This window comes from Pseudomonas sp. MAG002Y, from assembly GCF_019400845.1.
Classification (GTDB): domain Bacteria; phylum Pseudomonadota; class Gammaproteobacteria; order Pseudomonadales; family Pseudomonadaceae; genus Chryseomonas; species Chryseomonas luteola.
Map to the genome: position 1 here is coordinate 1 of NZ_WOEJ01000026.1, position 44712 is coordinate 44712.

Annotated in this window: 39 protein-coding genes and 1 pseudogene; 15 read left to right on the forward strand and 25 right to left on the reverse strand. The window is 56.5% G+C overall.

The window, feature by feature from the left end; all coding sequences use genetic code 11:
- Positions 1-205: 205 nt before the first annotated feature.
- The 7 genes from GM154_RS24080 (at position 206) to GM154_RS24110 (ending at position 8701) form a co-directional block, all read left to right on the forward strand.
- On the forward strand, positions 206-1549 hold the full coding sequence (locus GM154_RS24080) for an MFS transporter (RefSeq protein WP_010798247.1): 1344 nt from the start codon (positions 206-208) through the stop codon (positions 1547-1549).
- Positions 1550-1649: 100 nt separating this feature from the next.
- Positions 1650-3005, forward strand: coding sequence for a glucarate dehydratase (gene gudD, locus GM154_RS24085; RefSeq protein WP_219653730.1), 1356 nt, complete (start codon positions 1650-1652; stop codon positions 3003-3005).
- Positions 3006-3057: 52 nt separating this feature from the next.
- Positions 3058-4029: a tripartite tricarboxylate transporter substrate binding protein gene (locus GM154_RS24090; RefSeq protein ID WP_010798245.1), complete on the forward strand. Its 972-nt coding sequence runs from the start codon at positions 3058-3060 to the stop codon at positions 4027-4029.
- 64 nt (positions 4030-4093) lie between these two features.
- Positions 4094-4567, forward strand: a complete 474-nt coding sequence (locus GM154_RS24095; RefSeq protein ID WP_010798244.1) for a tripartite tricarboxylate transporter TctB family protein — start codon at positions 4094-4096, stop codon at positions 4565-4567.
- A gap of 10 nt (positions 4568-4577) precedes the next feature.
- The gene (locus GM154_RS24100) at positions 4578-6101 is read left to right on the forward strand and encodes a tripartite tricarboxylate transporter permease (protein WP_219653733.1); all 1524 of its coding nucleotides are present in this window, start codon (positions 4578-4580) and stop codon (positions 6099-6101) included.
- A 145-nt stretch (positions 6102-6246) separates the two neighbouring features.
- The gene (locus tag GM154_RS24105; RefSeq protein WP_219653735.1) at positions 6247-7200 is read left to right on the forward strand and encodes a 2-hydroxyacid dehydrogenase; all 954 of its coding nucleotides are present in this window, start codon (positions 6247-6249) and stop codon (positions 7198-7200) included.
- Positions 7201-7402: 202 nt separating this feature from the next.
- The gene (locus GM154_RS24110; protein WP_074826312.1) at positions 7403-8701 is read left to right on the forward strand and encodes an Nramp family divalent metal transporter; all 1299 of its coding nucleotides are present in this window, start codon (positions 7403-7405) and stop codon (positions 8699-8701) included.
- A gap of 130 nt (positions 8702-8831) precedes the next feature.
- Here GM154_RS24110 and GM154_RS24115 read toward each other — a convergent pair whose 3' ends face one another.
- A complete protein-coding gene (locus tag GM154_RS24115) occupies positions 8832-9446 on the reverse strand; it encodes a DUF1826 domain-containing protein (protein WP_219653737.1) in 615 nt (204 codons plus the stop codon).
- A 336-nt stretch (positions 9447-9782) separates the two neighbouring features.
- On the opposite strand from GM154_RS24115, the gene GM154_RS24120 reads away from it, so the two are divergent.
- Positions 9783-10325 carry a tetratricopeptide repeat protein gene (locus GM154_RS24120; protein ID WP_219653739.1) on the forward strand — a complete coding sequence of 181 codons (543 nt, stop codon included), beginning with the start codon at positions 9783-9785 and terminating at the stop codon, positions 10323-10325.
- 38 nt (positions 10326-10363) lie between these two features.
- On the opposite strand, the gene GM154_RS24125 is transcribed toward GM154_RS24120, so the two are convergent.
- The 7 genes from GM154_RS24125 to GM154_RS24155 form a co-directional block, all read right to left on the reverse strand.
- Positions 10364-11137, reverse strand: coding sequence for an enoyl-CoA hydratase (locus tag GM154_RS24125; RefSeq protein ID WP_219653752.1), 774 nt, complete (start codon positions 11135-11137; stop codon positions 10364-10366).
- Positions 11138-11141: 4 nt separating this feature from the next.
- Complete coding sequence (locus GM154_RS24130) at positions 11142-12275, reverse strand: acyl-CoA dehydrogenase family protein (protein ID WP_122042603.1); 1134 nt, start codon at positions 12273-12275, stop codon at positions 11142-11144.
- Between the two features lie 15 nt (positions 12276-12290).
- Positions 12291-13478 carry an acetyl-CoA C-acyltransferase gene (locus tag GM154_RS24135; RefSeq protein WP_219653754.1) on the reverse strand — a complete coding sequence of 396 codons (1188 nt, stop codon included), beginning with the start codon at positions 13476-13478 and terminating at the stop codon, positions 12291-12293.
- An 11-nt stretch (positions 13479-13489) separates the two neighbouring features.
- On the reverse strand, positions 13490-14257 hold the full coding sequence (locus tag GM154_RS24140; RefSeq protein WP_219653758.1) for an SDR family NAD(P)-dependent oxidoreductase: 768 nt from the start codon (positions 14255-14257) through the stop codon (positions 13490-13492).
- Between the two features lie 10 nt (positions 14258-14267).
- Positions 14268-15926 (reverse strand): AMP-binding protein, encoded by a 1659-nt coding sequence (locus tag GM154_RS24145; protein WP_074826295.1) that lies wholly within the window; start codon positions 15924-15926, stop codon positions 14268-14270.
- A 116-nt stretch (positions 15927-16042) separates the two neighbouring features.
- Positions 16043-16996, reverse strand: a complete 954-nt coding sequence (locus GM154_RS24150) for an AraC family transcriptional regulator (RefSeq protein WP_083397927.1) — start codon at positions 16994-16996, stop codon at positions 16043-16045.
- Positions 16997-17080: 84 nt separating this feature from the next.
- Complete coding sequence (locus GM154_RS24155; RefSeq protein WP_219653762.1) at positions 17081-18199, reverse strand: enoyl-CoA hydratase/isomerase family protein; 1119 nt, start codon at positions 18197-18199, stop codon at positions 17081-17083.
- Positions 18200-18412: 213 nt separating this feature from the next.
- Between GM154_RS24155 and GM154_RS24160 the strand changes: the two genes are divergently transcribed.
- Complete coding sequence (locus GM154_RS24160; RefSeq protein WP_010798231.1) at positions 18413-18637, forward strand: hypothetical protein; 225 nt, start codon at positions 18413-18415, stop codon at positions 18635-18637.
- A 129-nt stretch (positions 18638-18766) separates the two neighbouring features.
- Here the strand turns inward: GM154_RS24160 and GM154_RS26115 are convergent, their stop codons facing one another.
- From GM154_RS26115 to GM154_RS24170, 3 genes and pseudogenes are all read right to left on the reverse strand, one after another.
- Complete coding sequence (locus GM154_RS26115) at positions 18767-19609, reverse strand: methyl-accepting chemotaxis protein (RefSeq protein WP_372238917.1); 843 nt, start codon at positions 19607-19609, stop codon at positions 18767-18769.
- Between the two features lie 12 nt (positions 19610-19621).
- Positions 19622-20890 (reverse strand): annotated as a pseudogene (locus GM154_RS26120) (HAMP domain-containing protein); the annotation flags it as partial.
- A gap of 143 nt (positions 20891-21033) precedes the next feature.
- Positions 21034-22353 carry an MFS transporter gene (locus tag GM154_RS24170; RefSeq protein WP_219653766.1) on the reverse strand — a complete coding sequence of 440 codons (1320 nt, stop codon included), beginning with the start codon at positions 22351-22353 and terminating at the stop codon, positions 21034-21036.
- A gap of 198 nt (positions 22354-22551) precedes the next feature.
- Between GM154_RS24170 and GM154_RS24175 the strand changes: the two genes are divergently transcribed.
- From GM154_RS24175 to GM154_RS24185, 3 genes are all read left to right on the forward strand, one after another.
- The gene (locus tag GM154_RS24175) at positions 22552-23364 is read left to right on the forward strand and encodes a hypothetical protein (protein ID WP_219653769.1); all 813 of its coding nucleotides are present in this window, start codon (positions 22552-22554) and stop codon (positions 23362-23364) included.
- Positions 23365-23461: 97 nt separating this feature from the next.
- Positions 23462-26128: an excinuclease ABC subunit UvrA gene (uvrA, locus tag GM154_RS24180; protein WP_219653786.1), complete on the forward strand. Its 2667-nt coding sequence runs from the start codon at positions 23462-23464 to the stop codon at positions 26126-26128.
- An 83-nt stretch (positions 26129-26211) separates the two neighbouring features.
- Positions 26212-27033 carry a shikimate 5-dehydrogenase gene (locus tag GM154_RS24185; protein ID WP_219653814.1) on the forward strand — a complete coding sequence of 274 codons (822 nt, stop codon included), beginning with the start codon at positions 26212-26214 and terminating at the stop codon, positions 27031-27033.
- Between the two features lie 122 nt (positions 27034-27155).
- Here GM154_RS24185 and GM154_RS24190 read toward each other — a convergent pair whose 3' ends face one another.
- The 3 genes from GM154_RS24190 to galB are packed head-to-tail and all read right to left on the reverse strand — an operon-like array spanning position 27156 to position 29683.
- Complete coding sequence (locus GM154_RS24190) at positions 27156-28229, reverse strand: 4-oxalomesaconate tautomerase (protein WP_219653818.1); 1074 nt, start codon at positions 28227-28229, stop codon at positions 27156-27158.
- Positions 28230-28232: 3 nt separating this feature from the next.
- Positions 28233-28949 carry a 4-carboxy-4-hydroxy-2-oxoadipate aldolase/oxaloacetate decarboxylase gene (locus tag GM154_RS24195; protein WP_219653821.1) on the reverse strand — a complete coding sequence of 239 codons (717 nt, stop codon included), beginning with the start codon at positions 28947-28949 and terminating at the stop codon, positions 28233-28235.
- A complete protein-coding gene (gene galB / locus GM154_RS24200) occupies positions 28946-29683 on the reverse strand; it encodes a 4-oxalmesaconate hydratase (RefSeq protein ID WP_219653824.1) in 738 nt (245 codons plus the stop codon). The genes GM154_RS24195 and galB overlap by 4 nt, the downstream gene beginning before the upstream one ends.
- Positions 29684-29822: 139 nt before the next feature.
- On the opposite strand from galB, the gene GM154_RS24205 reads away from it, so the two are divergent.
- Positions 29823-31028 carry a LysR family transcriptional regulator gene (locus tag GM154_RS24205; RefSeq protein ID WP_219653827.1) on the forward strand — a complete coding sequence of 402 codons (1206 nt, stop codon included), beginning with the start codon at positions 29823-29825 and terminating at the stop codon, positions 31026-31028.
- A gap of 33 nt (positions 31029-31061) precedes the next feature.
- Here GM154_RS24205 and GM154_RS24210 read toward each other — a convergent pair whose 3' ends face one another.
- The 9 genes from GM154_RS24210 to GM154_RS24250 all read right to left on the reverse strand — a co-directional run bounded on the left by GM154_RS24210 (position 31062) and on the right by GM154_RS24250 (position 41681).
- Positions 31062-31283 carry a hypothetical protein gene (locus GM154_RS24210; RefSeq protein WP_010798212.1) on the reverse strand — a complete coding sequence of 74 codons (222 nt, stop codon included), beginning with the start codon at positions 31281-31283 and terminating at the stop codon, positions 31062-31064.
- A gap of 74 nt (positions 31284-31357) precedes the next feature.
- Complete coding sequence (locus tag GM154_RS24215; RefSeq protein WP_219653830.1) at positions 31358-32614, reverse strand: gallate dioxygenase; 1257 nt, start codon at positions 32612-32614, stop codon at positions 31358-31360.
- Positions 32615-32634: 20 nt separating this feature from the next.
- On the reverse strand, positions 32635-33975 hold the full coding sequence (locus tag GM154_RS24220; protein ID WP_010798210.1) for an aromatic acid/H+ symport family MFS transporter: 1341 nt from the start codon (positions 33973-33975) through the stop codon (positions 32635-32637).
- Between the two features lie 246 nt (positions 33976-34221).
- Positions 34222-35706 (reverse strand): 2-methylcitrate dehydratase, encoded by a 1485-nt coding sequence (prpD, locus tag GM154_RS24225; RefSeq protein ID WP_010798209.1) that lies wholly within the window; start codon positions 35704-35706, stop codon positions 34222-34224.
- Positions 35707-35764: 58 nt separating this feature from the next.
- A complete protein-coding gene (gene prpC, locus GM154_RS24230) occupies positions 35765-36898 on the reverse strand; it encodes a 2-methylcitrate synthase (protein ID WP_219653833.1) in 1134 nt (377 codons plus the stop codon).
- Between the two features lie 75 nt (positions 36899-36973).
- A complete protein-coding gene (gene prpB, locus GM154_RS24235) occupies positions 36974-37870 on the reverse strand; it encodes a methylisocitrate lyase (RefSeq protein WP_219653836.1) in 897 nt (298 codons plus the stop codon).
- On the reverse strand, positions 37867-38616 hold the full coding sequence (locus GM154_RS24240; protein WP_219653839.1) for a GntR family transcriptional regulator: 750 nt from the start codon (positions 38614-38616) through the stop codon (positions 37867-37869). The genes prpB and GM154_RS24240 overlap by 4 nt, the downstream gene beginning before the upstream one ends.
- 762 nt (positions 38617-39378) lie before the next feature.
- Positions 39379-41004: an ATP-binding protein gene (locus GM154_RS24245; protein WP_219653842.1), complete on the reverse strand. Its 1626-nt coding sequence runs from the start codon at positions 41002-41004 to the stop codon at positions 39379-39381.
- A 41-nt stretch (positions 41005-41045) separates the two neighbouring features.
- Entirely contained in the window at positions 41046-41681 is a 636-nt protein-coding gene (locus GM154_RS24250; RefSeq protein WP_219653846.1) for an MEDS domain-containing protein, read from the reverse strand.
- Positions 41682-42371: 690 nt separating this feature from the next.
- Here GM154_RS24250 and GM154_RS24255 point away from each other — a divergent pair.
- A complete protein-coding gene (locus GM154_RS24255) occupies positions 42372-42536 on the forward strand; it encodes a hypothetical protein (protein ID WP_219653851.1) in 165 nt (54 codons plus the stop codon).
- 68 nt (positions 42537-42604) lie between these two features.
- Here GM154_RS24255 and GM154_RS25765 read toward each other — a convergent pair whose 3' ends face one another.
- The gene (locus GM154_RS25765) at positions 42605-42739 is read right to left on the reverse strand and encodes a hypothetical protein (RefSeq protein WP_010798202.1); all 135 of its coding nucleotides are present in this window, start codon (positions 42737-42739) and stop codon (positions 42605-42607) included.
- A 240-nt stretch (positions 42740-42979) separates the two neighbouring features.
- Here GM154_RS25765 and rnk point away from each other — a divergent pair, with 240 nt between their 5' ends.
- Entirely contained in the window at positions 42980-43393 is a 414-nt protein-coding gene (rnk, locus tag GM154_RS24260) for a nucleoside diphosphate kinase regulator (RefSeq protein ID WP_219653854.1), read from the forward strand.
- Positions 43394-43433: 40 nt separating this feature from the next.
- On the opposite strand, the gene GM154_RS24265 is transcribed toward rnk, so the two are convergent.
- A complete protein-coding gene (locus GM154_RS24265) occupies positions 43434-44489 on the reverse strand; it encodes an Ldh family oxidoreductase (RefSeq protein ID WP_219653858.1) in 1056 nt (351 codons plus the stop codon).
- Between the last annotated feature and the right edge of the window lie 223 nt (positions 44490-44712).

Sequence of the window (44712 nt, forward strand, 5' to 3'; positions counted from 1 at the left end):
TGCACCGCTGACCGACCTCAAGCCTGACGAGTACGAGCGTCTGGCTGCGCTGATGGACAAGCTCGGTCCGCAGTAAGCATTTGGCCCGGTTGCGTGCCCCTACGCAGCGTATTGCAACCGAGCCTGTTTTACAGCCAAGGGCGGTCCGCCCCGCCCTTTTTGACAATGCAGTACCCGCCACAACAATAAAAGTGGGAGAGCATTCATGAGCCACACCGCTCAATCGGCTGTATCAGCCGACGTTCTGGCGAGCGCAGTCGCCAAGGTAAAGCGACATGTCCTACCGCTGTTCATCATCATGTTCATCGTCAATTACATTGATCGCGTGAACATCGGGTTTGTCAAAAACCATCTTCAAACTGACCTGGGCATTGGTGTAGCCGCCTATGGTCTGGGCGCTGGTCTGTTCTTTGTCGGCTATGCGCTGTTTGAGGTCCCCTCCAACATCCTGCTGCAACGGGTTGGCGCACGCGCCTGGCTGACACGCATCATGGCCACCTGGGGCATCGTGGCTGCCATGATGGCCTTTATCCAGAACGAAACGCACTTTTATATCCTGCGCTTTCTGCTCGGTGTGGCCGAAGCGGGCTTCTTTCCGGGTGTCATCTACTACTTTACTCGCTGGCTACCCGGTGCCGAGCGCGGCAAGGCCATTGCGCTATTCCTTTCCGGATCGGCTATCGCCTCGATCATTTCCGGCCCGGTAACAGGCGCCCTTCTGCAAATCGAGGGGCTGGGCCTGCACGGTTGGCAATGGATGTTTTTGATCGAGGGGCTTTTCTCCGTTGCGCTGTGCGGCTTTGTCTGGTTTTGGCTGGACTCACTGCCCCATGATGCCAAATGGCTAAAGCGCGAAGAGCAGGATGCTCTGGTATCAACCATTGAGGATGAGCAACGTCAGCGGGAACAGGCACAGACGGTTAAACCGACTCTGATGCAACTGCTCAAAGACTCCCAGATCATGCTGTTCTGCGTGATTTACTTTGCCATCCAGCTGACCATCTATGCCGCCACGTTCTGGTTGCCCAGCATCATCAAGAAAATGGGCAACATCAGCGACTTTGAGGTCGGGTTGTTCAACTCCGTACCCTGGCTGATCTCCATTGTGGCCATGTATGCCTTCGCCTCGCTTTCGGCACGCTGGAAATTCCAGCAGGCCTGGGTTGCCGTTGCCCTCCTGGTAGCGGCGGCAGGCATGTTCATGTCGACCACAGGCGGCCCCATCTTTGCCTACGTTGCCATCTGCTTTGCCGCCATCGGCTTCAAGTCCGCATCCTCATGCTTCTGGCCGATTCCCCAGGCGTACCTGGATGCTCGCATCGCAGCAGCCGTATTGGCCCTCATCAACTCGCTGGGCAACCTGGGTGGCTTCGTTGCACCGACTGTCTTCGGCATCCTTGAAGAGCGGACCGGCTCGATCCAGGGCGGCCTTTATGGCTTGGCGGCTACGTCCATCCTGGCGGCCATCGTGGTGTTCTTTGCCCGGACCAAGCCCAAAGGACAGAAACCAGACGCCGGCAGCACAGGCCTGGAACTCAAGCCCGTTTAACTCCCACTACGCCCGGCTTTACCGCTGGGCGTTACCTAAACAAGCGTACCGGCAGTACTCCACTGCCTGCCACAAGAATAAAGCGTGAAGAGGAATAGGTATGAACGTACAGGTCACTCATGAGGCTCTCACACAAGCGCCCGTCATCACCGACATGCAGGTCGTTCCGGTTGCAGGACACGATGGCATGCTGCTCAACCTCAGCGGCGCACACGGTCCGTTCTTTACTCGCAATATCGTTATCCTGAAAGACAATGCAGGTCATGTTGGCGTGGGTGAGGTACCCGGCGGCGAAAAGATCCGGCAGACCCTTGAAGATGCTCGTGCACTCATCGTTGGACAGACCATTGGTACCTACAACAACATCCTTAATCAGATGCGCCGTACGTTCGCGGATCGTGATGCTGCCGGTCGAGGCCTACAGACATTTGACCTGCGCATCACCATTCATGCCGTAACAGCTGTAGAAGCCGCCCTATTGGACCTGCTCGGTCAGCACCTGGGCGTTCCGGTTGCCGCCCTGCTGGGCGAAGGTCAGCAGCGCGACGCTGTAGAAATGCTGGGTTATTTGTTCTACGTAGGCGACCGCAACAAGACCAATCTTCCCTACCGCAGCGAGCCAGAGGCCGATAATGACTGGTTCCGTGTGCGCCATGAGGAAGCCCTGACCCCGGAAGCTGTGGTGCGCCTGGCCGAAGCAGCCCATGCCCGCTACGGCTTCAACGACTTCAAACTCAAGGGCGGCGTGCTGCGCGGCGAAGAAGAAATGGAAGCGGTGACGGCTCTGGCTGAACGTTTCCCCGAAGCGCGGATCACGCTGGACCCGAACGGTGCCTGGTCACTCAAGGAGGCGATCGCTCTTTGCCGTGACAAGCATGACGTACTGGCCTATGCCGAAGATCCCTGTGGAGCAGAGGATGGCTACTCCGGCCGTGAGGTGATGGCTGAGTTCCGTCGCGCCACGGGCCTTCCGACTGCTACCAACATGATTGCGACCGACTGGCATCAGATGGGTCATGCTATCCAGCTGCAGTCCGTGGATATCCCGCTGGCCGACCCGCATTTCTGGACGATGCAAGGTTCAGTTCGTGTTGCGCAAATGTGCAATGACTGGGGCCTGACCTGGGGTTCGCACTCCAACAATCACTTTGATATTTCCCTGGCCATGTTCACCCACGTCGCTGCGGCCGCGCCAGGAAAAATCACAGCCATCGATACACACTGGATCTGGCAGGACGGTCAGCGCCTGACCAAGGAGCCTTTCCAGATCAAGGGCGGTCTGGTCGCTGTTCCGCAAAAGCCGGGACTGGGCGTCGAGATCGACATGGATCAGGTTGCCAAGGCCCACGAGCTGTACAAAGGTATGGGACTGGGTGCGCGGGATGACTCCGTTGCCATGCAGTTCCTCGTGCCAAACTGGACATTCAATAACAAGCGTCCTTGCATGGTCCGCTGAATTTGTTCGTTCTATCAATACCCGCAGCATAGTCGTACCTTGGAGTAAAATAATGAAAAAAGCTTTATGCGCCTCCCTTCTGACTGCATTCGTCTCGCTCACTGCAAGCAGTGCTTTTGCTGCAGAGGAAACCAAGTGGCCTACTCGTCCGGTACAGGTCATCGTGCCTGCCAGTGCGGGCGGTGATACGGATTTCAACGCCCGCACCATGGCTAAGTACTTTACCCAGATCACGGGTAAGTCGATGGTCATTACCAACATGGGCGGAGGTGGCGGCTCTGTAGCTACCTCCCAGGTCAAGAATGCCGAGCCCAACGGCAATACGATCCTGTTTGCTCACGTCGGCCAACTGATTGTCAACGAGGTTTCCGGCCTGGTGGATTACAGCTATGACGCCTTCGACATATCCAGCATCGCTGCGGTAGACAAAGGAGCCGTATTTGTATCGGGTAAGCCATCCGGCGTCGACTCGCTGGACGCACTAATCGAAAAAGCCAAGGCAAAACCTAATAGCGTTATCTATGGAACAGAGCTGGGCGGCTTCTCGCACTTGCAGGGACTTATCTTCCAGAAGCTTGCCGGGGTACAACTTAAGATGGTTGATACTGGTTCGGCAGCTGAGAAAGTCACTTCCCTGCTTGGCGGCCGTATCGATATGTCTGCAGTGAGCTATGGCGCCGTACAGGACTATGTCAAAACCGGCGATATGCATATCCTGGCGCAGCCTAACGAAGAGCCGAACCCGCTTTTGGGTGATGTAAAGACCTTCAAGTCTCAGGGTATCGACTTTGTCATGGATAAGCCCTACATCATCGCCTTTCCCAAAGGGACGGACCCAGCCATCGTTAAGAAAATGGCTGACGTCATGAAGCAGATTACTGAATTGCCTGCTTATGCGAAAGATCTTGAGCAGGGCTTCAAGCAGCCGGTCAGCTACTACAATACTGAACAGGCTGTTGCTCGTCTGAAGGAAACGCGCGAAACGTTCATGCAGTACAAGGATATGTTGCAGCAAAACAAGTAAGCCACCCTGCCAGCCAGGCTCGTCAATCGAGCCTGGCGCTGCTGTTTCCATGTGAGGACGTTATATGGAAAGCCACAAGAAAAAAGAGCTTGTGATCGGCGTGGTTATGCTTGGCGCTGGTCTGATTTACCTGTTCATGACAATGAACCTACCCCGCAAAGGTTTTGTTGATGCCGCCTTTGTACCTTATGCCCTCTCTATGATGATGTGCCTGTTAGGCGTAATGCAGTTGATTGCCAGCAGAAAGCCGGCCAACCCTGAGGGGGACAACGAAAGCGTCAGTGCTCCGGCTGACTATGCAACTGTATTGAAGACGCTGGGGTTGATTGTTCTTTATGCGGCCCTGCTGGATACAGTAGGTTTTCTCGTGATCACCGCGCTGTATCTCTATCTACAGTTCATCGTACTGACACCCGCCAGCCACCGTGTCAAACATGTGAACTATCTGATCATTGCCGTTATCGCCTCAACCTCTATCTATTTCATCTTCCGCCATGGCTTCGATCTGATGCTACCGGCCGGATTCCTGGACCTATAAGGAGACGGCCATGTTAGAACTCTTGCAGGAAGGCTTTTCCGCCGTATTCTCGTTTCAGATTTTAATCCTTATTACCTTGGGCGTAGCCGTTGGGATCGTATTTGGAGCGGTACCGGGTCTCACCGCTGTCATGGCAATCGCCCTGAGCCTGCCACTGACTTACACAATGGGACCTGCTGCGGGTTTGTCGCTGTTGGTATCACTGTATATTGGCGCGACTTCAGGCGGCTTGATTTCGGCCATCCTACTGAAGATTCCTGGCACGCCCTCGTCCATTGCGACAACGTTTGACGGCGCGCCGATGATGGAGAAAGGTGAAGGCGTCAAGGCACTCGGTGCAGGGATTGTATTCTCGTTTATCGGTACGATTGTCAGTATCGCTGCACTCATGTTTATCGCTCCCTGGCTAGCCAAAGTTGCCCTGCGGTTTGGCCCTCATGAGTATTTCGGAATTGCGATTTTTTCCCTGACGCTGATCGCCACGCTTTCGACCGGCTCGATGATCAAGGGCCTGTTTTCCGGCGTAGTAGGCTTTGTCTTTGCCACGGTAGGCATTGCACCGGTGGATGCCATCCGGCGCTTTACCTTTGATACCCCTAACCTCAACAGCGGTTTTGAGATTCTTACCGTGCTGGTGGGCATTTTTGCCATCTCCGAGATCATTAAAGTCGCTGAAAGCGTGCGGTCAGAACGCAAGGCGGCCGTTGCTTCGGTCAGCATGAAGCAGATCAAGGGATTTGGTTTCTCAATGAAGGAATTCATTGGTCAATTGCCCAACTCGATTCGCTCATCATTGATCGGTATCGGCATCGGGATTCTACCCGGCGTAGGAGCTGGCACCTCGAACATCGTGTCCTACATCGTGGCCAAGAAACGCTCGAAGCATCCCGAGAAGTTTGGCAAAGGTGTAATCGACGGTGTGGTAGCCAGTGAAACCGCTAACAATGCCGGAATCGGCGGTGCGATGATTCCGCTGCTAACTCTGGGAATTCCCGGCGATGCCGTCACAGCCATTCTGCTGGGTGGTTTTATGATTCATGGCATTCAGCCAGGACCGATGCTATTCATGAGTCAGGGACCGCTGGTATATACCATTTTTGCCGCCCTGCTCCTGGCTTCCGTCATGATGTTGATATTGGAATTTTATGGCCTGCGTATCTTCATCAAACTGCTTGCCGTACCTAAGCACATCCTCCTGCCCATCATCCTTGTACTGTGCGTAGTGGGTGCGTTTGGCCTGAGTAGCCGTATCTTCGATATCTGGACCATTCTGTTGTTTGGCCTGATTGGCTATGGCTTTGTGAAAGGCGGTATACCTGCTGCGCCATTTATTATCGGATTTATCCTCGGGCCGATGGCCGAAACCAACCTGCGGCGTGGGCTGATGCTTTCGGATGGAAACTTCACGGGGTTCCTGACCAATCCGATTTGCGCCACTTTCCTGGCTTTGGCTGCTCTCTCGGTCGCCTGGCATGTGTATGGCACGCTGCGCCCGGCCAAGAAGGGAGGAGCCGCCGAACTAATGCGCTCCTGACCTTACCGCCCGGTGCGAATGCACCGGGCGCGTTTGAGTTAGCACCACACGTCGCGAGCGTCTTATTAACAGTACACAACAAAAAGCTGACTAACCTTTAAAAGAGGCCAGACGAACATACTCCATCTCTTTACAGGAGACGCTTATGAGCGAGACCACAAATCAAACGCCTACGCTCTTACTGATTGGTCCTTTATTGCCAGCGCTACAGCAGCAGATCGAATCGATGTATGCAGTCTACAAGCTCTGGGAAGTCGAGGACAAAAACACCTTTTTCAAGAGTCATGGTGACTCTATTCAAGGGATTGTCACCAGCGGAATTCATGGCTGCAAAGGCGAGGTAATACGGGCGCTTTCCAACCTGAAAGTTATCGTTAGTTTCGGCGTGGGTTATGACGCAATCGACATCGCCACTGCACGAGACCGAGGGGTAGCGGTCAGCAATACACCAGGCGTACTGGACGACTGCGTGGCCGACACTGCATTTGCCCTGCTGATCGACGTAGCTCGCGGTATCAGCGCGGCAGACCGCTTCGTTCGCAATGGCCGCTGGCTCAAGGAAAAGTTTCCCCTGGGACGCAAGCTCGGCGGCAAGACCTGCGGTATTGTGGGATTGGGCAACATTGGCAAAGCCATAGCCAAGCGGGTTTCCGCCTTTGACATGAATGTTGCTTATTATGGTCGCCATCAACAAGCAGATGTGCCCTACCGCTACGAGCCGGACCTGAAAGCGCTGGCTAGCCAGTCCGACTTTCTGGTGCTGGCGGTCCCCGGCGGTAACGCGACCCATCACCTCATCAGTACAGACGTACTACAGGCATTGGGCAAGGATGGCTTCCTGATCAACATTGCCCGTGGTTCGGTGGTAGATGAAGCCGCGCTAGTGAGCGCATTGCAACAAGGCGTTATCGCGGGCGCCGGGCTCGATGTATTCGCCCATGAACCCGAAGTGCCTCAGCCATTGCTGGAAATGGATAACGTTGTCCTGACACCCCATCTGGGCAGCGGGACACATGAGACACGTCAGGCCATGGCCGATCTTGTGCTTGAAAATCTCAATCTGTATTTCACGAGCGGAAAACTCAAGACCCCCGTGTAATCCACCGAGCCTCCAACGGTTTCACCGGAGGCTTAACGTTCCCTTCTCAACAGGAGATACGACCACCTTCAGATCGCTTACATACCAACGAGGCGGGCTTGTCCGAACCCCGTTCCATGGCCTGCAGTAGGTCTGCCGACATTGGACTGCAAAACGCTCTTGATAGTGACAAGAACAATCAACCTATTCAGAGAGTTACGTCATGGCACATACCGAATCGGTTTCCAAAAAGGCAGTCAGTACTTCCCGTTATTCCCTTTCCAACCTCGCCAAGGTGCTCGGCCCTGGCATTATCGCAGTGCTCTCCTGGCTAGGCGCGGGCGACCTGATCACCTCATCGGTCGCCGGCTCGAATTATGGCTATGCCATGATGTGGGTATTGGCCGTATCCCTTTTGCTCCGCTTCTTGATCGTCAACATCATTGCCCGCTTCCAGCTGTGCAACAACCAGGGTATGAGCATCCTGCAAGGCTATGCCCAACTTCACCCGCTCTTCGCCTACTTCATGTTTGGCTATGCGCTGATCATGGCACACCTGACCAATGCCTACATGATCAAGGGGGCCGGCGAGGCGCTTTCGACATTACTGCACATTAACCAGCCCTTATTGTGCTCGGTGGCGGTCGTGCTGGCCGTGTGGATGCTGGTGGGGCGAAACTTCTATGCGATGATCGAAGGCGTCATGAAGTTGCTACTTGCCATCATGACACTGGCCTTCCTGACCCTGGCGATCATGGCTACGCCGGATATGGGCGGCATCTTGCGTGGAACCATCGGTTTCAGCATACCGCCCGATGAAGGCGTTCACGGCGCGCTGCTGGTAGCGGTATCTGTCATCGGTGCCGTGGCGGGTTCGTTTTCCAATTTCGTTCATCCCTATGTGATGAAGGAAAAAGGCTGGACAGGGCCTGAGCACAAACGCATCCAGCGTAACGACCTTCTGTTTGCGGTGATTGTCGGCATTATCATCAACCTGGCCATCTGGGTCGTAGGCGCCGAAATCCTGCGGCCCAACGGTATTCAGGTCAATACGCTGGATGATCTGGGCGCTGCGCTGGAGCTGTATTTTGGCCAAGGGGGATGGCTGATCTTCTTTGTGGGCGTGTTCGCAACGCTGTTTGCCAGCATTTCAGGCAAGACAACCGCCCTGCCCATGTTGATTACCGATGCTTTCCAGTACATCCGACCCGGTCGCCGTGAGCGCTACGGCAAGGTCCTGCACCATGATCCGATGCATAAGTGGTTCATGCTGTTCATCCTGGTTACGCCATTGGTATGGTCGCTTCCGGGAATGCCTAACTTCGTTACCCTGACGATCGCAGTCAATGCCTTGAACATCATTGGTCTGCCGGTGATCTCCCTTGGGCTGCTGATCATGTCCAACCAGAAATCACTATTGGGTAAATACCGGAACAACTGGTTCGAGAATATCGCGCTGGGGTTCGCAACGGCTTTGGCCGTATGGATTGCTTTCCAACTGGGTATCAATCTGTTCAGCTGATCCACATGGCCTGAGGGTTTCGTCCCTCAGGCCTTCCTCGAAGTCAACCGTTCCAACCAGACGCCGGCTCTTTCTTCCATATCTAATCAATACAACGTAGGTTTTAATGAGTGATAGGCTTTTGACCTCTCTAAGCCAGCCAGTCCAGTGACAGAAACAGGCGCTTCTCGCCCGCCGCCAAGGCAGGCGAACAATGCACGATGCCTGCCCCTTCGTTGCCCTCCCACTTCTCACCCTTGAGCAGCGCCACTGCACCTGGCGCGAGTTGATGGGCTTCGTCCAGAGAGATAGTGGTCAGCTGGCTTTTGCCTGACCAGAGACTGCCCGGCCCGGAATAGGTCGTCACTAGCCGAAGCGGCACGTGGTCAACGTGAAAGCGTGGGCACATTGCCTTGTCCAGCAAGCGCAAACGCACCCCGACTCGGCGGGCATTGAGCAAATAGGCAAAGGCTTTGACCAGCCAGGTGACGTCTGCAACAAACCCTTCGTGGCCCTCCAGATCCTTATGGGTGCCGGCCAGCTGACTCAGATTGGGTTCGGCTTCCGCATCCTCCAGTTGCACCACCAGAGACTGGGCAAATGGCTCGGCCACGCCGGTCAACATCCGGGCGAACTGTTCAATGTGCAAAGGAAGGCAGCGGTTCCAGATGGCGAGGTTGATACCCTCATGGAGTACGTCGGCCAAAACGGCAGGGATATCGCCTGCTACCTGCCGGGGTGTAACGCTAGGTTCTGCCATGTTCATCAGACTCACTTTTTAAAGCGTCAGGCACAGGCTTGCTTCCCCACCTAACAAACAAGAGGTCAGTATGTTGGGTGTAAATGCGTATTGACATAGCACGGGCAGGGCCTGTCGGATATAGACTCAAACACAAGACACTCGATTAAGTTATAACATAACATAACATAAGTTAGCTTTTGAGAATGCCTTCTCTATCCTGTGATCACCTTTGATATCTCTTGGATAGTAGTCATGTGCGCCAAGACAATGTTCTTGAAGCGATGCGTTGCGGCGTGTTGAATCTTTCGTTTATGTACAAGCCTAAGGGCCAGACCCGGACGTTATTATCAAGGAGAACGAATGCTCATTAGAAAACTGGCAGGTCCACTGCTTGGCCTTATGCTGTTGAGTGGCTGCGCCCATCAAGAAGCGGATACGCCAGAAACAACCGACCAACCCACCCAAGGCACTGCGGCCAGTCCGACCACTCAAGCGCCCATGGATTTCAATACCGCCAAAGCGATGGCCGAGCGTGGCGATATCGACGCGCAAATCCAACTGGGCAGCTTCTATTTCATGGGCAAGCCAACCAAGGACCTAAGGCAGGCCGAGCGCTGGTGGAAGCTGGCCGCTGATCGTGGTCATCCCGAGGCAGCCGTAAACCTGGCATTTCTGTATTCAGGACAAGCCGATCCGACACTAGCCAACGAGGCCGATATGATCAGATACCTGAATCAGTCGGCAGCCGGTGGCAACCCCATGGCTCAGCACATGCTGGGTAACTTTTATATGGAAGGCATGCATGGCCTGCCCAAGGATACCTTTCAGGCCAAGCAGCTCTACAAGAGCGCCTGCGACAAGAAGTTCGAGAGCAGCTGCCAGCGGCTGTCTACGCTTCCCTGAAACAAGGGCTGGGTCCTCCATCAGACCCAGCCTCGGTATTACTGGTGCTTAAAGTTTGCGTCCCGCTTTTCAACAAAGGCCTTCATGCCCTCTTTCTGATCCGCCGTGGCGAAGACGGCATGGAAAATACGTCGTTCGAACCGCACACCTTCACTCAGGCTCGTTTCAAAGACCCGGTTGATGCTCTCCTTGGCCATCAGCGTTGCCGTCAATGACTTGTTGGCGATCTCATGAGCAACCTTCAGGGTTTCGCTCACAAGGCTGTCCACAGGGAAAATGCGGGCTACCAACCCTGCCCGCTCGGCTTCCGGTGCCTCCATCATGCGGCCGGTCAGGCACATTTCCATGGCCTTGGCCTTGCCCAGCGCCCGCGTCAGCCGCTGAGTACCTCCCATGCCCGGCAAGACGCCAAGCTTGATTTCCGGCAGGCCAAACTTGGCATTGTCCGCGGCGTAGATGAAGTCGCATAGCAGCGCCAGTTCACACCCACCTCCCAAGGCATATCCGGCTACGGCTGCAATCATCGGCTTGCGCCGGCTGGCGACACGATCCACAGCAGAGAAAAAATCATCCAGATAAATGTCAGGAAAGGTCAGGTCGGCCATTTCCTTGATATCCGCACCTGCCGCAAAGGCCTTGGACGATCCGGTCAGCACGATGCAGCCAATGGTGCTGTCCCGCTCCAGCACGTCCAATGCCTGATTGAGCTCATCAATCAGTTGCGTGTTCAGGGCGTTCAGGGCCTGAGGACGGTTGAGCGTGATCAGCGCGACACGCTCCTGTATTTCGATCACCAGGGTTTCATAGGACATGAAGTTACTCTCCTAGATGGCGGGCAATGACAAGCCGCTGAATATCACTGGTGCCCTCGTAAATCTGGCAGATCCGGGCGTCGCGATAGATGCGCTCCAGCGGATAGTCGTTGAGGTAGCCATAGCCACCCAGAGTTTGCAAGGCAGCGGAGCAGACGCGCTCCGTCATCTCGGAGGCAAACAGCTTGGCCATGGAGGCCTCGACCAATGCAGGCCTGCCGGCATCCCTGAGCGCGGCGGCATGCAGCACCATCTGCCGAGCCACGGCGATTTCGGTTGCCATGTCCGCCAGGCGGAAAGACACAGCCTGATGCTCGACGATAGGCTTGCCAAAGGTCTGCCGGTCACGGGCGTAGTCGCGTGCATATTCGAATGCCGCGCGTGCCATGCCCACTGCTTGCGCTGCAATACCGATGCGTCCGCCCTCGAGGTTGGCCAGGGCGATCTTGTAGCCTTGCCCTTCCTCGCCCAGCCGAAAAGCCGCCGGGATACGCACGTTGTCCAGTTGGATCTGACAGGTGTCGGAGGCATGAATGCCCAATTTGTGCTCTACACGAACGACCGAATAGCCGGGTGTTGAGGTTGGCACCAGAAAGGCGGTGATGCCTCGTTTACCAGCGGATGGATCCGTCACGGCAAAGACAATCACAACGCCTGCATTACTGCCGGAGGTAATGAACTGCTTGGCCCCGTTGATTACGTACTCATCACCTTCCCGCCGTGCCTTGGTCCGTAGATCACTGGCGTCCGAGCCGGCCTGAGGTTCGGTGAGTGCAAACGCACCGATCATTTCACCCGTAGCCAACGGTATCAGAAACTGGGTTTTCTGCTCATCGGTGCCGAAGTGATGAATCGGGACGCAGCCTACCGAGTTATGCACGCTCATGATGGTGGAACAGGCTCCGTCACCGGCGGCAATTTCCTCAAGGGCCAGTGCATAGGCAACATAACCTGTCTCGCAGCCGCCCCAGGTATCAGGCACCAGCATGCCCATGAAACCCAGCTCAGCCATCTCCCGTAACGCTTCTCGAGGAAAGGTATGCTCGCGGTCCCATTCTGCCGAGAACGGACGCAGCCGCTCCTGAGCAAACTGACGGGCCATGTCGGCAATGCTTTGTTGTTCTTCGGTAATCAGCATGATCTTGTCCTCACATCAATACAGGCATTCCACGGCCATCGCGGTTGCCTCGCCGCCGCCAATGCAAATGGCCGCTACGCCTCGGCGCAGCCCATGACGGCGCAAGGCCGAAATCAGGGTCACCAGAATCCGTGCACCTGAAGCGCCAATAGGATGGCCCAATGCACAGGCACCGCCATGAACGTTGACCTTTTCATGGGGAAGCCCAAGCTCGCGCATGGTGACCATGGCAACTACAGCAAATGCTTCGTTGATTTCGAACAGATCCACGTCGTTCAGCGACCAGCCTGTCCGCTTCATGAGCTTCTGGATAGCCCCAATGGGCGCCGTGGGAAACAGATGCGGTGCATCGGCGAAGGCTGCATGTCCGTGGATAGCGGCCAATGGCGTCAGCCCCTGCCGCTCGGCTTCGGAGCGGCGCATCAGTACCAGCGCCGCTGCACCATCGGAAATCGAACTGGCGTTGGCAGCCGTTACCGTACCGTCCTGACGGAACGCGGGCTTTAATTCGGGAATCTTGTCGAGCCGGGCCTTGGGCGGCTGCTCATCATTGCGGATAAGGCGTTCTTCCTTACGGGTCTTGACACTAACCGGTACGATCTCGGCCGCAAAGGCGCCCTCCTCGATGGCCTTGCGCGCCCGGGTCAGAGAGGCCATCGCATACTCATCCTGGGCAGCACGGCTGACATCATGCTGCTGGGCACAGTCTTCGGCAAAAGTCCCCATGAGGCGTCCCTTGTCATAGGCATCCTCCAGCCCATCCAGGAACATATGATCCAGTACGCGCCCATGGCCCATGCGATAGCCGGCGCGGGCACGATCCAACAGATACGGTGCGTTGGACATGCTTTCCATGCCCCCGGCAATGACAACGTTGGCACTGCCAGCCCGCAGCAGGTCATGGCCGAGAATGGCAGCCTGCATGCCGGAGCCACACATCTTGTTGAGCGTAGTGCAGGGTGTGTGCTGGGTAAGGCCTGCACCCAGTGCAGCCTGCCGTGCCGGTGCCTGCCCCAGGCCGGCGGGAAGCACACAGCCCATGAGCACCTCATCTACTGCCTCAACGCTGATGCCGCTACGCTCGATAACCGCGCCGATGGCCTGGGCGCCCAGCTCCGTTGCGCTCAGCCCTTGCAGATCGCCCTGGAAACCGCCCATGGGGGTGCGGGCAAGACTGACGATAACGATGGGATCGTGATTCATGATGATCTCTCTTATTTGGCTGCCATGCGCAAGGCGCCGTCGAGACGAATCACCTCGCCGTTGAGCATGCTGTTTTCAATGATGTGCCTGACCAGGGCTGCATATTCCTCGGGCCTACCAAGACGCGGCGGGAACGGCACGCCTGCAGCAAGGGATTCGCGCACGGCCTCTGTCATGCCTGCCATCATGGGGGTCTCGAAGATACCTGGGGCGATGGTCATGACCCGTATCCCGTAACGTGCCAACTCCCGGGCAGCCGGTAGCGTCATGCTGGCGACGCCGCCTTTCGAGGCTGCATAGGCTACTTGCCCGATTTGCCCGTCAAAGGCCGCAATGGAAGCGGTGTTGATGATGACGCCACGTTCGCCACTGGCCTCAGCCTCGCCCTGCGTCATAGCTTCGGCGGCCAGACGCAGCATGTTGAAACTGCCAATGAGATTGATGCCGACGATTCGGCTGAAGCTGTCCAAACCATGAACACCGCTTTTTCCCAGTACCTTTTCACCCCCTACTACACCTGCGCAATTGACCAGCCCATGAACGGCGCCAAAGGCTTCCATCGTGGCCGCTACGGCTGAACGCGCCTGAGTTTCGTCGGTGACATTGGTCACGGCGCAGCGTGCCCGTGGGCCAAGTACCTCGACCTTCGCCTCGACACTGGGCGCATGCATATCCACCAGCATAACGTTGGCTCCAGCCTCCACCAGCATGGTCGCGGTAGCAGCTCCCAGGCCCGAGCCCGCACCGGTCACAAGGAACGTTTTGTTTTCAATCTGCATACAGCACTCCTTAGGCGGCAGATGCCGGGGTAGCCTGGGCCTTCGCAATCTCCTGGTTACGCAGGATGAATCGCTGAACTTTGCCACTGGGGGTTTTGGGAAGCTCCGCCACAAATTCGATTTCCCGCGGATAGGCATGGGCGGCCAGGCGTTTGCGTACGTACTGGCGCAGCTCTTCGGCAAGCTCTGGGGTATCACAGTACCGGCTATGAATGACGACGAATGCCTTGATGATTTCGGTACGCTCTGGATCAGGCTTACCCACTACGGCCGCCTCGATCACGGCCGGATGCTCGATCAAGGCACTTTCCACATCGAACGGTCCTACGCGATAGCCCGACGTTGTGATCACATCATCGGATCGCCCCACAAAACTGATACTGCCGTCATCGTTCAGCTCGACCGTATCGCCGCTGAGGTAGTAAGGGCCGACGAAGGACTTGGTAGGCAGCCCCAGATAACCACCAAACCAGCACATGGGCGACTGTGAGAGATCTACCGCCAGGATACCGGGCTGGCCAGCGGGCAACTCCTGCGCCTGATCATCCACTACCACGACCCGGTGTCCAGGGCTGGCAAAGCCTGCCGAGCCGGGCCGCACCGGATGCTCCAGTGCGTGGTGATTACACAACACCATGCCCAGCTCGGTCTGCCCGTAATGGTCATGGATGGTTGCGCCCAGGTTCTGCGCGAACCAGCGGATTACCTCCGGGTTGAGCGGCTCTCCTGCACTGCTGACCGCTCGCAGCCGCCCTTTGAGGCAGTCGATTACGCTGTCACCACCGGCAATCAGCATCCGGTAAGCAGTAGGCGAACCGGCCAGGTTGGTAATGCCATATTTGCGGATGATGCGACAGGTGCTCTCCACCGAGAACGGACCATCATAAAACGTGGTGGGATGTCCCAGCGCCAGTGGGCCTGTCACGGCGTAGTACAGTCCATAGGCCCAGCCGGGATCAGCCACGTTCCAGAAGGCATCTTCCGGACGCAGATCGATGGCATCGCTCATGTAACCCATGAACGCAGCGATGGCCTTGAGCGGAACGGCCAGTGGCTTGGCAGGGCCTGTGGTGCCCGAAGTAAACATGAGCAGGAAAGGATCATCCCCTGCACGCATGACCGGCTCGAAATGGGTAGGATGCTTTTCCAGTTCGCTCCAAAAACTGAAGTCGCCCCGCTCAATGCCCAGACCGCGTCGGCCACCCAGCGTAACAATGGTGGGGCAATGATCAACGTCGCTCAGCTTGCCTCGGTTGGCCCCATCGGTCACGACCAGTTTCGCCTCTGATGTCGTAAGTCGATGCTCGATGGCCTTGGGGCCAAACGCTGTGAACACGGGCTGGTAGACCGCACCAGCCCGCCACGTGCCAAGGATCGTCACAAGAAGCTCTGGCGTACGCGGCAGCAGGCCCGCCACACGATCACCCGGACCTATCCCCTGGGCCACCAGAAAATGGGCGAACTGGGCCGCGCGCTGCATGAGGTCGATAAACGTCCAGGTTTCGCTGCTGCCGTCGCGGCCCTCCCAGAACAGGGCGATACGGCCCGGCAGGGCGTGGCGGTCGCAGCATTCGATACAGGCGTTGAGCGACTCGAGCGTCCCGCTCAGTCGGCTGGCAACAACAGAAGGGAAATCAAAGCTGGAATAGGCAGCCTGATAGTCCTGCATGATCAGTTCCTCGGCTTGTTGTTATTGGAACGTCAGGAGCGTCTTTTTTGACTGTATCGCGCCAGCGCTGGCTTGCAATGGTCAAACCCTTCAATCTGGCTGAGCGGTTTGGACAATCAGGCAGAGTCGACCTGGGCGAGAATCAGGTTGCGGTAGTGACCAGGGTTGGTTCCGGTCCATTTACGAAAGGCCTTGTAGAAGGCGCTGATATCAGCGAAGCCAAGCTGAGTAGCAATGTCCGAATAGGTCATCGAGGGATCGGCCAGCCAGTCGATCGCCTGTTCCTTGCGTACGGTGTCCTTGATCGCCTGGTAGGACTGCGCCTGCTCTGCCAGACGCCGCCGCAGGGTTGCAGGCGACATGCACAGGGTGTACGCCAGGGCTTCACTGGTAGGCCACTGCTCGCCCGGCAGTTGCCGCAACTGCAATTTGATCCGACTCGCCAAACTGTCCGAATCGCGGTATTTCTCCAGAATATTGCAGGGTGCCTCAGCCAGAAAGCGCTGCAGGTCCGCCTCGCTGCGTCTCACTGGTACATCCAGTACCTCGGCAGCAAAGATGATCCGTGTCCGGCTCTGGTTGAAACGCAGGTTATCCGAAAACATGACCTTGTAATCGGCCGTAAAGGCGGGCTCGGGGCAGCGCAGCTCGATTGCCAGGATCGGGATCCGGCGGCCAGCCAGCCAGCAGGCTACGCCGTGAACGATCATCCAGTAGGTGAAATACGCGAAGGCTCGATTGGGCGCCCCGGCGGGCTCTCGCAATATAATTTCCGCCAGGCTCTGGCTGCGGACCAGCTCACCACGAAGGCGCTCGAAGGTAAGCCCGAGAAAAGCCAGCCCATGGATCAACGCTGCACCTACCGTAGGTTGGGACAGGCAGGCCCGGCAGAGAAACTCGAAACTACCGGACCGCATGCCACGCGGATCCATGCCAAAAAACTCATCATCAAAGCGCCGGGCCAGACGCCGCCAGATGCGCCCGTAAAAGGGGACGGGCACCCGGCCGCCCGGCTCCGCCAGACAGTCTGGCGCCAGCCCGATGTCGCACAATAATTCCGCATGGCTCATTCCCCGCGCAGCAAAGGCCTGTAGCGCCTCCTCCACCAGATAGGTCGAGATGGTGCCCTTGGGAACGGCACGGCTGACCACTGATCAGTCCTTCAGGGCGCGCAGCGGATGCTCGTGGGCCGGAAAGGCAGGCTCGAAAAAGGCATCCAGCCAAGCCGGGTGGTCCGTTGCGAGTGGATCTGCATGCCATTTCGGCTGGCGGTCCTTGTCGATCAGCAGGGCGCGTATCCCCTCCTGCAGCTCACCGAGCTGAGTGCAGCGCACCGACAGGTCCAATTCACTGCGCAGCGCCTCGGCCAGCGACCAGCGTTTGCTGCGCCTGAGCTGACGCAGCGTGATGGCCGCCGAAGTCGGTGAGCCCTGGGCCAATGTCTTGGCCGCCTTGGTTAGCCAGGGATTATCGCCGCTGTAGGCCTTGATTTCAGCAAGTACGGTTTTGTCATCATCGAAATCCGTCAGGGCCTGAAGGGTATCGAAGAGGGGTTGTACATTCGGCTCAGGCATCAGGGGCAGGCTCACCTGCTCATGCTGGCGTAGCACCTGTGCAACCGAGGTATGGCTGAGAATCCTGTCGGGCATGGCCTGCAAATCAGCAATGACCTGTTCACGCCGCTCCGCTGCAATGCAGCGATCCGCCAGCCCGACGAAAACCGCATCGCGCGCCGTAAGCTGTGCGCCGGTAACGCCCAGGAACAGCCCGCAACGGCCCGGCATGCGGTTGAGAAACCAGCTCGCTCCTACATCGGGATATAACCCGATGCTGACCTCAGGCATGGCAACACGGGTGCTCTCGCATACCACGCGATGAGAGGCACCGGCGAGCAACCCAAGCCCTCCTCCCATGACGTAACCCGCCCCCCAGGCAATAAGCGGCTTGGGGTAATGATGGATGAAGTGATCGAGCCGGTATTCCAGCGTAAAGTACTCACCGGTTGCCTTGCCCGGCCCAGCTTCTCCTTCCCGCATGGCCTTGTAGAGCGCGACGATATCGCCTCCCGCGCAAAAGGCCTTTTCACCAGTTCCCTCCAGCCAGACCGCGTCAATATCGTCCCGCTCAGCCCAGTGCCTGAGCTGTTCTTCTAGCTGGACGGCCATGTTGAAGGATAGGGCGTTCAGGCTGCTTGGTGCGTCTAGCGTGACGCGTCCGAGTCGCTTGCCGGAGGCCAGTGGCAGTTCCGTTACCTGGATGCAGCGCTCACTCATGTAGGTGCTCTCGTCTTGTTCTTATCGGTCGCCCTGTCTGCCAGGAGCGACGGGGCCATGAGAAATGCCCTATCAGATAAGCACATTCCACCCAAGGGAGACAATTAATCCTAACGGTGATAAGAAGTTAGCCGCTTGCCGATTAGCGGGGCTTTGTAAATGCCTAAAAGTCACCTATAACTAATCAGGTCAGCAACCTACAGGACAAACCTCATGCATTTTCTCATCATGCAGGGCCAGTATGGTCACAAGCTGGTTAGCTATAGCGATGCTGTATTTGATTTGAAAGAAGCACTGACGGAGTTGAAAGGGAAAGACGCTGCCAACTCACCGATGATTCTTGACGACAAGGTGGTGCAAAGTACCTACCTTTGCACCGAAACTGGCATGCCTGTGCAAGAAATCGACGGCTATCTCATCCGGCTGGCTGAGCTGTAACCCGGCCCCACGCTGCTGACCTGAGAGGGTCGTGTTCTTATCGCCGTATTGCAGTGTAAGAACCGCCCTCCCCTACTCCGATTGCTTCCCTGCGTTGCCCGCCCTTGTCGAGGGCGGGCAGTTCTGCCGTCAGACCTTGAACTGATTGACCAGGCGACGCTGCTGCTCGGCCAGCTGTGTCAGCTCGGCACTGGCATGCGACGACTGCTCTGCACCCTGGGCCACTTCAGACGCAACCGTTCCGATCACGGTAACATTACGGTTGATGTCCTCCGCCACGGCACTTTGCTCTTCAGCCGCTCCAGCGATCTGGATGTTCATTTCCGTAATGACGGAAACCGCCTCGGTGATCGCCGCCAGCGCAGCTGCGGCCTCGGAAGACTGCTGCACGCTGGTCTCGGTCTTCGCCTGGCTGGCCTGCATGATCTGCACCACGTCCTGCGTACCGCTTTGCAGCTGCTGGATCATGGTCTGGATTTCCTGAGTCGCCTGCTGAGTCTTGCCCGCCAGATTACGAACTTCATCCGCCACTACGGCAAAGCCGCGGCCCTGCTCACCAGCCCGTGCCGCCTCGATGGCTGCGTTGAGGGCCAGTAGGTTGGTCTGTTCGGCAATGCCGCGAATGCTGACCAGGATCGTGGTAATGTTTTCGCTATCCTTGGCCAGCCCTTCCACGCTGACAACCGCACGGTCGATCTCGGCAGCCAGTGCGGAAATCGCATCGCTGGAGTTCTGCACAATGGTCCGCCCGTGGTTAGCCGACTGATCTGCATTACCTGCCGCCTCGGCCGCCTGGTTGGCACTGCGGGCAACTTCCTGGGCTGTAGCGGACATTTCCTGAATGGCCGTTGCCACTTGATCGATTTCAGATTGTTGCTTCTGTACCCCTTGCTGGGTGTGAATGGCGATCTCTGCTGTATGCTCGGATGCATCGCTCACTTTTTGTACCGAGGATACTACCTGGGTAATCATGGCTTGCAGCTTGGCCAGGAAGCGGTTGAAACCTTTTGCCATGGCACCCAGCTCATCGGGCCGGTTTTCATCCAGCCGACGGGTCAGATCGCCCTCGCCTTGAGCGATATCATCTAGCATCAGCACCATTTGCTTCAGTGGTCGCGTGATACTGCGGCTTACCAGCCACAGCGCGCCAAGCCCGATAATGGCAATGACCAGGCCGACCAATCCCATCCCAAAGGTATTTCGATCGCTCTGCGCCTTGATATCGTCGTGAAGCTTCAAAGACTCACCCAGTGCGGCCTGGATGGGCAGCTGGATCATCAATGTCCACTGAGCGGATGTGTTACCGACCTTGAACGGTAGGAACAGCTCGATATGCCCATGCGCTTCGTCATAGTCGTATAGCGGCTCGGCTGACTTCAGCTGCTTCAGATTATTCAGCTCGCTTTCATCCAGCAGGGCACTGACAGACTTGCCCAGCTGGCCGGCGTCCTTGGTATAGGCAATCAAGGCACCATTACTGGCAATCAGTGCCATTTGACCTGCGCCCTGGTAGAGCGACTGGTTGGCCTTGACCAGAGCATCCTGAATAAAGCCGACGGACAGGTCCGCACCGGCAATACCCTGGAACTTGCCTTTGACCATGATAGGCGCGGTAAACGATGCCATCAGGACAGGCTTGCCAGCAACGTCATAGGTATAGGGGTCAACGGCGCAAAGCTGTTGCGTTTCCTTGGCACACAGATAGTACTCGCCCTCGCGCACGCCCAGGTCGGAGCGTTTCTGGCTTTCCATGAATTGAATGATGTCATGGCCGAGCGTACCATCGGCATTACGGAACCAATACGGCAGAAAGCGGCCAGTGCTGTCATGTCCAGGCTGCCCCATGAACTGATAGTCGTCACCTGCAAAGGCATTGGGCTCCCAGCCCAGATAAGCGCCCAGGAGTTCAGGGTGCTTTTCCATCGCATTTCGAACGATTCGATCCTGCTCATCTCGCGACAGATGGACGCTGGTGCTCGGATCGCTGGCAGCCAAGGCGCTCAGCTGCGCCAGTGATGCTGCGATGTTCAATGGCTTTTCAAGGTCATGCTGGATATGCATGACGTTGGCATCGGCCAGAGAAATCAGCCGCTCCTGGATGACCTTTTCAAACAACGCCTCTGTACCCTTGGCCGCCTGATCCTGTGTACGCTCGCCGGTAACCAACGCATACCCCACCAGGGCGATGACGATCGCCAGGATACAGGCACCGGCATACGCCATGATGGTGTACTGAATGGACTTGAATTTCATGGTGCCTTTCCCATGTCTGCTTAGCTAAAAGGCTCTATCGGCGCAGACCAGAAAAGCTGAATTGCAGCCTGTCGGTTAGGACAACACCTCGTCGCGCCTGCCTTGCCGGATGCTCAGCCGACAGGACAGGTGCAGAAGCAAAATCAGTCTGACGAGGAGGAGAAATCGGTCAGGGGCCGCGACAATCGAGGGTCATGCCGGTAAGCCAGCATAAGGACAAGTCCGACCAGGCCCATGACCGCACAGTAGCCCACGCAGAACCAGGGGCTGACCGGCATCAGGGCAATCAGAATCAACGGCGTGATACTGCCCCAGATCGAGTACGCAATGTTATAGGTAAAGGAAATACCCGTGACTCGAATATTGGAGGGAAACAGCCCGATCATCACCGATGGCACGACGCCCACAATGCCGCAGGCAAGACCTGCGATTGCGTAGCCCAGCCAGAGCGCTATCGCCTCGCTGACCAGACTCGCATACAGGACGGCAATACCGGGAGCGAGAACGGCGCTGTACAATCCCATCGCTTGCCAGGCACCTATCCGATCAGCGATGCGCCCGGCGATGACGCAGCCAATATTCAGAAACACGATACCGATGCAGCTCATGCGGAACGCGGTACTGGTCGGAATATGAAAGTACTTCTGCATCACGGTAGGCGTCACAACCACCAGGACGACCACTGCCGAAGTCAGAACGCAAGTCAGCAGTGCCGCCGGCAGCAAGGCGGTGCGGTGCTCTCGCAGGACCGTCGATAACGGCAGGCGCGCCGATAATACCTTGCGAGCCTGCATCTCCATGAAGACAGGCGTCTCGTTCAGCCACCGCCGTAGCCATACCGCCAGGACGCCAAAAAAGCCGCCCAGGATAAAGGGGATACGCCAGGCATAGGCGTGGAGTTCTTTCTCGATATAGATTGATGACAGCACCGTGGCCGTCAGTGCACCCAACAGGTAGCCAAAGGTCAGGCCGGCCTGAAGAATGCCTAGGGCATAACCTCGGTGATTGGCAGGAGCATGCTCTGCTACAAACACCCAGGCACTGGGCACCTCGCCGCCAACGGCAGCCCCCTGCAATACCCGTAGCGCCAGCAGAATCAGCGGTGCAAAGTAGCCGATCTGCGCATAAGTAGGCATCACGCCAATGAGCAGGCTTGGCAATGCCATAAGCAGGATGCTCAGGTTGAACATGCGCTTGCGCCCCAGGCGGTCGGCATAATGCGCCATGAGAATTCCGCCCAGTGGGCGCGCCAGGTACCCGGTGGCAAAAATGCCGAAGCTTTGCAGCAGCCGTAGCCATTCAGGCATTTCCGGCGGGAAAAACAACTGGCTGAGCACCAGCGCGAAAAAGACGAAAATAATGAAATCGTAGATTTCCAGGGCACCGCCCAGCGCCGCCAGACCCAGGGTCTTATGGTCCTGCCAGGATAATCGCCGGGCAGGCGTATGAATGTCGCTATGCATGTAAACGTGCCCGCTCTCTTCTTGCCTAAACATGAGGCGGCGCAGAATACAGGGAAGTCACTGTCTTGTTACAGTGTAAACGTATCTCGAAGTCCCTCATGTCAATCGTCTAAGTGTTCGCCTCAACCCATGGCACGGCAGCGGGTCTAATCCGATACGCCTATCCCTGATATAACTCAACTCCCTGAAGCGTCAGTCATGTTTATGAAATACCTGTTCATCCTTGGTGCGCGAGATCCTGAAATGATGCTCATCGAGACCCTGGTTCTTAGGGCACGGCATCGACTGGCCTATGCGCTGGCGGATGAGCGTCGGGTATACGCGGGCAATGCCTATAAAGCCGATCGCACATCTGCCCGCCAAGGCGAGCCCCATGGCCCTATCGTCTGGGTGGAATGCGGCCTCGCCGATACCTCCCAACCTCGTGATATCGTGGTAGACCATCATCATGAAGGCGATCCGGGGTATGACATGCCTCCGGCGCGCTACTGGGAAGGCTCCTCGCTGGGGCAGGTCTGCCAGCTGCTGGAGATCGAGCCGACGCCGGAGCTGCAACTGGCTGCCGCCGCCGACCATTGCCTGAGCGCAGCCTACAAAGGTCTCTGCCCCGGGGTCGATCCGACTGATCTACGCGCGTGGCGTATCGCCTCCCGGTCGAATTGGCAAAAGATCAATCCTGATCAATTACGAGCTACGATCGAGGCGGCAATCGAACAGGTCAAGGCGCTCAAACCAATCTCCATCGCCGGCCATGAATTCTTCGATGCCATGGATCACGATATCCCCGAACTCTCCGAGGCGTCCGCCATCTTGGGGCGCCCCGTCATGTACAGCATGCCGGAGCCACGGAGCGGACGTATCAAGGTCGGTGCCCTGAATGGCTCTCCAGACATGCTTTGGGCCTGGATGAACTGCGCCCGAGAGGTCTTGGGCCTTGAGGACGTGTACGGTAACCCGATTCGTGGATACGCCGGTGGGTATTTACGTGGAGATATCTTGCAACGTGCATGAGGCCTGGATCGCAACGTAGCGGTTTTCCTGGCTGTTGTGCAGTCGTCCCGGCAGGTAAAAGGTCCTATGAACACGTTCCTACGCCAAGACCTGACGCATGCCCAACAAACGAAGCACGCCTGATCCCACCCACGCCTCTCCCTCTACAGCCCCCGGCTTTGTCCGCGTCCGGGGCGCGCGTGAGCACAATCTCAAGAATGTAGATGTCGACATCCCCCGCGACAGCCTGGTTGTTTTTACCGGCGTTTCGGGCTCTGGCAAGTCCTCCCTTGCCTTTGGAACCCTGTACGCCGAGGCTCAGCGTCGTTACTTTGAATCGGTGGCGCCCTATGCCCGTCGCCTGATCGATCAGGTAGGCGTACCGGATGTGGACACCATAGAAGGATTGCCTCCGGCTGTCGCTCTCCAGCAGCAACGCGGCACGCCCAGCGCTCGCTCTTCGGTGGGTAGCGTCACTACCCTGTCCAGCCTGATCCGCATGCTGTACTCACGCGTCGGCACCTATCCGCCTGATCAACCCATGCTCTACGCAGAGGACTTTTCGCCCAACACACCCCAAGGCGCCTGTCCTCAATGTCATGGGCTCGGACGAGTCTATGAAGTAACCGAGCAGTCTATGGTACCGGACGACTCGCTGACTATTCGCGAGCGGGCCATTGCCGCCTGGCCTACTGCCTGGCAGGGGCAGAATCTGCGGGACATTCTGGTAACCCTGGGCTACGACGTAGACACACCTTGGCGCGATATCCCCCAAAAGGATCGCGACTGGATTCTTTTTACTGAAGAACAGCCGACCGTTCCGGTCTATGCCGGCCTGACACCAGAGCAGACCCGCGAAGCTCTCAAGCACAAGCGCGAGCCCAGTTACATGGGCACCTTCACCGGTGCGCGCCGCTATGTGCTGCATACCTTTGCCCATTCGCAGAGCGCGTTAATGAAAAAACGCGTATCCCAATTCATGGTGGGTAGTCTGTGTCCGCTGTGTGAAGGTAAGCGCCTGAAGCGTGAGGCGCTGTCCGTCACCTTTGCCGGGCATGACATTGGCGAGCTGGCCCGCATGCCTCTGCTGACCCTGGTTGATGTCCTCACACCTGTTGCAGCCGGTGCGCTGGCTTCAGGGTCATCCTCCGTGAAGAAAACCTTCACAAGGGAAGAATCACGCCGCGCACGTGAAGCGCGTACCCGGGAAGGTGGCGCTTCCCATGAGGCCGCCCCGGACGTACGCCGTACGCCGACCCTGTCAGACGAAAAGCGCCTGGCGGCCCAACGTATCGCCCAAGATCTGCTGGAACGCCTGACCACCCTGACCGAGCTAGGCCTGGGGTACCTCTCCCTGGAACGCAGTACCCCAACATTGTCTTCGGGAGAGCTGCAACGTCTCCGCCTTGCCACTCAGTTGAATTCGCAGCTTTTCGGAGTGATCTATGTGCTCGATGAACCGTCCGCCGGTCTGCATCCTGCTGACGGCGAAGCGTTGTTCACGGCTCTGGATCAACTCAAGGCGGCCGGCAACTCCTTGTTCGTAGTGGAACACGATCTAGAGACGATGCGTCGTGCGGACTGGCTGGTGGATGTAGGCCCTGCAGCAGGCGAACATGGTGGTACGGTTCTCTACAGCGGACCGCCTGCCGGATTGGCTCATGTCGAAGCGTCTCAAACGCGGGATTACCTGTTTGCGTCTCGGCGCACAGCAGCCCCCTTGAGCCGCCCGCACCGCAAGCCGCTTCATTGGCTAAGACTGACCGGCGTAACGCGCAACAACCTCAAGGCCCTTGATGTTGCGTTTCCACTTGGCTGCTTTACCTCCGTTACCGGTATCTCTGGCTCCGGCAAATCGACTCTTGTCAGCCAGGCCCTGTTGGAGTTGGTCGGTGAGCACCTAGGCCGGCCACTGGCCGAGCGCGATGAAGACGAATCACCTCTGGACGAGGAGGCTCCTCAGCCGCTCTCAGGACAAATCATTGAAGGCATGGAGCATATTCGTCGCCTGGTCCAGGTGGATCAGAAGCCGATCGGTCGCACTCCGCGTTCCAACCTTGCCACTTATACAGGCCTTTTTGACGGCATCCGCAAACTGTTTGCTGCGACCCCGGAAGCCCGGAAACGGCGATATGACGCCGGTCGCTTTTCATTCAACGTAGCCAAGGGGCGTTGCCCGACCTGTGAGGGCGAAGGCTTCGTCAGTGTCGAACTGCTGTTCATGCCCAGCGTGTATGCGCCCTGCCCGGCCTGCCATGGCGCCCGTTACAACGCCGAAACGCTGGAAGTCACCTGGCAAGGAAAAACCATTGCGGAAGTCCTGAACCTAACAGTAGAGGATGCCTGTACCTTTTTCGCGGAGGAAGCTGGCGTACTCCGACCCTTGCATGTCCTGCATGATATTGGTCTGGGCTATCTGCGCCTGGGGCAACCAGCCACAGAGCTTTCCGGTGGTGAAGCACAGCGCATCAAGCTGGCAACCGAGCTGCAACGTACCCAGCGCGGCGCCACGCTCTATGTACTTGATGAGCCTACAACGGGTCTACACCCTACTGATACCGACCGCCTGGTGCGCCAGCTCAACGGTCTGGTAGAGGCTGGCAATACAGTCGTTGTGGTTGAACATGACATGCGCGTCGTGGCGCAAAGCGATTGGGTCATCGATATCGGCCCAGGGGCTGGTGATAGAGGCGGACACATTGTCGCGAGCGGTACACCCGAAAGCGTTGCAAAAGAGACCAGCAGCAAGACCGCGCCTTACCTGCGAGCGGTACTGGAGAGCTGATCGGGTTCACATACCAAGCGGTGCTTGGGAACCGCAAGCCCGCTTGGCTGACAAACAGGAGCCGCTTTTTTGAAGGAATCAAAATGCCTCACGCCATCAATAAAGACACCCAGGTTTGCATGTCCCTGGCGGGACGCCCTGGCAACACCGGTACACGGTTTCACAATCATCTGTACGAAGCCCTGAACCTGAATTATCTCTACAAGGCGTTCACAACCACCGACCTGCCTGCTGCCATTGGCGGCATTCGAGCGCTTGGCATACGCGGATGCGCTATTTCCATGCCGTTCAAGGAAGCCTGCATTCCTCTTCTGGATGGCCTCGACCCTTCTGCCGCCGTGGTCGATTCGGTCAATACTATTGTGAACGATGACGGTAAGCTGACAGGCTATAACACGGACTTTCTGGCTGTCGCCTCACTGCTTGATAGCCATCAGGTATCTCATGATCTGACGCTTGCGCTGCGGGGTAGCGGCGGTATGGCCAAAGCCGTGGCGTTTGCGTTGCGGGAGGCCGGCTTCAAGAAGGGACACATCGTGGCCCGCAATCCCACTACCGGCCGAGCCCTAGCTGAATCCTGCGGGTATGAGTGGACCGAATCCCTGGGCGACCTGCGCCCTGAACTCATCATCAATGTGACACCCGTAGGCATGACCGGCGGACCGGAAGCGGACGATCTGTCTTTTGATGACGAAGTGATTCAAGAGGCTAAAGTGGTGTTTGATGTCGTGGCAATGCCATCCGAAACCCCACTCATCAAACGCGCCCGCGAACTGGGCAAGCCCGTCATTACCGGCGCAGAGGTTGTTGCCCTCCAGGCACTGGAGCAGTTTGTCCTGTACACCGGCATCCGCCCAAGTCCTGAGCAGGTTGAAGCCGCCGCGGCATATTCGCGCGCTCAATAAGCGCTTAATCACAGGGCTTTTGTTTGCGGATGAAAGCCCTGCTCCTTATAAGAGCAACTGAAGCCTTATCAGCCTATACCGGTACGCTCTTCATCAGCGGACAACCATGCGCTTATTGATGACTATGCCCAGACCGAGCGTGGCACATAAACATGTCCGTCAAATAAAAGGCGAGCGGTCCGCAAGAGTCCACAACCTGTTAACTGTCCCGCATGGCGGTCTAGTTTGACGGTAAATTCTCCCGTGGGATGTTCAACAGAAAGCCGCAACGAGTCGCCTTGCTCTACCTGGGCTAACCCATCAGTTACCGAGCCCTCGATCAGACAGGCCGAGGCCACGCTTACCGCACCGAAAACGCCGATGGAGGCGTGGCAGCGATGAGGAATAAAAGTTCGGCTACTGATAGCACCACCCGCTTGAGGTTCGGCAATCAAGCACATTTTGGGGACTGTACGGTGGGTAACATCCCCCAGGTTCATACGCGGCCCGGCCTGAAGACGAATCGACTCGATTCTGGTCTTAAGTTCGGTATCGCCATCCAGCTGCTCACGCGTCTCATAACCGGTGCGACCCAGATCGGCCGCTCGAAGCAGCACTACCGGCATGCCATTATCGATACAGGTCACCTCAATCCCATCAAACGTGTCGCACACGTTTCCGGTCGGTAACAGCGCACCACAACTGGAGCCAGCAATATCCTCAAATTCAACAATCAGCGGAGCAGCTGTACCCGGTACGCCATCAATGCGAGCATCGCCTTCATACTGCACTTCACCGTTTGGCGTAAGTACATTCGCAACGGCAATCTGACCGGTGTTTTCCATGAAGATACGAACCTGGGTTGTATCTTCCAGCACAGGGACCAGTCCTTGTTCTATGGCAAACGGGCCAACACCCGCCAGAATATTGCCGCAGTTCTGCCCATAGTCGACTCGCGCTTCCTCTACCAGTACCTGAGCGAACAGGTAGTCCACATCGACATCCGGTCGCTCGGAGCGCTTGATGATCGCAACCTTACTGGTCAGCGAATCCGCGCCGCCGATACCGTCAATCTGGCGCTTGTCAGGCGAGCCCATAACGGCCAGCAGGACTTTTTCCCGCAGTGCTTCATCGGTAGGAAGATCAGTGGCGAGAAAGTACGCTCCCTTGGAAGTACCGCCGCGCATCATCAGGCAAGGAATGCGAGTCTGTCCCATGGTTCAGCCCTCCAGCTCGTCCAGGCTATCAACGTACCGAAGGCCCTTTTCGGCCAGGCGAGGACGCATGTTGTAGATGTCGAGCCCTAATTCGCCATTAGCCAACCGAATCCGCTTCTGCTCTTCGGCATCGGCCCGCTTGCGACTGGCCTCGACCACGGTTTGCACCTCGGCACGCCGAACCACCACAACGCCATCGTCATCAGCCACAATAACGTCGCCGGGGTTGATCAACTGGCCGGCACAAATCACTGGAATGTTGACCGAGCCGAGCGTTTCCTTGACCGTGCCCTGGGCATAGACCGCTTTCGACCACACGGCAAAGCCCATCTCCCGCAGCGTGCGGCTATCGCGCACACCTGCATCGACCACTAGCCCACGTACACCGCGTGCTTTGAGCGAGGTCGCCAGCAGATCACCAAAGTAACCATCGTGGCATGGCGAACTGGGTGCTACGACCAGGATATCGCCCGGCTGGCACTGCTCTACCGCAACATGGAACATCCAGTTGTCCCCAGGTGCTACCAGTACAGTTACAGCCGAACCGCTGATGCCATAATCCTGCTGGATCGGGTGAATATCTGGAGCCAGCAGCCCTTTGCGACCCTGAGCTTCGTGAACGGTTGCTACACCATACTGACCCAGCTCATCAATCAGCCCCGCTTCGGCCCGTGCGATAGTGCGGACTACAACGCCGGTCTTGCCGATCAAGTTGCTCATCCCAGATTCTCCGTCACGCGTGGGAAGATGCTCTGGTAGCCCTCACCGTAGATGATGTTCTTACTGGAGGTAATGCCTACGTTGCGCTTGGCCTGTACGCCGCGTTGTAGCGCTACACGAGTGTAGTACTCCCACAAGTGTTCCTGGCCAGCCATGCACTGAATAGCGGCATACTTCTTGTCCCACACGTCGGTGATGTCCAGCAGTACATCCGGGCGCCATTCGCACTGCTCAGGCTGGTGCGGCTCGAAGCAATAGACGGGCGGCGCACCGATAATTTTCTCGCCCGGCTTGTAGCCTTCTGCCTGAGCGATGATGCGCGCTTCCTGTGCCAGGTGCGTAGCCAGTGGATGGTCGTAGTTGTAGGGGTCCTTCAGCGAGTGACTAAGCACAAATTCCGGCTGTACGCGGCGGAACACATCGGCCAGACGAAATAGCGTTTCCTTGTCGGCACGCATAGGGTAATCACCAATGTCAAAGAACTCGACAGTGGCTCCCAGTATCTCAGCTGCCGCCTGCGCCTCTTCACGGCGCGCCGCCTTGACCTTCTCTTCGGTCATTTCGCCCTTGCGCCAGAGCTTGGCTGACTCGCCCCGCTCACCAAAAGACAGGCAGACGACATGCACGTCATAACCCTGCCTGGCATGCAGAGCGATAGCGCCACCTGCACGCCAGACGAAATCAGCGGAATGGGCGCTGACGACCAGAGCAGTTTTTTTGTTGGAATCGATCATGTCCAGGCTCCTCATGTTTTCAAGGAGAGTCGCACGGCTGATCCTGAGCGAATATTGCGTTCAGCTAGAGCAGGTATACCTTTTACTTATCAACACGCCGCGCGCATGATGCAGGCATGTGCCCTGCCAAGAGAACACCATGACTGCCGAACTTCCCAATCTAATGCAGATACGCGCGTTTGTCCGGGTGGCGGACCAAGGCAGTGTTTCCAAGGCGTCTGAAGTACTGTACCGCGCGCAATCGGTTGTCACCCGTTCCATTCGCGACCTGGAAGAGCGGCTTACCATTGCATTGTTCGAACGGCATGCCAATGGAATGCGGCTGACCGATTACGGCGCCCGCATCTTGCCTCGTGCACGACAGGCACTGGCTGAGCTGGAGACAGTACCCCGCTTGCTGGGTACCCATCCAGGCGCGATTACCGAACCCCTTTATCTGATGCATACCCGGCGTCTGGAAGTGTTCGTCAAGCTGTGCGAAACCCACCATATGCAGACAGTAGCTACCCTCTTCGGTCTGACCCAACCCGCTGTGAGTGCAGCCCTCAAGGTGTTGGAAGGTGGTTGCGGCCATACACTGTTCGAGCGCACTCCCAAAGGCCTTCAGCCTACACGAGCGAGCCTGGATATTGTCCTGCCGATTCGTCGGGCATTGAATGAGCTGCGCCATATCGATGCCGACATTGCCGCCCTACGCGGCTCGCTCCAGGGAGCCGTCATGGTGGGTGCCTTGCCCTTGGGGCGAACCCGGCTGTTGCCTGAAGCTATTGTGCGCCTCGTCTCTGCGTACCCTCAAATTCGTGTGGCGACCAATGAAAGTGCGTTTGACCTGTTGGCTACCGACCTACGGGCCGGTGACATTGACTTTGTACTGGGCGCCCTGCGCCCCTCCGACTATGCCAGCGATCTGTTGGGTGAAACGCTGCTGACTGAAGAGCTGGTGGTACTGGTACGCCGGGGCCATCCATTACTGGATCAGGGGGTAAATACCAATGACCTTATCCATGCTCGCTGGGTGCTGCCCCGTGCAGGCTCGCCGGCCCGCAACCAGCTCGATGCCTTCTTTAGCGAGCTGGGTACGGAAACGCCACTACCGGTAGTTGAAACGGGGGATCTGGCGATTATCCGTGGGCTGCTCGTACGCTCCGATATGTTGGCTGTTGTTTCAGCCCATCAACTTGAATACGAGATCGCCTCAGGCGAGTTGCAACGTCTCCCCTTGCGGCTTCGCCATACCACCCGCGCCATAGGTCTGATCTACCGCACCGGTGGCCTGCACTCACCTGCAGCCAATGCGTTGATGGAAAAGATCCGTGAAGTAGCCCTGGAGCGTTTGGACGCCTGATTTTACTCGGATGCAAGCGCTTTATAAGCCAGCCTAGACCGCACCTACTTTGCCAATAACGCTGTCAGGGATGGTTTTGATCAGCACCTTGACGCAAAACAGTGGTGAAGGACTGTCTGCGATGGATGCCACTACTGCCTTGTATTTGGCAGGAATCTGGTCAAGGCATCGCTTGGCCGTTCGTGTTACGGCCTCGTTAGAATCGTGTATTTCGGCAGCAAGTGCCAGGGCGAGAAGTGCTTCCAGAAACGTCATGACACCAGACTGCCAATGGACTATCGCCATTTAGTGAATGGACGCAGCGACAGGCACCGCGCCCTGGGTTGGAGTTATTTCTTTCCAGCAACCGAGTACAGCACCTGCTGATTACGCGTTTTCTGGAACTCTTCCAGTGATTGGCCACGCATGGCTGAATAGATGTGCAGGTTGGATACCCCTACCACCGCGCCGAGCTTCTCTAGCAGGAAGAAAATAACACCGTAGTGAATCAACCCACGCCAATCGCGGCGTCGAATCAGGTCGCGCTCTTCGTCAGTCAGGCCGGCTTCCTCGAACATGGCCTCCGGTTCCTCCAGAAAACGCTCACGCCAGGCCGGAGTGATCATGCCATGCAGGAATTTGTTCAGCCGATATCCTTTGGCACTGCGCTCCAGCGTAAACGGGTACGTGCCCTCCAGCTTTTCGACATCGGCCAACTGATGGTTCATGTGTTCACGGTGGCGGGCTTGTACGTCAATGGGTAATGGCCGCGCCTGGTTTTCCAGGAGCAGCGTCGCGATCCCGGTCATCGAAGGAAGGTAATAATCCTGGTGAATCAGCTTTACATTGGCTGAGAGCGCACCACGCATGATCAGCCAAGTGATGACCTCCGACCCCTCAAGTCCACCCAGCGTTGCGTATTCGGCAATGGTCATCTCGGTAAGACGCGCGGGATCGTTGACAAAGAGATCAACAAACTGGGCGTCCCATTCAGGATTATTGAAGCCACACCGCTCACCATGGACCTGATGGGACACACCACCCGTGGCAGCAATGACCACCTTCAGATCCTCGGGATAGCTCTCGATGGCACGCCGCAAGGCCTGTCCCAGGTTGTAGCAGCGCTTGGCACTCGGGATCGGAAACTGCAACACACCGACCTGCAGAGGCACTACGTCTACCGGCCATTCCGGCTCGAACGGCAGCAGCGCAGACATCGGCGAGAACAGACCATGGTCGATCGGCTTGTCACGAAAGAACGACATGTCGAACTCATCAGCCATGAGACTGGCCCCGATATGCCGGGCCAGCGCCGCATGCCCACCAATGGCAGGCAGTCCACGTACGCCACCGCCCTCGTCTGCCACACCATAGTGATCGTCTACGCCCAGGGCGAAGGCCGAATAGTGATCGAAGAAGAACGAGGTGATGTGATCGTTAAAGATATAAAACAGCACATCAGGCTGCTTATCCTTAAGCCACTCCTTCATCGGCTCGAAGCTCTTGAAGATGGGCGCCCAGGCGGCCTCCTCCTGCTTGTTGTGGTCGACTGCAAAGCCGATCGTAGGCGTGTGCGAGACGGCCAGGCCTCCGATAATACGTGCCATAAAATAATCCTTATGAATGATCAAGACGCCAAGGCAGGCTGGGCTGCACGCCGTGCAGCATAACCGTTGCCCAGTATGGCCAGCGCTGCCACGAAAGCCGGTATCGCCAGCACTGCAAAAATCAACCCGAAGCTCAGCCCAAGGCTCAGCACCGCACCACCGATTACCGAGCCGAAGATCGCACCAAAGCGGCCTATCCCCAACATCCAGCTCACACCTGTGGCGCGGGACTCGGTAGGGTAATAGCCGGGGGCATAGGCATTAAGACCTGTCTGCGCGCCGCTCATACAAAAGCCCGCCGCGATAACGCCAAGTGTCAGCAGGCTGGATTCCAGGCCAAAGGCACCCAAGAGCAGGATGAACGCACCGCCCAAAGCATAGGAGCCTGCAATAACACGATTGGGATTGCGCCTGTCCATGATCCAGCCAACCACGATTGCTCCTACCGTCCCGCCAATCTGAAACAGTCCTGTGATGGTCGCTGCACGCTCGATCGGGATACCGGACTCACGAATCAGCGTAGGCAACCAGCCCATCATCAGGTAGATCACGAGCAGCCCCATGAAATAGGTAACCCAGAGGGAAAACGTTCCTAAACGATAACGCTCTGCAAACAAGGCGCGAACCGGCGCCTTGTGGTGAACCGTAGGCTCAAGCGTGATAAAACGTGTTTGCGCCGTAAACTGGCCACCCAGTCGATTCAGCACTTTGGCGATACGGGCGGCAGGTGCGTCTTTTACGACAAGAAACCGGGCAGACTCAGGCAAAAACAGCCAGAGAAACGGCAGCAAGAGGATAGGTAGAAGGCCACCCACCAGCAGCACAGACTGCCAACCATAATGGGGAATCAGCCAGGCAGCTACAAAGCCGCCGGCACCCGAGCCCAGGTTGAACCCGGTAAACATCACGGTAATCAGCACGGAGCGATAGCGCTCGGGTAAATACTCCGAAAGCAGTGTCGTCGTATTGGGCATCGCCGCCCCGAGCCCTACCCCGGTGAGAAAACGCAGGATGGCCAGCTCATAAGGGTTACGTGCGAAGGCGCATGCCAGGCTCAGCGCACCAAATACAGTCACAGCGCCAAGCAGTACCGTCTTGCGACCGAAGCGGTCGGCATAAGGGCCCGCAACCAATGCACCCACCGCAAGACCAACCATGGCCGCACTCATGACCGGTCCGAAGGCGGTTTTGGATAGATTCCAGTCCTGCATCAGTGACGGCGCAATGAAGCCCATGACGGCGACATCCACACCATCGAACAGGACGATGAAAAAACACAGGACAAGGATCAACCACTGATAGCCCGAGACAGGCCGGTTATCAATCCATTGTTTAACGTCGACAGGCGAGTCGGTGTGCATGACGGCCACCCTTGTTGTTTTTATGGTGATTCGAATGCCCATAGGGCTTATCACGTGATGGCAGAACGAAACTGCCTCACGGTCAGCCCAGACGTTAAAGCCACTCGCCTGGCCCGTCGTCTGGGAAATGCTTAAGGGGGTATCTGATTTTTTTATGAGGGCCTTAGGCACCTGAGCGAAACGATACTCGGGTGCCTGAGGCTGAAAGGAAGGCAAGCCCGTGTCATACGGGCCTGAAGGGATACGTCAGATGACAAAGAGATCAACGAACCGATTGACCGGAGTACGCTCGAGGGTCGCCTGATCCTTACACAAAGCAAAAATCTGCTCACAGCGCTGTGCCGGGAAACGGGTAGCCAGGTTGTTCTTGAACTTGGCCTCGAGCAGCGGGATGCCTTCGTCGCGGCGACGGCGATGGCCAATCGGATACTCTACCGTGACCTTGTCGGTACAGGTGCCATCCTTAAAGAATACCTGAATGGCATTGGCTATAGAGCGCTTGTCAGACTCCAGGTACTCCTGGCTGTAGCGCAGGTCTTCGATGATTTCCATTTTCTCGCGCAACTGATCGATCAGCGGATGCGCTGCATGGAAGGCATCTTCGTAGTGCTCGGCCACCAGGTCTCCGTACAACAGCGGCACGGCAATCATGTACTGCAGGCAGTGGTCGCGGTCAGCCGCGTTGGCCAGCGGGCCGACTTTGGAAATGATGCGGATGGCAGACTCGTGGGTAGTCACCACGATTTTCTCGACCTGATCGAGCTTCTCACGAACCTGGGGATGCAGAATGACCGCTGCCTCGGCCGCCGTCTGGGCGTGAAACTCCGCAGGGAAACTGATTTTGAACAGGACGTTTTCCATTACGTAACTGCCAAACCCCTGCGGGAAGCTGAATTGGCGCCTGTCCTGCGGCTTGGTCTCCAGGTCCTTGTTGGTGTGGCTGAACAGCACATCATAAAAGCCCCATTGAGGTGCGCTCAGCACGCCCGGAATACCCATTTCGCCGCGCATGGCAATGTCTGCCAGACGTACACCGCGGCTGGTGGCGTCCCCTGCTGCCCAGGACTTGCGCGAACCTGCATTCGGCGCGTGCCGATAGGTACGCAGTGCCTGTCCATCTACAAAGGCGTGAGAGATAGCGGCAAGCATCTGCTCGCGATTGGCGCCCATCAACTTGGCCGCAACCGCCGTAGACGCCACCTTGACGAGGATGACATGGTCAAGTCCGACCCGGTTGAAGGAGTTCTCCAGCGCAAACACGCCCTGAATCTCGTGCGCCATGATCATGGCTTCAAGCACGGCGCGCATGGTCAGAGGCGCCTCGCCCTGCGCAACGCGCTTTTGCGACAAATGATCGGCTACTGCCAGAATGCCGCCCAGGTTATCCGAAGGATGTCCCCACTCCGCTGCGAGCCAGGTATCGTTGTAATCCAGCCAACGCACGATACAGCCGATATCCCAGGCAGCCTTTACCGGGTCCAGGCGAAAACTCGTTCCAGGTACGCGCGCACCATGTGGCACCACGGTCCCTTCCACAAACGGACCCAGATGCTTGGTGCATTCTGGGAAACGCAGGGCCAGAAGGCCACACCCCAGCGTATCCATCAGACAATTACGCGCCGTGTTTAGCGCCTCGGTAGAGTCAATCGTATAGTTCAGGACGTAGTCGGCGATGTCCTGCAGGACGTTGTCATAGTCAGGACGATTATTCAGGTCGACGTTGGCGCTCATGCTCTCGCTCTCATGGTTCATTGTTATGTGAGGCAGCAGTCGCTGCCTTTGGATGTATCTACGCGCTGCGCTCTTCGAGCGACACATACGGGCGCTGCTCGACGCCGGTGTACTCCGCACTCGGGCGAATGATGCGGTTGTTGGCACGCTGCTCGAACACATGGGACGCCCAGCCTGTAACCCGCGAGCAGACAAAGATCGGGGTAAACAACTTGGTGGGAATTCCCATGAAGTGGTACGCGGACGCGTGGTAGAAATCGGCGTTGGGGAACAGCTTCTTCTGCTCCCACATGGTGTGGTCGATCGCTTCCGATACAGGGAATAGCACCGTATCGCCTACTTCCTCGGCGAGCTTTTTCGACCAGACCTTGATGACTTCATTGCGCGGGTCCGAATCCTTGTAAACGGCATGGCCAAAGCCCATGATCTTGTCCTTGCGCTCCAGCATGCCAAGCGTGCCCTCGATGGCCTCCTGGGGTGACTTGAAACGTTGGATCATTTCCATGGCGGCCTCGTTGGCCCCACCATGCAGAGGTCCACGCAATGAACCAATCGCACCGGTGATGCAGGAATGCATGTCCGAAAGCGTGGATGCGCACACGCGCGCGGTAAACGTCGAGGCGTTGAACTCATGCTCGGCGTAAAGGATCAGCGACACGTTCATCACCTTGCGGTGCAGCTCGTTAGGTGCCTTGCCATGCAGAAGCTTGAGGAAGTGCCCGGCAATAGAGGGTTCTTCCGTTACGCACTTGATGCGCACACCCTGATGGCTGAAGCGATACCAGTAGCACATGATGGCCGGTAATGCGGCGAGCAGCCGATCCGATACGACCTGTTGTTGCTCAAAGCTGCGCTCAGGCTCTAGGTTGCCCAGCATCGAGACGCCGGTCCGCATCACATCCATCGGATGCGCCTGCGCCGGGATGCGCTCAAGCACCTCTTTCAACGCCTGTGGCAGATCACGCAGGGTCATCAGACGATTCAGGTAGTCATTTAGCTGCTCACGAGTGGGCAGCTCACCCCGGAACAGCAGATAAGCCACTTCTTCGAACTGGGCATGCTCGGCCAGCTCGCGCACGTCATAACCTCGATAGGTCAGACCAGCGCCTTCTTTACCTACGGTAGACAAGGCTGTCTGGCCGGCGACCTGACCCCGTAGGCCAGCGCCGCTCAATACTTTTGCTTCAGCCATTGCTCTCTCCTTTCTTGGATTTGTTATGGATGGTGCAACTGCATCTGTCAGGTTAGCTGACGGACCTTCGCCGGATCAGCGCTTGTTCTGGGCGAACAGTGCATCCAGCTTTTGCTCGAACTCGTGATAGCCAATGCTTTCGTACAGCTCCATACGCGTTTGCATGGTGTCGACTACATTCTTTTGCGTACCGTCGCGCCGAATCGCGGTGTAGACGCTTTCAGCCGCCTTGTTCATGGCGCGGAAAGCTGACAAGGGATAGAGCACCAACGAGACATCTGCGGAGGCCAGCTCCTCGGTTGTGAACAGTGGCGTCGAGCCAAACTCGGTAATATTTGCCAGTACCGGTACCTTCACCGCGCCAGCGAACTCCCTGTACATCCCAAGCTCGGTCATGGCTTCTGGGAAGATCATGTCCGCGCCCGCTTCTACACAGGCGCAGGCTCGATCGATAGCCGACTGTAATCCTTCAACCGCCAGCGCATCGGTTCGCGCCATGATCACGAAGCTGTCATCAGTCCGGGCATCCACGGCCGCTTTGATGCGATCTACCATTTCCTGCTGCGAGACGATCTCCTTGTTGGGTCGATGACCGCAGCGCTTGGCCCCCACCTGATCCTCGATATGCAGGGCCGCCGCGCCAAACTTGATCATTGATTTGACCGTGCGGGCCACATTGAACGCTGACGAGCCAAACCCGGTGTCTACGTCAACCAGCAATGGCAAGTCGCACACATCGGTAATCCGGCGCACATCAGTCAAGACATCATCCAGGTTTGAAATACCCAAATCCGGTAGTCCCAATGAACCGGCTGCAACGCCACCACCGGACAGGTAAATGGCCTTGAAGCCGGCGCGCTGGGCTAGCAAGGCATGATTGGCATTGATAGTGCCAACTACCTGGAGCGGATGTTCGACCGCAACAGCCTCTCGAAAACGCTGGCCGGGACGCATGGAAAGACCCTGACTCATGATTCACCTCTATTCTTGTTGGCAGACGCCGCGCTTACCACGGCATGCTCGGGTTGGTGCTGAGTGTCAAGTTGGCGCTCGATATTGCGCCGTGACGCAGCAATGTGGCGCTTCATCAAGAGTTCGGCCAGCTCACCGTCACGGTCAGCGATGGCGTCGAGAATACGATGGTGCTCGGCAAAGGCCTGGCGCGGCCGGTGGGGTGTGGCGGAAAACTGGATCCGGTACATGCGTACCAGCTGATACAGCTCATCGCACAGCATGCGGGTCAGCGTGCGGTTTCGGCTGCCCTGAATGATGCGGTAGTGAAAATCATGGTCGCCTTCCTGCTGGTAGTACCCCACCCCAGCTTGAAACGAGGCGTCCTGCTCATGGGTTTCCAGCACCTGCCGTAGTTCTTCGATCTCCGCCTCGCTCATACGCTCAGCTGCCAGCCGGCACGCCATCCCTTCGAGGGATTCACGGATCTCGTACAGCTCAACCAGCTCTTCAAGTGCTAGCGAGACAACACGGGCACCTACATGAGGAACGCGTACAACCAGCTTTTGCCCTTCTAACCGGTGGATGGCCTCCCGTAGAGGCCCCCGACTAATTCCGTACAGACGCGCCAACTCAGGCTCTGAAATTTTGCTGCCCGGTTTAATTTCACCCTTAATGATGGCCGCCTGGATATGGCGAAAGACATGCTCCGAAAGCGTCTCGCTTTCAGGCGTATTGGCAGAAGGCATTTCGCTTAGTTGATTCATACTGTCGACACATTTATTTTTTTAGCGACCTTTGTGTCAAACATTAGGCCCAAAAACAGAAAAGTGTCAACAATCTTAATCACCTATGGTTTCAGCGTTGGCAATCACTGTAAACCTAGGGACCCGGCATAACACTACGCGCTATCCGTCTGGGCCCTAATAGGTCAGATTGTTTATTTGCCAATATGAACACTTTGGTGCAACGGGCTGGTGCTCCAGCTTTTCAGCCGCCTTTGGGTAGCGCGGAATGCTCCTCATCAACACACAACACCAGCAAATTATTCCTAGCGGGTGCTGGGCATGGGCTGCCCTATTTCTGCTGGGTAAACTCCCGCTGTCTGTTCCGTCCCGGCAAATCGAACATGACTTCGTCATAACCGGCATGCCCTCAAGATGCGCAAACTCAGGTAAACCTAGCCCCTGTTTATCAACAGCACCCATTTACTCCATAGGCCGGTCAAAGCGAATCGGACAGGCTTCATTAGAATCCCATACCGATAACTGTGGATCCTATAAGGATAGGACGGTACGGCTACGGCAGGTTCATGCTTGAGAGTATCCAGGAGAGTCCCGACTGAACGTGACTCGCAGGTGTTCGGATAGGTTGGATATGGAAAGTACTAGGCCTTGGCTTAAAGCCAGACATGAAATAAGTCGTTATTTACCCGCTTCATGGCTCACGGCTTATTCTTCAATAACCCGGCTTTTCATCCTGTTTAAACCTGCGCTCGCATAGGCAGGCTATAAGCCAGGAAAGAATATCTATTTTGATGAAAGACGTGTAATAGCGGCTGTCAGGTCATGGAGTGAAGCCGGCTTAACCAGATGCACATCAAAACCTGCCGCTTTGGAACGCTCCCGGTCTTTAACCTGCCCATAACCGGTCAAAGCGATCAATCCTAGCGCTGATGAAGGAAAATGCGCACGGAGCATAGAGGCCAACTGAAAACCATCCAGGTCGGGCAGCCCTATGTCGAGCACCGCAACCTCGGGCTTGAACTCACGGACTATATTCAGTACATCGAATGGATTACTGCTTGCCTGGACGGTATGTCCCTGTTGACGCAAGACAGCCTGGGTACTTTCAAGCGCATCAAGGTTGTCATCAACAATCAGGATCCGAGCCGGTTTTACTACCGTATTGCTATTTTCCTCAAGGACCTGCGTTGGTTCGCTGATGGCCAACAAAAGCCGTGGCAACGTAACCGTAAAAGTAGAACCGCAACCAACACCGCCACTGCTAGCCGCTACCGTTCCTCCATGCAGGCTTATGAAACTCTTGACCAAGGCCAGACCAATACCCAATCCGCCTTTCGCCCGATCTATGGTAACCGCACCCTGCTCGAAAATATTGAAAATACGGGGCAATAACTGAGGACTGATACCGGAGCCATTATCTTTGACCAGAATAGAAACCTGTTCACCGTCAGTCTTTACCTCGACCTCTATCTGGCCCCCAACATGAGTGTACTTGGCCGCATTGGTCAGTAGATTGGTAAAGACCTGGGTCAGGCGGACGGAGTCCCCTGACACCCAGACCTCTTCATCGGGAAATATATGAGTGATCTGCTGGCGCCGGTCACCAACAAGCGCACTTGTATTCTCAAGGGCTTGGAGCACTACTCCTGTTATGCTTGTAGGCTCTTTATTGATTTCGATTTTTCCACGAGTGATGCGCGTAATATCGAGCAGGTCATCCACCAGACGCGACAAATGATCAGCCTGCCGCTCGATGATCTGCAGCTCTCGCGGAAACAGGCCCTGATGCCTTCTTTTGATCAATCCAAGCGCCATGACAATGGGTGCCAGGGGATTACGCAATTCATGCCCCAGCATCGCTAGAAATTCATCTTTGGCTCGACTGGCCTGCTCACGCTCAAAATCTGCCCTTGCGGCTTGTAATCCTGTAGCAGCCAATGAAGCAGCAGCTCGCAAGAGAGCTAATTGGTTGATGCTTGGAAAACCTGGCGCAGAAGAACCAAACCAGATTTTTCCACCATACGTTCCATAGCCCATGCTCAAGTGAACAATGTACATGGACCCCAATGGAGTATCTGACTCATAGGCTCGCCCGTCAGGAACACGCGTGTTTTTCCAGGCTTCGGCTGTAACTTCCCAACGAGATAGCTCTTCGCCCTGGCAATAACGGCCCTCGACTCGCAAAAGACCTTTGAACGATGGATTATCAGCCAACAGCGCCTGAGCATAGCTAAAGCGAAGGGGAACGATACGTTCGGCGGCCTCGATCATGAGGCGAAGAACCGTCTCACCCTCTCGCCCTGCCCACAAGGCGGGTAAGGCGAGAAGACCCATCAGGTCTCGAATACCACGTTCTGAGGAATCGCCTTCCTGGGAGTGAACCGGTAATAATTCAGGGTAACGGTTCATTGTCTTCCAAAAAGGCGAAATGAAAGGAGGAAAATAACATATCAGGTGGTCGAGGCGTCTTCCTTGACCTGACGCTTGGCAAGCTCAGCCAGCATTTCTGATGCTGGGGTATAGAAGGGATTTTCCTGTACTACACCATTGATAAGCGTCAACGGATGAGTACGCAAGAGATCCATCATCATGGAGCCGGACATTTTAGCAATGTCATACACACATACGGCAGGCTGACGGTTCAGAGAGAGCACTTCATTTACTTCGGCCTCGTACGCCAGAATGTCTTTAGCACCAGGCACATCATTAAAGACCCAGTCCATATTGCCCATGATACGCACGCGTGGAAATCCAGCTTCCCGCGCGGCTTTGCAGGCACTTTCCAGCGTATTGAGCATGCGGTCCTTATTAAAGGTGCCGGCTTCATCAAGATAGGCACCCTGCCACGATTGAACCTCAAGTTGCCCACAGGCCTCACAGGCATGAGTATCGATTCCCGCCTTGTTAAGGCGTACCCGATGGTCATCCATCTTGGCAGGATTTACGATATGTATATTCTTCTCGCCCTGATCAATCCCCTCCTTGAAGAAAGGAGCCAGGACATCGTACTCCTGCTCACGACTATCGAAAAAAGCGCAGACATGAAAGTGTTCAATCTGTGTGCCTGCCAATGACAATTCGTTCATGTGTAGATGTCCTCTAGAACAACCAGCAGCTGACGTGACGAGCTTGAATTTGAAATCCCATCCAAGATGGCTAATTGCCTTTACCGCTTGGCAGTTTAGCTAGCGAAGAAGCTTAGTGTTAAATATCATTTAGCAGAAGATTTTATTTGCTTAGTAAACTGATTCTGACCAGCCAGTCATTGTGGCTGAGTCTAGATAACAATTTTTGTCGTCACCTTATAGGACGCAAAAACCTTGCCACAGCCTAAATGTGCAGGGGTCACAAATTGCTTTCGTGTGCTCGCTTGTCAAAAACAAGGCCTTTGAATAGGCAATAGTGTACAGGCTCTCTTCAGCTTACTGGCTGTTTTATGCGTTTACATACCATCAGTTACACTAGTCTTATTTGGGAGGCCTATGAATCATGCCGGTAATAAAAGGAGATTTGGTCAAACTTGCTCTAATGGGCCAGTTCGACGTTATCGTCCATGGATGTAATTGCCAGCGCAAAATAGGTCAGAAATCGCTAAGACTATAAAGAGGGTCTCCTGAATCCTATGAAGCTGATTGCCTCACTTCGAAAGGAGTACGGGAAAAATGAGCACTTACTCATGCACCCGAATTAAGCGGGGCAATCTCGAGCTTACAGTAGTGAATACCTACACTTAGCTTCACTGGCGCGGAAAAGGCGTCAAGGCAGGTTATGAGGCTATGCGCGCAGTCATGAGGGCGATTCGGCAAGGGTTCTCGGGATGCCGTATCGGCTATCCTCGCATTGGCGCCGGGCTTGCAGAGGGTGACTGGGCAATCATCAGTGCCCTCATCAATGAAGAGCTGGCAGGCCTTGACCCTACCCTGGTGGAGTATCTGCCTTAGCTTTCGTGCGTTTTTGCCTCACTGATGCAACCGCCCCTGACGGCTGTTCAGGTCTTGCTGGCCCAGTATCACCCTAACGGACTGTCGTCCACGTCTGGTCTTTCATCCATGTTAGGCGTGTCCTGGGTATCAGGAACATCACCGTATTCATCGTATTCGTCAGGCGTCTGGCCTTGATCAGGCATATTTTCCGGGTTGCTCATAAATCACCTCTGCGTGTTTGTCATCTGATACCTGATCAGGCCATGCGTTCAACAAGCGCCTGTAAACCGCAAAAGCCTGTTCAGCACGCCTCCTCCCTGCAAGGGATCGCACTGCCTACAGAAACAGGCGTTAATGGTTTCAGGTAGTTGAAAGCGGATAAGCGGTCCATACTCGACTTCGTGCAAGACGTTATTTCCCCAGCATTCACAACAGGATGCACACTTTCAACAAGAGCCTTTATGACCATGAAACCGGATATTGTCGTGTCCTCACTGGACCTTGAGCGGATAGAAAATTTGCTCGAGTCCCTGCCGGCCAGCGAACACTCCATGCAAACCGCCTTACAGGAGGAGCTTGGTCGAGCGGATATTGTCGATCCGCATAAGATACCGCCTACGGTCGTCACCATGAATTCAACCGTGCGCTTTCGCATGGACGCAACTGGTGAGGAATTCTGCAAGACACTGGTGTATCCCAAGGATCTTGCAGGCGATTCGGGGCAGGTTTCTATCCTCGCCCCGGTAGGCAGTGCACTGCTGGGGCTGTCCATCGGGGACTACATTGAGTGGCCCACCCCAGGCAAAGGAATGCTCAAGGTCAGGATCATGGATATCCCCTTTCAGCCTGAACAGGCCGGGCAATATCACCGGTAGGCAGGTCAGGAGGAGCATCAGGTGTGCTCCTCCTGCCGGATCAAGCGCTTAGCAGCGCCTGGATATCGTTGTAGAGTGCCTTGGGTATCCAGACCCCTTCACGCAGGCTTTTTTCACGAGCCTGATAACGCCTCTGCGAAGGTAGACGCGCGCCCTGGGCTACCATGGACTCGAACAGCTTTTCGGCACGGGCAAGCTCGGTCTCAGCCTGCTCACCCAGGAAGCGTTGCGGATCGATAGCAATAATCAGCTCGCCTCCCATGGAAGTAACCCGTGCGCCGTTATCAAATGCCAGCGACTCGGCGCTGGTCATGTCGGCGATCAGGGGACCAGCTATCAGCTCCACCATCGCCGCCAGGGCTGAGCCTTTATGCCCTCCGAACGTCAGCATGGCGCCCTTGTCGAGCACGGTGGCCGGATCGGTACAAGGTCTGCCTTCGGCGTCTACGCCCCAACCCTCAGGAATAGGCTTGCCAGCGCGGCGATGCAGCTCAATTTCACCCCGCGCCACCATGCTGGTCGCAAAATCAAAGATGAATGCCGGCTTGCCTGGACGAGGCCAGCCAAACGCAAAGGGGTTGGTTCCGAAAAGTGGTTTGCTCCCACCGGCAGGCATCACCCAGGCATGGCTGGGCGTGCACGCCAAGGCAACCAGACCGGCATCCGTAAGCGGTTCGATGTCTGCCCATAGGGCTGAGAAATGAGCGCAATGGTTGATGCCCAATGCAGCAATACCCAGTGTTTCGGCTTTCTGGATCAGATGTGGCAGTGCCATCTGGTAAGCGACTTGCGAAAAGCCACCCTTGGCATCGATGCGTACCAGAGCGGGCGCCATGTCATGCAGTTCTGGCTCGGCATCCGGAGAGACCTTGCCTGCCTTGAAGGTATTGATGCAGGACAACAGCCGATACAGACCATGGGATGAACATCCATCGCGCTCGCCAGCCACTAACGTTTCGGTAACGTAGCGGACATGAGGTGCGGTAAAGCCATAGTGTTGGAGCACACGCGTCGCCAGTGCCCGTACGTCATCAAGCGTAAGGTGAACCGTGTCTTGCCCAGAAGCATGGGTCTGGGAAGCGCTTGAGGCAGTCATGGATTCTCCTTTTTAGAATTGTCGTGTCAGAGAAGCATTTGAAATGGGTTATAGGAATGGCCAGGCAGGCGGCCAGTCTTGCAGGTTTATTAGCTGGTGGGCCAGCCTGATAGGCCAGCCTACTCATATAACCTTACTGCGGACCTAGCTTGTCCATCAGCGCAGCCAGACGCTCGTACTCGTCAGGCTTGAGGTCGGTCAGCGGTGCACGTACCGGACCGGC

Excerpts from the sequence above, each read along its gene's own strand:
- GM154_RS24185 (WP_219653814.1), top strand. The coding sequence starts at position 26,212 with ATGCCTCACGCCATCAATAAAGACACCCAGGTTTGCATGTCCCTGGCG.
- GM154_RS24155 (WP_219653762.1), bottom strand. The coding sequence starts at position 18,199 with ATGAGTGAGCGCTGCATCCAGGTAACGGAACTGCCACTGGCCTCCGGC.
- GM154_RS24140 (WP_219653758.1), bottom strand. The coding sequence starts at position 14,257 with ATGCAGATTGAAAACAAAACGTTCCTTGTGACCGGTGCGGGCTCGGGC.
- GM154_RS24220 (WP_010798210.1), bottom strand. The coding sequence starts at position 33,975 with ATGCACACCGACTCGCCTGTCGACGTTAAACAATGGATTGATAACCGG.
- GM154_RS24205 (WP_219653827.1), top strand. The coding sequence starts at position 29,823 with ATGACTGCCGAACTTCCCAATCTAATGCAGATACGCGCGTTTGTCCGG.
- gudD (WP_219653730.1), top strand. The coding sequence starts at position 1,650 with ATGAACGTACAGGTCACTCATGAGGCTCTCACACAAGCGCCCGTCATC.
- prpD (WP_010798209.1), bottom strand. The coding sequence starts at position 35,706 with ATGAGCGCCAACGTCGACCTGAATAATCGTCCTGACTATGACAACGTC.
- GM154_RS24115 (WP_219653737.1), bottom strand. The coding sequence starts at position 9,446 with ATGAACATGGCAGAACCTAGCGTTACACCCCGGCAGGTAGCAGGCGAT.
- GM154_RS24120 (WP_219653739.1), top strand. The coding sequence starts at position 9,783 with ATGCTCATTAGAAAACTGGCAGGTCCACTGCTTGGCCTTATGCTGTTG.
- prpB (WP_219653836.1), bottom strand. The coding sequence starts at position 37,870 with ATGAGTCAGGGTCTTTCCATGCGTCCCGGCCAGCGTTTTCGAGAGGCT.
- GM154_RS24135 (WP_219653754.1), bottom strand. The coding sequence starts at position 13,478 with ATGAATCACGATCCCATCGTTATCGTCAGTCTTGCCCGCACCCCCATG.
- rnk (WP_219653854.1), top strand. The coding sequence starts at position 42,980 with ATGACCATGAAACCGGATATTGTCGTGTCCTCACTGGACCTTGAGCGG.
- GM154_RS24170 (WP_219653766.1), bottom strand. The coding sequence starts at position 22,353 with ATGCATAGCGACATTCATACGCCTGCCCGGCGATTATCCTGGCAGGAC.
- GM154_RS25765 (WP_010798202.1), bottom strand. The coding sequence starts at position 42,739 with ATGAGCAACCCGGAAAATATGCCTGATCAAGGCCAGACGCCTGACGAA.
- GM154_RS24265 (WP_219653858.1), bottom strand. The coding sequence starts at position 44,489 with ATGACTGCCTCAAGCGCTTCCCAGACCCATGCTTCTGGGCAAGACACG.
- GM154_RS24150 (WP_083397927.1), bottom strand. The coding sequence starts at position 16,996 with ATGAGCCATGCGGAATTATTGTGCGACATCGGGCTGGCGCCAGACTGT.
- GM154_RS24130 (WP_122042603.1), bottom strand. The coding sequence starts at position 12,275 with ATGCTGATTACCGAAGAACAACAAAGCATTGCCGACATGGCCCGTCAG.
- GM154_RS24255 (WP_219653851.1), top strand. The coding sequence starts at position 42,372 with ATGCGCGCAGTCATGAGGGCGATTCGGCAAGGGTTCTCGGGATGCCGT.
- GM154_RS24250 (WP_219653846.1), bottom strand. The coding sequence starts at position 41,681 with ATGAACGAATTGTCATTGGCAGGCACACAGATTGAACACTTTCATGTC.
- GM154_RS24190 (WP_219653818.1), bottom strand. The coding sequence starts at position 28,229 with ATGGGACAGACTCGCATTCCTTGCCTGATGATGCGCGGCGGTACTTCC.
- GM154_RS24100 (WP_219653733.1), top strand. The coding sequence starts at position 4,578 with ATGTTAGAACTCTTGCAGGAAGGCTTTTCCGCCGTATTCTCGTTTCAG.
- galB (WP_219653824.1), bottom strand. The coding sequence starts at position 29,683 with ATGATCGATTCCAACAAAAAAACTGCTCTGGTCGTCAGCGCCCATTCC.
- uvrA (WP_219653786.1), top strand. The coding sequence starts at position 23,462 with ATGCCCAACAAACGAAGCACGCCTGATCCCACCCACGCCTCTCCCTCT.
- GM154_RS24080 (WP_010798247.1), top strand. The coding sequence starts at position 206 with ATGAGCCACACCGCTCAATCGGCTGTATCAGCCGACGTTCTGGCGAGC.
- GM154_RS24090 (WP_010798245.1), top strand. The coding sequence starts at position 3,058 with ATGAAAAAAGCTTTATGCGCCTCCCTTCTGACTGCATTCGTCTCGCTC.
- GM154_RS24095 (WP_010798244.1), top strand. The coding sequence starts at position 4,094 with ATGGAAAGCCACAAGAAAAAAGAGCTTGTGATCGGCGTGGTTATGCTT.
- GM154_RS24245 (WP_219653842.1), bottom strand. The coding sequence starts at position 41,004 with ATGAACCGTTACCCTGAATTATTACCGGTTCACTCCCAGGAAGGCGAT.
- GM154_RS24145 (WP_074826295.1), bottom strand. The coding sequence starts at position 15,926 with ATGCAGGACTATCAGGCTGCCTATTCCAGCTTTGATTTCCCTTCTGTT.
- prpC (WP_219653833.1), bottom strand. The coding sequence starts at position 36,898 with ATGGCTGAAGCAAAAGTATTGAGCGGCGCTGGCCTACGGGGTCAGGTC.
- GM154_RS24195 (WP_219653821.1), bottom strand. The coding sequence starts at position 28,949 with ATGAGCAACTTGATCGGCAAGACCGGCGTTGTAGTCCGCACTATCGCA.
- GM154_RS24105 (WP_219653735.1), top strand. The coding sequence starts at position 6,247 with ATGAGCGAGACCACAAATCAAACGCCTACGCTCTTACTGATTGGTCCT.
- GM154_RS24215 (WP_219653830.1), bottom strand. The coding sequence starts at position 32,614 with ATGGCACGTATTATCGGAGGCCTGGCCGTCTCGCACACGCCTACGATC.
- GM154_RS24240 (WP_219653839.1), bottom strand. The coding sequence starts at position 38,616 with ATGAATCAACTAAGCGAAATGCCTTCTGCCAATACGCCTGAAAGCGAG.
- GM154_RS24175 (WP_219653769.1), top strand. The coding sequence starts at position 22,552 with ATGTTTATGAAATACCTGTTCATCCTTGGTGCGCGAGATCCTGAAATG.
- GM154_RS26115 (WP_372238917.1), bottom strand. The coding sequence starts at position 19,609 with ATGATTACCCAGGTAGTATCCTCGGTACAAAAAGTGAGCGATGCATCC.
- GM154_RS24125 (WP_219653752.1), bottom strand. The coding sequence starts at position 11,137 with ATGTCCTATGAAACCCTGGTGATCGAAATACAGGAGCGTGTCGCGCTG.
- GM154_RS24210 (WP_010798212.1), bottom strand. The coding sequence starts at position 31,283 with ATGACGTTTCTGGAAGCACTTCTCGCCCTGGCACTTGCTGCCGAAATA.
- GM154_RS24110 (WP_074826312.1), top strand. The coding sequence starts at position 7,403 with ATGGCACATACCGAATCGGTTTCCAAAAAGGCAGTCAGTACTTCCCGT.
- GM154_RS24160 (WP_010798231.1), top strand. The coding sequence starts at position 18,413 with ATGCATTTTCTCATCATGCAGGGCCAGTATGGTCACAAGCTGGTTAGC.